We start from the raw sequence: 57,671 nt of genomic DNA, 5'->3' as shown, positions 1-57,671 counted from the left end.
CCCTGCGCCGCGGCATGGAAGAACTCGCCGCCGCCCTGCCCGAGGAAACCGAAGGGCCGGCCGCACTGGCAGGAACCCCGGAAGCCAGCACGCACGACGGCGAACCCGCTGCCGGCGGCACGGCGCTGATCCTGGGCCAGTACCTCTCCGAGCTCGGCATCCTCTCCACCGAAGAGGAAATCGAGCTGCACCGGGACATGCTGCAGAAGGCAACCGACCGCGGCATCCGGCACTGCATTTTCAAACCCCACCCGAGCGCAGGCCCCGGCGCGGTGACCTCCATCCAGGCCGCCGCCGTCGAGCTGGGCCTGGACCTGAAGGTCATGACCTCCACCAGCCCGGCGGAAGTGGTCATGCAACGGCTGCGGCCCGAGCTCGTGGTCAGCTGCTTCTCCACCGCCCTGATGACGGCCAAATACCTGTTCAAGATCGACGCCGCGGCTGTGGGAACCGACATCCTGCTGGAGCGGCTCACCCCGTACCAGAACAGCAACCGCATCCCCGTGACGATCATCGACGCGCTCCTCGAGCGGGGCTATACCGCCCCGGCCGAAGAGGCGCCGAACGAGCACGCAACGGGCCAGAGCACCTCGCCCAGCGCCGTTGAGGCCGAGACTAATACGACGGCCACGGTTCCCGCCGCGCCGCTGCAGCAACTGGTGGAAGCCGTGTCCTACTGCATGCAGGCCGAGACCCTGGAGGTGGCCCGCGACAGCGCCGTGGCCTTCCTGCACCAGGCCCAGCACACGTCCGACATGCGCTACTTCAAGCGCCGCCGGCTCACCAAGCTGGCCCTGCCCGGTGCCCTGCCGGGGCGCCAGGTCCTGCTGCCGCTGGGCCGGGTCCGCCGCGTGGGACGGCGGGCCGCCAAGCGCGTCCTGACCGTACTGGGCAAATGACGCAGGCAATGCTTCCCTCGCAACAAGTGGCCCGGCCGCGCTTTGGCCGGGCAGCGGTCTGGGCGGAGTCCCCGCTGCAGCTGCTCAGCGCCGTCGAAGCCCACGGCGCCGGGCTGCTGGGCCGCGAAACGACCATCCATCCGCGCGGCGACGCCATCGGCATGAACGCCACCCTGGCTTCCCTGATGGAACAGGTTCCCGGCGGAGTACACTTCGCCGCGCCGACCTCGACCATCCCGCCGCTGCGGGAGCCGGGGCTGGACCGCTGGGTGATCGGCGACGCCTACTCGGGCAAGGTCCAGGCCGAACTGCTGCGCGGCGCCGGCGGCAAAGAGGTTGTCATTCTCGACGATGGACTGGCCACCTTGAAACTGCTGGGTACCTTGGTCCGGGACCGGCCGAGTCCGTTGATCCGGCCGCGCGCCGCCGCCCGTGCCTCGCGGAAGGCGCTTGGCCTGGCGAGCTGGTGGGCGCTGCGCCGGCTCACCGGACAGGGCAGGCTCCTCGTCTTTACCGCGCTGCCGGTTCCCACAGCGCTGGAAGCAAAGTTCCGGGCTTTGGGCGGCCACTTGGAGCGGCACAAGTTTGAGTGGCTCGGCACCCAGCCGGTCACCGAGACCATCTACGAACCCACGGTGGTGGTCGGTTCGGCAATGCCGGCAGACGGGCTGATCCGGGCCGAGCCCTACGTGGACTGGGTCCGGTCCCTGACCGAAGACGGCCCCGTGGGTTACTTCCCGCACCGCCGGGAAACTCCCGAGGTGCTGGACGCCCTCGCGCACCACCCGCTGATCACCGTGAACGAGCACACCATCCCGGTGGAAATGCGCCTGCGTGGACTGCGCTCCAACCAGACCGTGCGCGCCCTGCCATCCACGGTGCTCGCGTCGCTGCGGCTCATTTTGGCTCCTAACGCTGTTCCGCTCAAGGGCCAACCAGTGCCGGGCGACTGGTGGATGCCGGGCACCACGCAGGAACTGCGCCGGCACCTGAGCAGCTCCCTCGACGACGGTCTGGGTGCGGCATGAGCGGCATCCAGCCAGCCGGCACCAACGGCGTCCAGCCGGGCGGCATGTCCTACGCCGCGGCCGGCGCCGTGCCCGGGCAGCCACCTCGGGTCCGACACAAAATCGTCGCCGTGGCGGACAGCGATTCCTACCTGAAATTCGCCTGCGCCACGCTCGATGCCCTCGGCCCGGAATGGGACCGGGAGGTCCTGCTGGTCCGCTCGCCCATCGCCCCAACGCGGGAGCAGACCACCGCGGCCGTGGCCGGCACCTTCTGCGCCGGAATTACGACGCCGGTGATTCCCGCCTCAGGCTTGCGCACCGCCTTGGCGGATGCCGACGTCGTACTTGCTGCTGCCACCGGCCCCGTGGCCGAGGAGGTCTACCTGCACGCCAGCCGGCTCACCCCGCGCCCGGCCCTGGTGTCGGGTCTGCCCGGCGTGGCCTTCCCCGCCACCGAGAAGGCGCTGGCGTTCCGCTCGCTGGGCGACGCGTTCATCACGCACAGCCATGCCGAGTGCCGCGCGTTCAGTGACCTGGCCGATCAGCTGGGCCTCGAACAGCGCGTCCTGGTCTCCCGGCTCCCCTTCCTGAAATCGCCCGCGCGGCCGGAACCGGTGGAGGTACCGCTGACCCAGGTGGTCTTTGCCCCGCAGGCAAAAGTCCCCGTGCTGAAGGACGAGCGCGTCGCCATCCTGCAGGCGCTGGCGGCACTGTCGCGCCGCAGCGGCTACCGCGTCCGGGTGAAGCTGCGAGCTTGGGCCGGCGAACCGCAGACGCATCTGGAGCAGTACCCGTTCGATACATTGTGGGGCGAGCTGGTCGCCTCCCGTGCCGTGGCAGGCCACGAACTGGAATTCTGCACCGGGTCCATGGCCGAGCAACTGGTTCCCGGCACTGCCATGGTCACGGTCAGTTCCACCGCCGCCCTGGAAGCGATCGACGCCGGCCTGCCGGTGTTGATCCTGTCCGATTTCGGCGTCAATGAAGACATGCTGAACCGGGTGTTCGTGGGTTCGGGACTGCTGGGTACACTGGCCGATCTGAAAGGCGGGCACTTCTTCCATCCGGAGGCCAACTGGCTGCGGGACAATTACTTCCACCGCCAGACCGTTCCGCTGGCGGATCTACTGGCGACCTACGCGGGCCGGGCTCGCGCGGGGAAACTGACCATAGACGCGGACCGGCTCGCCGCCGCCAAAAAACGCCGCTGGCGGCTGCGGATCCGCACCGCGCTCCCGATGCCGGCGCTCAAGCTGATCCGCAAACTGCGCAACGTCCAGGCGGAACAGACTGCGGGAAACTCGGCCCGGACCTCGGGCCAACAACCCGCCTGACCCGCGGCTGCGGACTCGGGGTGGCTGGAGGGGTACTTGATGTTCTACGTCAATCCCCTGTTGTAGCTACCGCCTGAATTTCAACGGCCGCACTGTAGTGGAGGTTGTTTGCTCCGGCGACCGCTCGGGCCGGTCGGTGTTCGCCGATCCACTGCGCATACACGGTGTCGAAATGCGGCCAGTCCTCCATGTCCGTTACGTAGACCGTTACGGACAGGAGGTGCTCGCGGGTGGTGCCCGCTGCCTGGAGGCACTGGTCCAGGTTGTCCAGCGCCTGCTGCGCCTGTACGGGGAATGGCTTTCCGGAGAGCATCTCGCCCTCGGCAGTAATCGGGAGCTGGCCGGAGACGTAGACAACGCCGCGATGCGTGGCCGTGTGGCTGTAGTGGCCGCGGGGACTAATCAGGGTCGGGGCGTTGCGCAGGTTCATCGTGTCGGGGCTTCCCATGGGTGTTCCGCTCTTCTTGATTGTTCGGGGCATTCAGCCGGAGGATTCCGCTAATATCGCAGCCATCTTCTCCGCCGACTTCAGCCCGGAACCAGTGAGCACCACTACCGTGGTCTCACCGGTACGGATGGTTCCATCGGCCAGGAAGTGGTCCAGTGCTGCGACGGCAACCGCGCTCGTCGGTTCCGCGTAGAGCCCTCGGGCGGCCAGCCGGCGAACGGCGGCGGCGATTTCCTGCTCGCTCACGGCATAGGCGGCGCCACCGGAACGGCGAATTGCCTGAACGGTTTCGGGCAGACGGACCGGGTGGGCGATGGATGCGCCCTCGGCAATCGTCTGCAGACGTCCGTTCTCGGGTCTTGGATCCAGGCCGTTGACGGTGTCGGCGATGGTTGCCCAGTGCTCGGGCTGCCCCACGAGCAGCCGCGGCAGACGGTCGATGTGTCCGGCGGTGAGGAGTTCCCCGAATGCGAGCTCGCACCCGAGGATGTTGCTGCCGGCCCCGGCTACGAGCACGACATTGTCCGGGGCGCGGAAGCCGAGCATCTCCCACATCTCGTAGGCGACGGTCTTAATGCCTTGTAGAAACATCGGATGCCAGTTGTGGCTGGCATAGGGGATCTCCTCGGACTGACGTACCGCCTCGGCGGCTACCTCGTCCCGCGTCCCGCTCACCTTCTCGATCTCGGCACCGAAGGCACGGGCCTGAAGGATCTTCGCCTCCGACGTCGACGCGGGAACAATGATTTTCGCCGGGATTTCCGCGGCGGCTGCATAGGCGGCCACGGCCGCTCCTCCATTGCCGGAGCTGTCCTCCAGAACCTGCGTAGCGCCGATCCCGCGCAGATGGGAGATCATGACACTGACTCCGCGGTCCTTGAAGCTTGAGGTCGGATTAAACCACTCCAGCTTGAAGTGCACCGGCTGGCCTGACCAGGCGAGCTCGACCATCGGCGTCCAGCCCTCGCCCAGACTCACCCGATGCTCCGCGTTCACCGGGAGAGCCTGGCGGTAGCGCCAGAGCGAACGCTCCGACGTGTCGATCTGATCCGGGGAGAGGCCCGGCAGCGGCGTAACCGTTAACGGAGAACCGTCGTCGCCCCGCCATCGAGAATCGGTGAGCCCGTAAAACCGGCCCGAGCGGTCAACAAGGTGCGCGTTGTGCGGCTCTGCCAAGGACGATGAGGATGGTGCGGTGGGTGACATGCGGTTCACTTTCGGAAAGCCCGGCGCTGTGTGGTGGCGCTGGCATCATCAGAGCGAATACCGTCCTGATGATGCCTGAAGATACCCGTTTCCCGGTCTTTGCCGACCTGCCCGGATGGGAAGATCCGGCCGTTCATGGCAATGAAGACGCCCGGGGCCAGGATTTGTGCCGCCGTCAGGGCCGAGCCCAGGTTGAAGAGGGCATCGCTATCTCTCATCACCGCTGGCTGCATCGCACCCGTCAAAACGACGGTCGTCCCCGAAGGGAGCACGTCCCCCTGGGCCAGGTAGTCGGCTGTCTCGGCCATGGTGTCAGTGCCGTGGGTGATAACGACGCCGCTACCAGGCAGGCCGCCCACGGCCTCCGCGACCCGGAACCGGTCATCATCTGTCATGGCCAGGGAATCCTTGCCGACGACGGCGAAGACTCCCTGCACGATGTCTACACGGGCCTGTGCCAGTAGCCAGTCCGCGGCGGGCTTCCCGATCTCAAGCTCCCCCGCCAGATTGTAAACCTTATCGATCGTCCCGCCGGTCGCAATGATGTGCAGAGGTCTATACGAGTTCATCGTCGGCCTTCAGATCCTGGTAGATGACGGCACGCGAAACTCCAAGCCGGGAAGCGATGCTGCGAACAGCACCGCGCGCCTGGAGCAGTCCTCGTTCATCGATCCGGCGCAGGACCTCGCTGCGTTCCAGCTTCGTCAACTGCTGCACTTCCTTACCCCGCGTGCGGGCCTCGAACAAGAGGATCTCGTCTAATGCGGCATCAAAGTTAGACGGAAACTCCGTTGTCGGGACGTTGTCTCCCGGGTCTTCGCCCAGCATCGAGTCGATTTGGTCCCGAAGCGCCCGCACGGGCGTCGTGTCAATGTTGATGCACAGGCAACCGATCACATGTCCGGCGCTGTCCCGCAGGGGTATTGTCGAGCTGCGCAGCAGCCTCCCGTCCGGGGTCCGGTTCTGGTAATTGATGTCCGCCGCCGCATCGTCCCCGGCAGCGCGCATCCTCTTGCCGATCTCACTCATGGGATCGCCGACGCGGCGGCCTGTGACCTCACCGGCCACTGCGATGACGGAGTATCCCGGGTTCCGGTAGTCGTGCACCAGGACTTCAGCGTGCGGGCCCAAGGTGGTCGCTATTCCATCGATGCTTGCCGCCACGGCCAACAGAATCGCGTCAGCTTCGGCTTCCTTCTCCAAGTCACCGCCTCCTATCCGATTGATAACCCAACGGGACGGCAGCATCCATTTCGGTCGAGGCGTGAGCTGGTGTGCCGTGCTAACAAATTGTCAACTTTAAACCGACAGCATGTCAACACGTACATTACTGCCTTTACGCGCGCACAAAAGTGGCTGACCGCCCTGATCCAAAAGGAACCAAGGCGATCAGCCCAACGTGCTTCTGACTAAGCGGAGGCCGTGAAGCGCTCCCAGACCCGATGCTTCGCGAGGAGCTCGGCAATGCCTTCCAGCACCGCTGGACCATCCCCAATCACGACGCCGGGTGCTTCCTCGGGAATGCCGGCTGCGGCAAGCGCGTGGGCAACGTGGTCCCAGCCGCCGATCGCCTTGGCATGGCGGTAGGCCTCGGCCAGCATCATGCTGACCCGTGGATCCACCGCCGGATGGCCGGTCGGAGCGCCAGCCTTCGCATCCCGTCCGGCAGCCGCATCCGCGCCGGGTGCCGCCGAGCCAGCAACGAGAATGGCGTCGAACTCCACCGACCGTGCCGTCAGGTAGGTCCGCTGCACAGTCAGTCCCCCGGACAGCTTGCCGCCCTTGGGCGCGATGATCAACGGGACCATACCGCCGGCGTGGATCGCTTCGCTGGCCGTTGCCAAGGCGTTTTGGTCGCTTTTGTCGTCGGCGATGATGCCCACCACCCGGCCGGCCAGCGGCCAGGACTTGCCCAGCTGGGACAGCGCGGGGCTCGGCTGCACGTCGTCTTCCGGCGTGCTGGTAGACGCGGGCGCCGGCAAGCCCAGGCCCTCGGCCACCTTGGCGGAGAGTTCGCCGTCGATATTTGCCAGTGCCTGCAGCTGGCGGATCCGGATGTTCTCCTCGTAGCACTTGCCGAGCTCAAAAGTGTAAGCCTGGACAACATGCTCCTGCTCCACTGGCGTCAGTGACTTGAAGAACAGCCGGGCCTGGCTGAAGTGGTCCTCGAACGACGCCGGAGATTCCCGCAGTTTCATCGACGCCGGCAGTTCCTGCGGTACCTCGATGTAGGCGCTCATGTCCTCGCCGGCCAGGAAGGGGCAGCCGCCGTCGAGCGAATTCGGCCGGTAGGGGGCCACGCCGCCATGCACGGCGGTCTGGTGCATGCCGTCGCGGAACATGTCGTTGACCGGAGCATGCGGGCGGTTGATCGGAATCTGCGCGAAGTTCGGCCCGCCGAGCCGGCTCAGCTGGGTGTCCAGGTAGGAGAACAGCCTCGCCTGCAGCAGCGGGTCGTTGGTGACGTCGATGCCGGGGACCAGGTGGCCCGGGTGGAAGGCGACCTGCTCGGTTTCGGCGAAGAAGTTGGTGGGGTTGGCGTTCAGGGTCAGCGTGCCGATGGTCTGCACCGGGGCCAGCTCCTCGGGCACAATCTTGGTCGGATCCAGCAGATCAATGCCCTGGAACATCTCGTCCGGGGTGTCCGGGAAGGTCTGGATGCCCAGTTCCCACTCCGGGAAGGCACCGGCCTCGATGGCATCGGCGAGGTCGCGCCGGTGGAAGTCCGGGTCGGCGCCGTTGATCATCTGCGCTTCTTCCCACACCAGCGAGTGGACGCCCTGCTTCGGCTTCCAGTGGAACTTCACCAACGTGGTCTCGCCGGCCGCGTTCTGCAGCCGGAAGGTGTGGATTCCGAAGCCCTCCATGGTCCGGAACGAACGCGGGATGCCGCGGTCCGACATTTGCCACATGACGTGCGCCTGGGCCTCGGTGTGCAGGGAGACGAAGTCCCAGAACGTGTCGTGCGCGCTTTGCGCCTGCGGGATTTCGCGGTCCGGGTGGGGCTTGGCGGCGTGGACGATGTCCGGAAACTTGATGCCGTCCTGGATGAAGAAGACCGGGATGTTGTTGCCTACCAGGTCGAAGGTGCCCTCGTCCGTGTAGAACTTGGTGGCGAACCCACGCGTATCGCGCACCGCGTCCGCTGAACCACGGGAGCCGACAACGGTGGAGAAGCGGGTGAAGACCGGGGTCTCGACGCCGGCGGCCAGGAAGCCGGCCTTGGTCACCCCGGCGGCCGCGCCGTTGGCCACGAAGACGCCGTGCGCTCCAGCACCACGGGCGTGCACCACCCGCTCCGGGATCCGCTCATGGTCGAAGTGCATGATCTTTTCGCGCAGGTGGTGGTCCTGCAGCAGGCTGGGACCGCGCGGTCCGGCCTTCAGCGAATGGTCCGTCTCGTACAGCCGGACGCCCTGGGCCGTGGTGAGGTAGGCGCCGCTCTGGCTGTTGGCGCTCTTCTGCGCTCCCGTGGGCGTTCCGGTCGGGGACACCATTTCCGGCGCGTCCTGGTCCGGCTTCGGCGGCAACGGGCTCTGCGGCTCGGTGCGTTCCTCCACTGCCGGCGGCTCCACCGCGGGGGCTCCGGGGATGGGCACGTTGTTGGCGGGCGTAGTGCTTTCGGGCGTGCTCTTCTCAGCCATGCTGGTACTCCAATTCGTTGAAGTTGCAGCCCTGCCGTTCCAGGGCTCTTTCACCCACCCTACTCAAAATAGTAAGCAAGCTGAATAATATGGTGGAGAAGCGGCTTCAGGCCGCCTCAGTGCCGACCAGAAAGGAGCCGCAGTGACGCTTCAGCAGGAGAAACCTGCCCGCAGGCCCCGGCTGCGGCGCATCAACTGCAACGGTCCGGGAATCAGCCGCCGCCGTTACGGCAAGGGGTACAGCTACCGGGCGGCGGACGGCAGCAAGATCACGGATCCGGAAACGGTGCAGCGGATCAACCAGCTGGCCATCCCGCCCGCCTGGCGCGACGTCTGGATCAGCCCGGCCCCCAACGGCCACATCCAGGCAACAGGGATTGACGACGCCGGCCGGCGCCAATACATCTACCATCCCCGCTGGCGCGAGCTGAAGGACCGCGAGAAGTTCGACCGCGCACTGGACTTCGGGGACGCCCTGCCCAAGGCGCGCCCCGCCATCACCCGTATCCTGCGCTCGGAAGGACCCTCGGAACAGCGTGCCTACGCTGCCGCTTTCCGCCTGATCGAGGATGCGGGCCTGCGCATCGGCAACGAGGAGTATGCGCAGACCAACGGCTCCTTCGGCGTGACGACTATCCAGATCCGGCACTTGCGGGTCCGTGGCTCCACCGTCGAACTGGACTTTCCCGCCAAGAGCGGCCAGCAGTGGACCGGCAGCATCGAGGATCCGGACCTCGCCGCGGCCCTGAAGCCCCTGCTCAAAAACCGCGGACCGGACGAGCAGGTCCTGGGCTACTTCGACGACGACGGCGAATTCACGCCCATCAGCAGCGCGGGCCTGAACGACTTCATCCGCGAACAATGCGGGGAGGACTTCACCGCCAAGGACTTCCGGACCTGGCAGGGCACCGTGGCTGCCGCCATTGCACTGGCGGCCCATCCTCCGGAGCACAGCAGCCCCACCGCCCGGAAGAAAGCCGTCGCCGCCGCCATGCGCGAGGTCGCCGAGCACTTGGGCAACACTGCCACCATCGCCCGAAAGTCCTACGTAGACCCGCGGGTCATCGACCGGTTCATGAACGGAGAAACGATCGACGCCAACACCTACCGCGCCGCCGAACGGTCCGTGCGCGACCTGGTGACCTGACGAAGGAGCGAGCATGGAATTCCAGCAGATCATGGAGACCGTGGGAAAGGCGGTGGACGCCGCGGGTGTGGTCGCCATCGTTCTGGGAGCCGCGGTTTCCACGGGGCTGGCAGCGGCGGACTGGTTCCGTGGCGAGCGGCACACAGTTTATGAAACCTACCGGCGCCGACTGGGACGCTCTATTCTGCTGGGTCTCGAACTGCTGGTAGCTGCAGACATCATCCGCACCGTAGCCGTCAGCCCTACCTTTCAATCCGTCGGAGTGCTCGCCATCATTGTCCTGATCCGGACCTTCCTCAGTTTCTCGCTGGAACTGGAAATTACGGGGCGTTGGCCGTGGCAGAAACGGTCCTCCGAAGACATTAACCGTCCGGAGGGGCGGACCGCTTTGCCTCGTCAGTCCTAAGTCTTGGTACGGTGAGCACAGAAACCGTAAGGAGGCTTAGGAGATGGTCCGCCGCAGATCCTGCACACGCGCACCCGTGGTGGGTGCCGCCGTCGTTCTTGGAGTTTTGGCCCTGACCGGCTGCACGAGCCTGAACCCGGGCACCGAAGAGGCAACGACGACGGCGCAGGAGTTCCATGCGGCCGTTGCCGCCGGTGATGGCGAAACGGCCTGCAACCTCCTCGCCCCGTCGGCCGTGGAGGAACTCGAAGACGGCGCGCCGGGCGCCTGCGCGGATGAACTGCTGCAGCTGGTCATCCCGGGTGCGTCCGAGGTGACCGAGAGCAAGGCCTACGGCACCAATGCGCAGGTGCTGATGGACCAGGACACTGTTTTCCTGACCCGCTCCGGCGACACCTGGAAAGTCACCGCGGCCGGCTGCACGCGGCAAGGCGAACGGCCGTACGACTGCGAAGTGGAGGGGAACTGACATGCGTTGGGCATTCTGGCTCTGCCTCGGCGTGATCGCCGCGGGCCTGCTCTACATGTTCGTGATCGGCGTGATGGCCCGATGAAACACAACCCCTTCATCACCAACGGGCTGAGCATCGGCTTCGGCCTGCTGTTCCTGGTTTCGCTGGTCGGGCAGGCATTCTCCGGGCTGGCCTACTACAACGAGCAGCAGGTGGCCTCGAAGCTGGACGAGATCGGCCTCCTGCAGTACGTCACATCCTCCAGTTTTGTGGTTGATGTCGCGGAGAACTGGCAGTCCGAGTACCTGCAGTTCACGCTGCTTATTGTGCTGGCGGTCTGGCTGGTGCAGAAGGGCTCACCGGAATCCAAGGAGATTGAAAAGCGCGGACGGGAGTCGGACAAAGAGCAGCTGGTGGGCCAGTTCGCCAAGCCCGACTCGCCCAAGTGGGCCAAAGCGGGAGGCTGGCGGACGGCGGTGTTCTCCAACTCGCTGGGGTTGGTGATGGGCGCGATCTTCGTTGCCTCCTGGCTGGTCCAGTCCGTTGCCGGCTTCAGCGCTTTCGCGGAGAGCCAGCTGGCCAACCTCCAGGACCCGGGCACGTGGACGGAGTATTTGGGCTCGCCAGAGTTTTGGAACCGCACCCTGCAGAACTGGCAGTCCGAATTCCTGGCGGTGTGGTCCATGGTGATCCTCGCCGTCTACCTGCGCCAGCGCGCCTCACCGGAGTCCAAGGCCGTGGGCATGCCGCACGATAAAACCGGAGCGAGCAACTGACACCGCGTCGACCCACCGGGCGGCTGATCCCGCCCCAGCTGATCCCGCATCGGGTCGATCACCCACCAGCCTGAAACCGCCGCCCGTCACAGGAATGTTACGTCGCGGCCGATGGTTGACTAACAAAGTAGAATAGGCAAGTTGCCCACCCTCGGCGTGGCGGCTAACAAATTTGTATTTTTTGAAGGAGAACCGTGGCAGAGAACCCCATCAGGGTCGCGATCGTTGGCGTTGGTAACTGTGCTGCCTCGCTGGTGCAGGGCGTCCAGTACTACCGGGACGCGGATCCGGATTCGACCATTCCCGGCCTGATGCATGTGCAGTTCGGCAAGTACCACGTGAACGACGTCGAGTTCGTTGCCGCGTTTGATGTGGACAGCAAGAAGGTCGGGCTGGACCTCGCGGACGCCATCGGCGCCAGCGAGAACAACACGATCAAGATCGCCGATGTCCCGGCCACCGGCGTGACCGTGCAGCGCGGCCACACTCTGGACGGCCTGGGCAAGTACTACCGCGAAACCATCGTCGAGGCGCCGGACGAGCCCGTCGACATCGTGGCCGAGCTGCGCGCCGCGCAGGTCGACGTCATGGTCTGCTACCTGCCGGTCGGTTCCGAGGCCGCGGCGAAGTTCTACGCCCAGTGCGCGATCGACGCCGGCGTGGCCTTCGTCAACGCGCTGCCGGTGTTCATTGCGGGCACCAAGGAGTGGGCGGATAAGTTCACCGCCGCCGGTGTCCCGATTGTCGGCGATGACATCAAGAGCCAGATCGGCGCCACGATCACGCACCGGGTGATGGCGAAGCTGTTCGAGGACCGCGGCGTGACCCTGGACCGGACGTACCAGCTGAACGTCGGCGGCAACATGGACTTCAAGAACATGCTTGAGCGGGACCGGCTGGAGTCGAAGAAGATCTCCAAGACCCAGGCCGTGACCTCCAACGTCGAAGCGAAGCTGCACGCCGACGACGTGCACATCGGCCCGTCCGACTACGTGGCCTGGCTCGATGACCGCAAGTGGGCCTTCGTCCGGCTGGAAGGCCGAAACTTCGGCGACGCCCCGGTCTCGCTGGAATACAAGCTCGAGGTCTGGGACTCCCCGAACTCCGCCGGCGTGATCATCGACGCCGTGCGCGCGGCGAAGATCGCCCTGGACCGCGGAGTCGGCGGCCCGATCCTGTCTGCGTCGAGCTACTTCATGAAGTCCCCGCCCGAGCAGTACAACGACGACGTCGCCCGCGACAAGGTCGAAGCCTTCATCCGCGGCGACATCGAACGCTAAAAGCCGCTGGCGTCTGAGGGCACTTCCAGTCCCTCACCTCCAGCCTTAAGGCATGTCGAAGGTCCGGACCCGCTACGGCGGTCCGGACCTTCGCCGTTTCCTGCCCTCACTTGCCGGATTACCCGCTTGTCTGCGCCTACCTGCTTACTGCCTCCTGCCTGCCTACCGCGAGGGTCAGGAAAACGTCGTAACGGGACGCTCGAGCCGTTCGCCGTCGACGACCAGATCCACGCGCTCGTTGTAGAAACTGAGCAGCCCGCGGATCTTCGGATTCTCGCGGATCGGTTCGGCGTAACTCCACACGATGTCCTGCTCAAGCTGGCCGCCCGCACGGACCGACCAGTAGCGGGCTCGGCCCTTGTAGGGGCAGGTCGTGGTCTTGGTACTCGGCTCCAAGAGCTCGGTGCGCACATCCTCGAACGGCAGGTAATAGCGGATCGGCAGATGCGTCTCGAAGAGCAGGAGCGGCCGGATGCTGTTCGCGATCTCTTCGCCGCCGATGAACACCTGTACACGCCGCGAACTGTGCAAGGTATCAACGCGCGTGTACGGATCGCGGGCGTGCACGAACACCTGTTCGTCCTCCTCGTACCAGTCCAACTGTCGCCAGGAAAAAGTCACGTGGCCTGTGAGCGCGGCGAAGTCCCCGGTTGGTTCCTCGTAGGACCATGCGGCCCCCTCGGCCCGCTTCCTCCCGGCCTGAACGGTCCACCGGCTGCCTGCGCCGGCGCCAGCCCCGGCGCCCGGCACTTCGTCTGTCAACGCGCCCGGGACTACGTCTTCCCGCGGCAAGTAGTAGGTAGGCAAGCTGCCTGGACCGTACTGCACCAGCAACTGCGCGCGAGTGCTTTTGGCGACCAGTTCATTGCCCAGCCGGACCCGGATCAGGCGCTGGGTGGGTTCTACAAACGGCTCTGGAATCTCCATGCTTCATCTCACTGCTTACGCGCCCAACCGGTCTCGAAAACCCCGGATCGGCATTGAGCTCAGCTTGTCTCTTGCCCGGCCGGAGCAGGACCGCGATCAGCGGCGTCCTCGCAAAGTTTGAATGCGATTTGAGCCGACTTTGAAATAGCTCCTTCGGGCGGCGCCTTGACACCGGTGCTTGTCGCGCCCGCCTCGTACCCAGCCGCGTAGCCCACCAGGAATGTGGTGACAGGTGCGGTCGCATGAATCACTGACTCCGCAGACTTTCTTGCTAGGTCCAGGAGCACTTCCAGGTCCACATTCAGATTTCCAATCTTCAATTCCTGCGTCAGCCGCTGACTCCATTCGGCTACGATCCGCATCTCTTCATCTTCCACGGCCATGGTTGCTCTCCTCGGTACGTCGCCCGGAGTGGGACGAACGGGTTTGCTTAGACAATACAATTCTCGGTCCTTCGATGGGCGTTATTGCCATTACTTGTGCTGTGGATTGGAACCGACCGCTAAGAGGTGGCGTCACCAGTGCCAGTGACCGCCGAATGAGCGAGGGTGGCGAGTTGGACAGGGAGCACAATTCTCGATTGCGGTGTCTAATCGCCCCTTGTGCGTGGCACTCCTTGCCAGACAGGGTGCTTTCTGCCGGGGTTTCATGCTGACCCGACTGCAAGCCATTAAGGCACATCCTGCCGCTATGAGGCACCACCACATCAAGGGCTAAGGAGCCGATTAGTTCTAACGATTCTGTCCCTTGACAGGCGTCACGCTATAGGTCACGCTGTTGCAATACGCGAAGCAGGTTGCACAATGGGCACCGCACATGGCTCGGTCACTGGAATATTGGATCCGTCGAGCGGCCTATGTCTGGGTTCTAAAGTGCTGCCTCGGGGGACAATTGCTGATCGTCTTGCAGTCGTCCTTCAGGGCGGACTTCCGCAGCCCGCAAGAGTGCGCCGAGGCGCACAGCGCTAGTGGCGGCACCTCGCGGCAACGTTCAATACATTCGGAAGAAATCCAGGGCAAGCAGGAGAACATGATCAATCCCATCAAGCGGAAAGCCCCCGTCAAGGATATCGACGAGAACGAGCTTGAAGTCCATGATCCAAAAACTGCAGCAGCAGGGGTCAAGGCTGTCATGGTGTCCATGGATCGCGGCATTTCGCAGGCCGGTCTCGTGCGAACTGCCCGTTCTATGTTGCGAGTCAACCAACGGGGCGGCTTCGACTGTCCCGGCTGCGCTTGGCCCGAGTCCATATCGGGAGCCCGCAAGCCAGCCGAATTCTGTGAGAATGGCGCGAAGGCCATTGCAGAAGAAAACACGCTCCGGACCGTTACTCCAGAGTTTTGGGCAACGCATTCTGTCGTAGAATTAGCAGGAAAGAGTGAATATTGGCTGGGCAACCAAGGCAGGATTACGGAACCGGTAGTCATCCGTGAGGGTGAGACGCACTACTCACCCATCTCCTGGATAGATGCATTCAACCTCATTGGTGAACACATTCGTGCAACCACTCCAGACCGTTGCGTTTTCTATACTTCCGGACGGACAGCCAACGAGACCGCGTTCATGTACCAACTGTTCGCGCGCTCTATCGGGACCAACAACCTGCCGGACTGCTCGAACATGTGCCACGAATCTTCCGGATCCGCACTCAACCCCACTATTGGCATTGGCAAGGGGACGGTGTCGCTGGATGACATGCATAATGCGGAACTGATCATGGTCGTCGGCCAGAATCCAGGCACCAATCACCCGCGGATGCTCTCCGCCTTAACGGAATGCCGCCAGAACGGCGGCAAGGTCGTTGCCGTAAACCCACTGCCCGAGGCGGGCCTCCTGAAATTCAAGGACCCGCAGAGCCCCGGTAATTTGGTGCGCGGCGGGGACCAGGTCGCTGACGAGTTCCTGCAGATCAAAGTAGGCGGCGACCTAGCCCTGTTCCAAGCCTTGGGCCATCTGCTGCTGGAAGAAGAAAAACGGGCACCCGGAACGATAGTCGACCACGACTTCATCGATGCGCAGACGGATGGATTCCGGGATTACCGCGAAGCTCGGAGCCAGCTCGACTGGATTGAGACCGAAAAAGCCACTGGGCTCTCAAGAATGGAGATAACCCGAGTTGCCGACATGCTCTCCAAGTCGAAGGCGACCATCATTTGCTGGGCACTGGGTGTGACACAGCAGCCGCATTCCGTGAACACGCTGCGCGAAATCATCAATATCCTTCTCCTGCAGGGGAACTTCGGAAAACCCGGCGCCGGAGCCTGCCCGGTCCGCGGCCACTCCAATGTGCAGGGCGATCGCACAATGGGCATTTGGGAAAAGCCCAAGGAATGGCTGTTGGCGGCCCTGGACGAAGAGTTCGGCATCAATTCCCCTCGCGAGCACGGCGTTGATGCGACAGAAACCCTCGAAGCCTTCATGGACGACAAAGTGGATGTCTTTGTGTCCATGGGCGGCAACTTCGCTCTCGCCTGTTCAGATACCGAGTCGCTGGAAGCAGGCATGAAGCGGGCGGGTTTAACCGTGCATGTGTCGACCAAGCCCAACCGCTCCCACATTGTCCACGGGCGAACGTCGCTGATTCTTCCGACTTTGGGCCGCACCGACAAGGACGATAAGCATCCGAAGGGTGCACAGTTCCTGTCCGTCGAGGATTCGATGTCAGTAGTCCATTCGACACAGGGCCGGCTGGCACCCGTTAGCGAGCATCTGCTTGCCGAACCCGTCATCATTGCGCGGATGGCTCAGGCCACCCTCGGCGAAAATCACACCGTGGACTGGCGGGCCATGGCTGAGGATTACGATGTTATCCGCGACCACATATCCCGCGTGCTTCCCGGTTTTGAAAACTTCAACCAGCGAATCCGGACCAAGAATGGGTTCGTGCTGCCGAACCCGCCGCGCGACACGCGTTCCTTTGCCACCGACATCGGGAAGGCCAGATTCAGCGTCAGCCCGCTGGAGTATCTGGAGGCCCCGGACGGTCACCTGATCCTACAAACCATGCGAAGCCACGACCAATACAACACAACGTTCTACGGACTCGATGACAGGTACCGCGGAATCTCCAACGGCCGCCGGGTTATCCTGGTCCATCCCGAAGACCTGAATGAACTTGGCTTCTCCGACCGGGACCTGGTGGATGTGGTCAGCACATTCAAGGGGACCGAACGCAGGGCGGACAAATTCCGCTTGGTCTCTTATCCAACTGCTCGAGGTTGTGCCGCAGCGTACTTCCCGGAAGCAAACGTCCTCGTGCATCGTGAACTCGTGGCCCGCGAATCCAACACCCCAGGCTACAAGGCGATGACGGTGCGATTCATAACCCACGAGGAGCCGCAGCTTAGCTAGGATTCCCTAGGCAGCCACTCGCCGCAAAGCCCAAGTGTTTCAAACGGACGAGTCAGGTAACCACGCCCGACCATAAGCCCGGCATAAATTTACGGTGCAGGTGCCCACGTCGGCTACGTCAAACAGGGGCTGGTACTGCCGTACCTGCGGGCAGTACCAGCAAGCGCCCGCTGCTGACTTTGCAAGGGCGGGAGCGCAATATCGCACTCCCTGCCTTTGACCAGATCAACGACTTCCCAGGAACCGAGGGGTATCGGCTCGTTCCTTCAGCAGGATGAAATGAAAGGCCTTGGCGGCTCACTGATCTGCCGTGCCAGAATCCGAGGCAACAAAACGAAGTTGACGAATTAGAGGGTGTCCGCCCGGAGAAGCGGCAGACTGCCCTCCCTTTTACAAGCCTCGGTGTCAGTGAACCTTCGATTGGCAGCGAGCAAGCACTACCCCGGCAGCTTTTTGATCCCGTGACCCCAAAATGCTTGGCATGATCTCAGTCCGGTCAATCCTGTCCAAGCGAGTCCTGAAGCTGCCCGGCATCGTTCAAGGTTCGGCTAAACGGGGTTGACATCGCATGTGAGGTGCGACACCCTGAATGTGTTGCGTAAGACGAAGCATGTTGCGCAATAAGCACAAACCAACGGTGATTTGGAGATGGCGATGCGTACATTGGCGATCGTAGGCGCGTCCTTGGCAGGTCTTTCGGCTGCCCGGGCTGCCCGGGCACTAGGGTTCGACGGAAGGTTTGTCATTATCGGCGAGGAAGCGGAGCGGCCCTATGACCGCCCTCCTCTGTCCAAGGACTTCCTGCTCGGCCGGATCACAACCGATGACCTGGCGTTGGAAGCCTCGGATGAGGATCTGCAGGCTGAGTGGTTGCTTGGTAGCCGTGCGGTCAAGCTGGACAGCGCCACCAAGACCATTACCCTCGCAAACGGTCAGTCGGTGAAAGCTGACGGCATCGTACTTGCGACCGGCGCTTCCGCCCGAAACCTCCCCCAGCTTGCTGGTCTGTCCAACGTCTTTACCTTGCGCACCCTTGCTGACAGCCAGGCGCTGGCAGCCGAATTACGGCCGGGCCGCAGGTTAGTAGTTATTGGTGCCGGTTTCATCGGGGCAGAGGTAGCCTCGACGGCCAGCGACCTGGGCCTGGACGTCACAATTATCGAGGCCCAGCCAATTCCGCTGAGCGGACCGCTGGGGCCAGAAATGGGTGCCATTGTTTCGCGGCTGCATGAGCAGAACGGCGTCGAGCTGGTCTGCGGCACCGGCGTGGAGTCCTTTTGCGCTGACGAAGGAATCGTCACCGGTGTAAAACTTAACGATGGCCGCGTCGTCCCTGCCGATGTCCTGCTCGTCGGGATCGGCGCGTCTCCGAACGTAGCATGGCTCGAAGGTTCGGGCCTCGAGGTCGCCGAGTCGGCCCCAGGTGGCGTTCTGTGTGATGCTCGCGGCCAGACTAATGCGCCGGGTATCGCAGCCGTCGGCGATTGTGCCGCCTGGTTGGATGAGCGTTCCGGCCAGCATCATCGTGTAGAGCACTGGACCGGGGCACAGGAACGTCCGGCACTAGCCGTCGCCGGGCTCCTGAATTCAGGCGCTCCTAAGCAGCCGGTCAATCTCCCCTATTTCTGGTCGGACCAGTACGGTGTGAAAATCCAATTTGCAGGCAACGCCCGCGACGCCGACAGAGTTCAATTCGAGACGGGAACCGCCGAGGAGCACAGTTTCCTGGCCGTATATTACCGAGGAGAGGACCCGGTCGCGGTTCTCGGCACCAACCAGCCCCGGCTTTTTACAAGATGGAGGCGCCAGCTGAACGCCGCCAGCGCGGCACAAGTAAGCAAGCTAACCCCAGCATTGTCCTGAAGCCTCCTGTTACCTTCCCGCATCTTTCCAGGAGGGTCAATGACTGGCGAAGTTACGCTTCCAGAGGCTACGTAGACTGCTCCCGGTCTTCCAAGTCGAGAAGGAGCGAATTGACGAAGCACTTCTGGGAATTACCTCGGACAGGCATCACTGGAGCAACGCGCTCAGGTCTGCCACTAGCCCTCCTGCCGCCTAATTTCCGGGCCAGCATGCTTGAAGTTCATGCAGGCCTACCCGCGCCTGCCCGAGAACTTACATGACCAAAACTTTGCCTTCCCAATGAGGGTGCAAGTTCCGTTCTTCATCAACACACAGAAAAGAGAGGAAGACCGCTTATGTCAGGAAACAGAGCCGTTGCCTATAAAGGACCAGGGAAAGTCGAGATCATCGACACCGACTACCCCACCTTCGATCTTAAGGACGCCCCGGGGATCAACCCGGCCAACATCGGCCGCAAGGTCCCCCACGGCGTCATTCTGCGAACAGTCACCACCAACATCTGCGGCTCGGACCAGCACATGGTCCGCGGCCGCACCACCGCCCCGACCGACCTGGTACTCGGACACGAAATCACCGGCGAAGTCATCGAATGCGGACCCGACGTCGAATTCATCAAGACCGGCGACATCGTCTCGGTCCCGTTCAACATTTCCTGCGGCCGCTGCCGCAACTGCAAGGAACGCAAAACCGGAATCTGCCTCAACGTAAACCCCGACCGCCCCGGCAGCGCCTACGGCTACGTGGACATGGGCGGCTGGGTCGGCGGCCAGGCCGAATACGTCATGGTGCCCTACGCGGACTGGAACCTGCTGAAGTTCCCGGACCGCGACCAGGCCCTGGAGAAAATCATGGACCTGACCATGCTCTCCGACATCCTGCCCACCGGCTTCCACGGCGCCGTCACCGCCGGCGTCGAAGTCGGCTCCACCGTCTACGTGGCCGGTGCCGGCCCGGTCGGCCTCGCTGCCGCAGCCGGCGCACAGCTACTCGGCGCCGCCGTCGTAATCGTGGGCGACCTCAACGAACAACGCCTCGCACAGGCACGCAGCTTCGGCTGCGAAACCGTGGACGTGTCCCAGGGCGACCCGAAGGACCAGATCGAGCAGCTCCTGGGCGTGCCCGAAGTGGACTGCGGTATCGACGCCGTTGGTTTCGAAGCCCGCGGCCACGGCAAGGACGCCTCGCACGAGGCGCCGGCCACCGTGCTGAACTCGCTGATGGACATCACCGCCGCCGGCGGCGCGCTGGGCATCCCCGGACTCTACGTCACCGGCGATCCCGGGGCGGCGGATGAAGCCGCGCAGCACGGTTCGCTCTCCATCAGCCTCGGCACCGGCTGGGCCAAATCGCTGTCCTTCACCACCGGCCAGTGCCCGGTCATGAAATACAACCGCCAGCTGATGATGGCGATCCTGCACGACAAGGTCCAGATCGCCAAGGCCGTCAATGCCAAGGCCATCCCGCTCGAAGACGCGCCCAAGGGCTACGCCGAATTCGACGCCGGCGCCGCGACCAAGTACGTCCTGAACCCGAACGGCTACATCAAAAACTAGGAAGGACCGATTTAAGGAGTTGCGCTGGCGCTAGGGGAACGAACGAGGTACCTCAAGCCCGGTTGGTACTCAACTCCTCTCATAAGAGCCTCCCATTCGTTCAACAAACCTGTCGAAAGGAGAATTAACATGACCTCAGTAACTCTTACGGAAGCCCGTGCGATAATCGACGCTGCCGAAAAACGCGCTGGCGAAATCGGCCAGCCCATGAATATCGCAGTAGTCGACAGTGGCGGCAATCTTGTCTCCCACGCACGCATGGACGGTGCTTGGATCGGCAGCATCGACATCTCCATCAACAAGGCGTTCACCGCTCGTGCCTTTGACATCCAAACCAAGGATTTGGGGGACAACTCCCAGCCGAATCAGCAGTTTTACGGCATCCACGCAAGCAACGGGGGCCGGATCATGATCTTCGCCGGAGGTCTGCCGCTGAGCAGGGATGGCCAGGTCGTGGGTGCGGTCGGGGTTAGCGGAGGCTCAGGCGAGCAGGATCAAACCGTAGCGGAAGCAGGCGCCGCAGCTCTATAGATGGGCGGCAAGCCCCAGCGGCCAGGTGGACGGTGAATAAATCACCGGCCACGTGGCCTTGCCTGCGGATTGCGGACGAGGGTGGGACTGGTCGACGGTCCCACCCTTTCTGTTGTGATGACGCCATTGGAGCTGCCGTTGCACGCTTTGGCGGCTCCCCACCGTTCGAATCTCGACAAGAGCAGCTGTCACCGTGGTCAAGCGCCCGTTGCCCGGCGCGCCCGTTGCCCGGCGATATACACACGCCGTACGAGCCGGTTACAGGTACCGTCGCTACCAAGCGCGTCCGACCGAGTTTGATCAGTCGCGAGTAACCCCCTAAAGGGGTGCGCACTAATTTCCATCCACGGCACCGTCCGTCTCGGAGAGTGATATCTCAAAGGCCGGCAGCTGCCGGTCAAACGTCCTGCCCATAATGCCGCTTGCAATAGCCACGGCACTGGTTGCACAAATCATCCGTGGCGGGAAAACTCTCTTAACGGATGGATGCTGAACCGGACAGCATGGGACCGGTGCCGGAAGGATCATCCATTAGATGTGCCCCTCGGCGGTTCGAAGATGGAACTTCATGCGTGCAGCGGGCATTCGACTTCACCGCCTTCCACCCAGCCGGCCGCCAACGAGGCATTCTTTTATGGCGACGTCTGATATATCTTGTGTCGGGCCGATACGGCCTCGCTAAACCAACGGAGAGGCCTGGAGCGGTGGAGGGAACGATTTCTATCGGTCGGACCCGGGCGGAGCATGCCTATCTGGAGCTCCGCCAGCGCATCATTGACATGCGGTTGCCGCCGGGCGCGGCTCTGGATGAAGAAGCGCTGATGACCGAGCTTGGGGTTGGGAGGACACCCATGCGTGAGGCGGTCAAGCGGCTGGAATCGGATCGGATGCTTACCGTCTATCCGCGTCGGGGCACAATCATCGCCGATGTGAACATCCGTGACCTGAAGGAAATCTCCGATGCCCGCCGCGTGCTGGAAGCATTCGCGGCGCGCCGGGCTGCGGAGCTAGCCACCGACGAAGATCGGCAGAGGCTGCAGACGTGTCTGGACTCTCTGGCTGACGCCCCCTCGGAGTCCAACAAGGCCTCAATTGGTTTGGACGAGCAGATCCACCGTGCTGTGTACACGACGATGCGTAACAGCTACGTTGAAGCGACGTTGATTCAATACTTCAGTCTCTCCCAGCGGATGTGGAACTTCGTGTTGTCGGGGATGGCGCCGATTACCCGCAATGTTCAGGAGCACGTTGCTCTGCTGCACGCCATCATCGATGGGGATGCCGACAAGGCGGCGGCGCTTGCCGAGGAGCATGTGACTCACTTCGAAGAGCTTGTTCGCAGCACCCTATAAGTCAGGGCGCCGGTTAGGCATGCGATCATGAGCCGGTGCCCGGAACCGGCGTGGTTCCGGGCACCGGCTGCAAAGTCAGGCGCGGATCTTCTTCATCTCGGGGTCAACGAGCGGTTCGGAGGCCACTGTTGCGCTGATCCGTTGACCGAAGTATTCAATCTCCACCTGGTCCCCTTCGCCCACGGTCCCGGGGAGCCAGGCGTAGGCGACGGGTTTGCGCACGGTGTGGCCGTAGGCGGCGCTGGTGACATAGCCGGCGCGCTTCCCGTTGGCGAAGACCGGTTCCTTGCCCAGGACCATGGAGGCGCCGTCGTCGATGGTCAGGCAGCGCAGCCGGGTGGCCGGAGGCTGGGCGGTGCGTTGTTCCAGGGCGGCTTTGCCAATGAAGTCGTCCTTGTTGCCGCGGACCGCGAACGCGAGTCCGGCCTGAACGGGGTCGTGTTCGGTGTCCATGTCGGTTCCCCAGGAGCGGTAGCCCTTCTCGAGCCGCAGGCTGTTGAAGGCGCTGCGGCCGGCGGCGACTACGTTGAGGGGTTCGCCGGCTGCCCACAGTGCGTCCCAGAGCCGCAGCCCGTATTCGGCGCTGGTGTAGATTTCCCAGCCCAACTCGCCGACATAGGACAGGCGCATAAGCCGGACCGGGATGCCGGCAATGGTGGTGCTGGCCGCCCGGAAGTATTTCAGCCCATCGTTGGACAGATCCTGCGGTGTCAGTGGCTGGACCAGATCGCGGGCGCGGGGGCCCCAGACGCCGATGCAGCAGGTGCCGCCGGTGGTGTCCTGGACGTGGACCCACTGGTGCGGGTCGGTTTCGGTTTGCGCCGCTGCCTGCCGGGAGATGTAGTCCAAATCCAGTCCGCCGTTGGCGCCGATCTGGAACAGGGTCTCCTCGATCCCGGCCACGGTCAGGTCGCTCTTGATACCGCCGGCCTGATCCAGCATGAGGGTGTAGGTGACCGAGCCGATGCTCTTGTCCAACTGGCCGGTGGTCAGTCGTTGCAGCAGCTGCAGTGCTCCGGGGCCGGAGACTTCCAGGCGTTTGAGCGCCGTCATGTCGTACATCGCCACGTTGGTGCGCGTGGCGTGTGCTTCGGCCGCGGCGACCGGGGAATCGAACTTCGCGGACCAGTCGTCCCGGGCTGGCGGCTGCCACTCCGGGGGCAGGGTGTTGAGCAGATCGGCGTTCGCTTCGTACCAATGCGGGCGCTCCCAGCCGCCGGTTTCGAGGAAGAATGCCCCGAGCTCGGCTTGGCGCCGGTGGAACGGGGACAGGCGCAGGTCCCGGGGGGACTGGCGGGGTTCGAGCGGGTGGCGGATGTCGTAGATCTCGACGAAGTTCTGCTTCGAGGTTTCCAGCACGTATTCGGGCTGCACCTGGATTTCCTCGAAGCGGGCGACGTCGAGCTCGCGCAGGTCCGTTTCGGACCGGCCGGTCACCAACAGCTCGGCCACCGCTTTGGCGATGCCGGCCGAGTGCGTGACCCAGACGGCTTCGGCGATGAAGAAACCCTTCAGGTCCCGGGATTCGCCCACTAGCGACCCGCCGTCCGGGGTGAAGGAGAAGATGCCGTTAAACGCGTCCTCGATCCCGGTCTCATGCAGGCCGGGCAGCAGTTGCCTGCAGGCCTTCCACGGCTGTTCGAAGTCTTCGGCGGTGAACGCGAGCCGGGACGGCATGGCATGCTCGCTGACGGGCCCGCCGGGCAGTTCGTCATAACCAACGGCTATGGGACGGTGGGCGTAGGATCCGATGCCCAGCCGGGCGCCGTGCTGGCGGAAATAGAGGTCCTCATCCTGGTGGCGCAGCAGCGGCAACACGGCATTGTTGCCGCTGCCGATGACCTTGTCCGCTGCCGCGGGCAGCTCGGCCAGCGGTGTCGTCGTCACGTACTGGTGGGCCAGCGGCACCAGCGGCACAGGCATGCCGATCAGGTCCCCGACAGCCGGACCCCAGAAGCCTGCGGCGGAGACCACGACGTCCGCCGGGAATACTGTGTCGCCGCTGCGCACACCGGTGACCCGCCCTGCGGCGCGCTCGATACCGGTCACGGGGGTGCCGCCGATGAAGCGGGCGCCACGGGATTCGGCGCGTTCGCGCAGCAGTTCCACGGCCAGAACGGATGAGGCCAGTCCGTCGCCGGGCAGGTAGAGCCCACCCAGGACCAGGTCGTCGTCGATAAGGGGGTGCAGCGCCTTGGCTTCAGCGGCGTCGACTACCCTCGCCTCCAGCCCCCAGGCTGTGGCGAAGCCGCAGCGACGCTTGATCTCGGCGAGGCGTTCAGGCGTGGTAGCCACTTCGAGGCCGCCGACGCGGTTGAACGCGCGGGCGCCGCCGCGGGTCAGGGAGGTGAGCTTTCGTCCGGTGTAGGCGGCGAACTCGGTCATGGCCTTCGACGGGTTGGTCTGGAACACCAGCCCAGGGGCATGCGAGGTGGAACCGCCGGTGAGCGGAATCGGCCCCTGGTCCAGGACGGTGATGTCGCTCCAACCCCGTTCGGTCAGTTCGTCGGCCAGGTTGGCACCGACGATGCCGGCTCCGATGATAACGACGCGCGGTGATGGCATGATGTGGGCCTTTCGTTTGTGGACGGTGCCCGCCCCAGGGCAGGTACGGGGCGGGCAGCCGTGCGAGGGTCAGGTGAAGATGATGGTGCGGTGGCCGTTGAGCAGGACGCGCTTCCCGGCGTGCCAGCGCACTGCCCGGGCCTCGGCGTCGCATCCGATGGTGGCCAACTGGTCTGGGGTCAGCCGGTGATCAATGCGGAGGACTTCCTGCTCGATGATCGGGCCCTCGTCCAGGTCCGCTGTCACGTAGTGCGCCGTCGCTCCGATCTGCTTCGCGCCTCGGGCGTAGGCCTGATCAAGCGCAGGGCTGAGACTCTGTCTCTCCTTAATTAACGTGGTCTCAAAGAACCGCGCCCGCGGCTGCGGGCAGCGCCGGGGAGCCGGACGCATCCGGCAGGCCGTACACGGTGTTGCGGAAAAGCAGGGCGGTAGTGACGGCACCTACACCGCCCGGTACGGGGCTCAGGGCAGCCGCCACTGCACCGACAGAACCGGCCTCGACATCGCCGACGAGAGCGCCGGCGTCGTCGAAGTTTGTGCCGACGTCGATGACCACACTGCCCGGGGCCACATGGGCAGCCCCGATGAGCCCCGCCTTGCCGGCGGCGGCTACAACGACCGCAGCGGTGCCGGTGGCAGCGGCAAGGTCAGCGGTGCGTGAATGGGCCATGGTGACCGTTGCGTCCCGGTTGAGCAGCAGGTGCAGCAGCGGTTTGCCGACCACGAGCGACCGGCCGACGACCGTAATGGACCGACCCGCAAGCCCGACATCGTAGTGGTCCAGCAGCTCGACTACGGCGGCAGCTGTGGCCGGGGCAAAGCATGCTTCTCCGGCCAGCAGCCGGGTCAGCGAGGCAGGGTTGGCTCCGTCAACATCTTTTTCCACAGCAATGGCACTACCGAGGCCGGAGATGCTGACGCCGTCCGGGAGCGGGGTCTGCAGGATGATGCCGTGAACGTTTTCGTCTGCGCTGGCTGTTTCCAGAACCGTCCGGATGTCGGTTTCGGACGCGTCCGGCCCCAGATCGGCCACGGTGACCGTGACACCTGTCTGCCCACCGAACCGTTGCAGCGTGCGGACATATGAGGCGCTGGACGGATCATCGGTCGCGGTCACAATCAACAGCTGCCGCTTCACGCCCTGCCGCAATAACTCGTCGACATCTGATGCGAGCTGTGCCTGGATGGCCGCAGCCACCGGCCGGCCCGAAAGCACGCGGGCGTTCATGCCAGCACCGTCTTCCGGGCTGCCTCGGTCACCGCATCCAGCCGCTCGAGCAGCCGGTCGACGCTGTCGACGATTGCCTGCAGGCTCTCACGTTCGTTCCCGCTGGCCGCAGATGCCAGATTCGATTCCAGATTCACCCGGGCGATGGAAGCAGCGGCACGGGCCGACGCGGCAGAGGCCACGACGTCGGCGATGACGCTGCGGTTGCCGACCGGCAGCAGCTCTTCGGCAGCGGCAGCCAGGTCCGTGCAAATGTCGATAACGGCGCGTGGAGCAGTTGTCGCCCCGGCCAGCGCGGAAATGATGGCGGCCTTGCGTTCCGCCTTTGCCGCCTCCCCGTCGGACGGCAGGGCGTACGCCACACCTACCGCGGCGAAAGTGCGTGCGTCGTCTTCGGCCGCAGCAAGGGCGCGGTCCGTTAACTCGGATGCCCGCGCAGCCAGCCTCGTCATGATCGGTTCAACGTCGGCGTACTTTGCGCCGTTCGAATACCCGACCACCATCGAGAGCAGGCTGCCGGCGAAAGCGGCGTGCAGGCCCGCTACCGTCCCCCCGCCGGGTGCGGGAGTGCGGGCAGCGAGCTGCTCAAGCAGGCTGCTGATTCTTTCATTTCCTAGGTGCTGCAATCGGTCTCCTTAGGAGCGGCGTCCACTCGCTCGTGAACATACAACTGATATATAAGAAGAGAGTAGTGTTCGCCGTCACACGTGTCAACGATTTTCGGCCGCGGCCAGACGGCCCTGCCCGCCTTCCGCTTATGGTGGCCCTCCAACCCGTTGGCGCACCTGTGGAAGTTGCAAGTCGCTCGGCTGCAATAGGCCCCTCATTCGCGGCGTAGCCTCTGTCGATTTCGCGTCTGCAATTTTTCGAATCCCACTAGACAGGCGTAGTTAGGTTAGCCTAAACTCTCCGTGGCTTACTTCGGCTATTCTCTTTTCGTCTCCGGGCCTTCGTCTGTCGGCGTTGAACTTAGGTGGTTTTGTGCGCGCTCTGCTCCCGCTTTCGGCATCCATGGGATTCGTGGCCCTTATTGCACTGTCAGGTTGCGGATTCAGTGGCGGGGCAGGAGGAGCCGAACAGTCGGCCGACGGCCTTGACAAGAGGATCGTCGTGGATAATTTCCGCGCTCCAGTGGCCGGTTGGGCTTTGGAGAGCGATTCCGCCTACATCCTGTCCCTATCCGGATGCCTCGAGACGCTTACCAGGTACGACGAGAAACAGGGAAAGGTCGTTCCCTCGCTGGCCACCGAATGGAAGCAGGTCGCTCCCACCGAGTGGGACTTCACCATCCGTGAGGGCGTGCAGTTCCAGGACGGTTCCGAGCTGACTGCGGAAACCGTGGTTGCATCGCTGAATCATGTCCTTGAAGCGGAGGTCCCGGCTCGGGCCTTCAGCCCGACGGTAGTTAGCGGCGTTAAGGCGATCGACGATAGTACGGTCAGGATCACCACTCCGAGCGAGAGTCCGCTGGTCCCGTACCGGCTAGCCAGTGTCAACACGGGTGTCCTGTCGCCGGCCGCATTCGAAGACGATGCTGTCGATCCCTTCGGTCACTGCACTGGGCCGTTCACTCCCGTCTCTGAAAAGCCGAAGCAGTCCCTGACACTGGAGCGGAATGAGAACTACTGGGGCGGGCAGGTTCAACTTGCCGGCGCCGAGGTTCGGTTCATCACGGATGGGGCAACCCGTGCGGCTCAGGTTCAGACCGGTGAAGCCGATGTTTCCCTCTCCGTTCCGGTTTCAAGTCTGTCCACGCTGGAGGCAGATTCCGGCGTGAAGGTCCTCAAGGCGGATTCGCCGCGGACGGCAACGCTGTACATGAACAACGGCAGGGCCCCGTTCGACGACGTCGACTTCCGCAAGGCCATCCGCTCGGCGCTTGATCTGGATGCCCTCGCCGGCAGCGTGTACGAAGGGGCTGCTATCGCCTCCAGCGGGCCGTTTGCCCCGTCGGAGCCCTGGGCGACAAAAAATATTGAGCCTCACGGGCAGGATCTGAAGGCGGCCAAGGAACTGCTCACTGCCGCCGGATACACCGCAGAGCGGCCGCTGGAAATCATCGCTATCGTGGAACGTGCGGAGTTCGCGGACGTCGCGACGGTAATCCAGGCGAACCTGAAGAGTGTCGGCGTCCCGGTTACCATCCAGACCAAGGAATACGCTGCGGTGGAACCGGATCTGCTGGCAGGTAACTACGACATGGTGCTGAGTCAGCGTAACCGCCTGATCGACATCGCCGACCCGATCGGCTTCCTCACGGCCGACTACACCTGCGAAGGTAGCTACAACCTGAGCCATTTCTGTGACGAGGACTACGACAAGCTCATCGCGCAGGCGGCCGAGACCGCTGACGCTGAGGACCGCTACCGGCTGTACTCCGAAGCAGGGCAAATCCTTCAGGAGCAGGCCGTCAACATCTGGCTCGTGAACGAACAGGCTGTTGACGCGGTCCGTGCCGATCTGCAGTCCTACATCCAGGACCCGCTTTCACGCTACGTTCTCCGGGCGGAAACGACGAAGCCCGCATCATGAGGATGAGCGGCACGGCGGGGATTCAGAAGGAACAAGGTCCCGAATGCTGATGTTCCTCGCCCGGAGAACAGCCACCTTGGGCATCACGGTTCTTCTGGCGTCTTTCGTGGTCTTCCTCATTCCTTATGTCACACCTGGGGACCCGGTGCGGAAGATCATCCGCTCCCGTGTGGTCGGAGACGTGATCGATGAATCCGCAGTCCAGGCTCTGACGGTCGAGCTGGGTCTTCAGGATCCCCTATGGGTGCAGTATCTGCGGTGGCTGGGCCGGCTGGGCAGCGGAGACATGGGCCTGTCCTACACCAGCCGCACACCTGTGATCGACCAGGTCCTGCCTGCCTTCTGGATCACGCTGAGCCTGGTCGTCGTAACCCTGGGCGCGGCTGCCGCAATCGCTGTCGTGCTAGGAATCGCCGCTGCCTTGCAGGAGGGCCGCCCGGCCGACAGGCTCATCACCACTGTCACCCAGGCCTTCATCGCACTGCCGGAATACTGGCTGGCGCCGATGCTTGTGCTCGTCTTCGCACTGAAACTTTCGCTGCTGCCCTCCGCTGGCTGGGAGGGCCCTGCCTCCGTCATTCTGCCCGTTGCCGTGCTCGCCCTGCGTCCTACAAGCTATTTCACCTCAGCGGTGCGCGAGGGGATGCTGGACGCGTTGGGAGCGGAGCACGTCACCGCTGCCCGAAGCCGCGGACTCAGCTACTCCCAGGCAGTGTGGAAGCATGTGATACCCAACAGCCTGCTGCCCCTGACCACCATGGTGGCCGTGTGGTTCGCCGGTCTGCTGGGAGGATCAGTCATCGTGGAGGTCATCTTTGCCATCCCGGGGATGGGACGCTTGTTATACGATGCCGTGCTCAATAGCGACATTCCCCTGGCGCAGGGCGGCGTCGTCATCGTCGTCGGACTCGCCGTCGTACTCACGACAACAGCCGACCTGATCCACCGACTCCTCAATCCCCGCCTCAGGATGCACCATGCATAAACGGCACGCACTCATCATGGCAGCGGCAACAATTCTGGCCCTCGTCGTGCTGTCAGTGGCGCTGTCCCCGTGGATTAGCCCCTACCCGCCCGCGGAACAGGACCTGGCCGCCAGGCTGGCCCCGCCCAGTACAGCCCATTGGTTGGGAACGGACCACCTCGGCCGGGACACCTTCAGCCGACTGCTCGACGGCGGACGGTTCTCGCTGACCATCGCAGCTCTGGCAACAATACTGACCGGCGTCGTCGGCACAGCGGTCGGCGTCATCAGTGCCCGCCGCCGGGGCTGGCTCGATGAGTTCTTTACCCGTACCAACGACGTCCTCCTGGCACTGCCGGAAATGGTGATCGCTTTGTTTCTGGTCGCCGCGCTGGGGACCGGCTATCCGTCCCTCCTGCTGGCGCTGACCGTGACTGGCTGGACACCTTTCGCCCGGCTGGCACGCGCGCTTGCCTACGACGTCTCCGCACGCGGATTCACTGAGGCTGCCCACGTGCTCGGATGCTCCCCCTCGTTCATCATTCTTCGCCATATCCTGCCCCACCTCGCCGCTCCCCTGCTCGGGCAGGCAACGCTCCGGTTCGGACAGCTGCTGATCAACGTCGGTGCTCTTTCCTACCTCGGTCTGGGGGTGCAGCCGCCACAGTCGGACTGGGGATCCATGCTGGCCGCTGCACAGCCGTACGCGCTTAGGTCGCCGCTGGCGATCCTCGCCCCCGGGCTGGTGATCTTCATCGTCGCGCTCTGCGTTACCCTCATCGGCCAGCGGCTGTCACACCTGACCAGCAGCCGCCTCTTACTGACCACAACCTCTTCACAGGCGGCACCGAATGCTTGAAGGCCTGATCATCGAACAGCTGCACCTCAACCATCAGCCGCCCTTGGCTGAACGGAATGCCGCAGGCAGGTATCCGGACGGCAATGTGTCCCGGCCGATCCTTTCCGGCATCGACCTCTCCGTGGCCCCGGGTGAATTCGTGGCCCTGGTCGGCCCATCAGGGAGCGGCAAGACGATGACCGCAATGTCCGTCCTGAGACTGCTGCCCCCGCAGGTGCGCATCGATTCAGGGACGATCCGGTTGAACGGGGTGGACCTGGCACAATCCCGCGAGGCCGACCTGAACCGCATCCGCGGCGGCCGGATCGGCATGCTCTACCAGCAGCCCAAACGGATGTTCAACCCGCGACGGACCATCGGCAGCCACCTGGCGGAACCGCTGAAGCTCCATCAAGGGCTCCGGGGACGGAACGCCAAGGCACGGGCGAAGGATCTGCTGGCTGAAGCGGGCTTGGAAGATCCTGCCACTTGCGCGTCGGCATATCCGCATCAGCTGTCCGGAGGCATGGCCCAAAGAGCCATGATGGCCCTCGCCCTGGCCGGGCGGCCGGAGTTGTTGTTGGCAGACGAGCCGACGTCTGCCCTGGACAAAGTGCTCGAACGGCAGATCCTGCAACTGCTCGACCGAGAGCGGCATGAACGCGGATTGGGTGTTCTCTACATCACCCACAACCTCGCCACCGTCGCCGCATTCGCCGACCGGGTGGTGGTAATGGACGCCGGACGCATCCGAGAGTCGGGACGGGCGAGAGCTGTTCTAACGGATCCGAAAACAGCCTGCACGAAAAACCTCCTTAACGCGGCAACCCTCACGCCCCCTCCCCGATCCGTGCCGGCGGCCCCTAGCCGCACCCTGCTGGCGCTAGACCGTGTCAGCAAACGATTCCCCTCAACCAGGAGCGGCGGCCGGCCCGCCCTCGATGGCGTCTCCATCGACCTTCGGGAAGGCGAGATCCTCGGTGTCCTAGGCCAGTCCGGCTCCGGGAAGAGTACCCTGGCCCGGCTGATCGTCGGGCTCGAGGCCCCCACCGGCGGAAGCATCACCCGGACACCGTCCGCAACGAAGGCTGGAACCGGTCCGGCGGCCACCACGGTGCAACTAGTCTTCCAAGAGCCATACGACTCCTTCGACCCCAGAATGAAGCTGCGCACCAGCCTCGAAGCCCCCCTGCTGCAGTACCGCCACATCACAACCGAGGAACGCAGCGAGCGTATCCGCGACGTCGTGCAGGAAGTAGAACTGGATCCCGCACTCCTGGACAGATACCCCGGCCAATGCTCGGGAGGCCAGCTCCAACGGCTCACCATCGCCAGGGCGCTCCTGCTCGAGCCAGAAGTGCTGATCTGCGACGAAGCGACATCGGCCCTGGACGCGGTGACACAACGCACGATCCTGGACCTGCTGCTGCGCCTGCATACCAAGCACAGGCTGAGTCTGGTCATGATCTCCCACGACCTGGACGTCATCCGGTACATGAGCCACAGGGTCGCAGTGCTCTACCAAGGCGCCCTTGTCGAACTGGCACCCACCGGCGATTTCTTCGCAAATCCACGGCACGAGCACAGCAAACAACTCATAGCAGCGGCCGTCCCGCTTCACCACGGCACAACCTTGGATCACGACCGCAAGACCACCTACCCGCGGCCATCCGCCACTCTGAATCGTGCCGATACTCTCGCTGCGAGCTGAGCACCCTTCCATCAAGCGCCGCAGGAGGCCTTCGTTTGTCGTTCCGCAGCTATCGGGCTGAAACGCGCACCCTGTTAGGCGCCCAACTGGTGTTCAACCTCGGGTTCTATGCCGTTGTGCCCTTCCTCGCTGGCGCCATGAGAACCGAATACGGGCTTGGTGTCACTGCGATCGGACTCGTACTGGGTGCCCGCACCTTCAGCCAGCAAGGAATGTTCCTGATCGGCGGCGTTCTAGCCGATCGATGGGGCGCACGCAGGGCTATCCTCGTCGGATGCCTGGTTCGTATCCTTGGATATGCGACGCTGGCCGCAGCTTCCGACTTCACCTTGTTCCTCCTCGGCGCCGTGCTAACTGGTGCCGGCGGTGCGCTGTTCTCCCCGGCGCTGGAGTCCCGGCTGTCCCATGCCGACCAGCCAGTAGAGACCGAAGCGTTAACTGGAGGGCGGAAGTCCCGCCGATCCGTGTTCGTCTGGCTGGCGGTCATCGGGGAGATCGGCGCAGTCATGGGCCCTGTGCTGGGCTCGGTCCTGTTGAATTGGAGTTTCGACGCCGCACTGGCCGCGGGAATCGGGATCTTCTCGGCCATAACGGTTCTGCTCTGGTACCGCTTGCCCGCCGAGCATGCCCGCGAGCCGGATATCTCAGAGGCCGACCAAGCAGGCTCGGCCGCAGGGTCACATTCTGCTTTCCGATGTCTGGGTGACAGACGGTTCGTGCTGTTCTGCCTTCTGGCCAGCACGAACATGCTCGCATACAACCAACTCTATTTCGCGATTCCCATCGAGCTGAGCCGACGCGGGCTCGACGGCGCGTGGCTGGGCGCGCTGTTCCTGATGGCCTCTGCCCTGACGTTGCTCCTGCAGTTATCGGTTTCCGCGATCGGCCGACGCTTGGGCTCCGGTCCCGCCCTGTCGATTGGTTTCGTGTTGCTATCAGGTGCCTTCACCGTGGCCGCCATGACTTCCGTATACCCCGGCTCTTCCGACGCTTCGCTGGCGCCGGTGTTTGTAACAGTTGCAGTCCTGATCCTGGGCCATATGCTCCTGACCCCCACGATCCTGTCCTTGATCCCCACGTTCGCCACAGCTAGTGGACCAGCCGCAGGGAGGGGCGCATACTACGGACTCGCAGCCACCTGCGGCGGAATCTCTGTGCTGGCGGGCAACTCTGCGCTAGGGCTCCTGCTCGATCTGACCGAACAGCAAAAATGGTGGCCAGGCACACCATGGATCCCGCTGATCTTGCTTCCCTTCTTGGCAGCGTTGGCGCTCCCCCGCGTACTGACCAGTCATCGAGCAAATAGACTGTCGCACTCGTCAACCAACACCGATCTGTACGGAAAGACCGGCTAACGAGCTGCTTAGCTTCCGGCTCCACACAAACGCCGATAACAGTCGGTGAGGATCCCGTTTATGAACCATCACTGTGGTTTCAAGAGGACTCTCCGTTGGAGTCCCCGCGTGCATCCCACTGCCCAGCGGACCACAGCGTCAGCCTGCGCACCGCCGGAATAACGACGGCGATTGCGCTGGCCTTAATTCTGCTCCTCAATACGTTGCTGTCTCGCACGAAGACGTTTGGCTGAGGGGTATTCGTTATGAGAGCTTTCCGAGGATTTCGTCAGCTGCCCGACGACCGGAGCGGATGGCGCCGTCCATGTAGCCGTTCCAGACAGAAGAGGTCTCCGCGCCCGCCCAGTGGATGCGACCGACGGGAGCTGCGAGGGCCTTGCCGTACTGGGTCCAGGCGCCCGCGCCTAGACGGCCTCCGTAGCAGCCGCGGGTAAACTCTTCAGCCGTCCAGTCCTGCTCGACGATGTCGAACGGCTCCGCGGCCTTCGGTCCAAAGTACTTCACCAAAGCATCGATAACGAGTCGCCGACGTTCCTCTGCGCTCATCAGGCTCGCGGTGCGGGCGTGGGTGCCCTCTAGGAAGCCGACCAGCACGCCGCAGGAGCCGTCGTGCGGGCTGTTGTCCAGGACGACGTTGAAAGCGTCGTCGAAACTCCATACTGTGCCGTTCAATCCTTCCTCACGCCAGAAGGGCCTGTCGTAACCAACCTGGAACTTGATTACGGCCCCGGCCGGCATCTGCTGAGTTAGCCCGTCGCGCAGAGGGGGCAGAGGCGGGAAGTAGCGCAACCGTCCGGCCAGGGTCTGCGGCACGGCGACGACGACGTGCTTGGCCGTAACGCTGCCACCCTCGTACTCGACGAGCACTCCTGCCTCGTCCTGACGGATGGTCCGGACCACGCTATTGAGTCGGACTGCATCGCCTAGTTCGGCCGACATCAGCTCGGAGATTTGGTGGGTTCCACCGACAACTCGCATCTCTTGGGCGCCTCCCGTGGTAGTCATCAACGAATCGAGACTAGTGCCAGATTTCACGTAGAAAAGGAAGTGCAGGAGCGAAAGCTCGGGAGACTCGGCTGAGAACAGCGCCGGAACGAGAAGCCGGAAGAACCGCCGAGCGAGGCTGTCTTCTGTGTTTGCGACGAGCCAAGCGTCTAGGGTTTGCCGGTCCAGGTCCTGAGCACCCTCGGTCTTCCAAGGTTCTTCAAGCGCCACCGTCGAGGCCAGGACCTCCAGCTGCTCCCATAGACGGCCGACCTCCATGGCCGACTCGGGAGGAAGGCCATATGACTTGTCTGCGTAGCGAACAACGCTACCGTCGAACACGGTCAGGGCTTCGCCCTCATCGAAGCTGTAGAAGGTCTCAAGACCCAGCTCCTTGATGAGCTCAAGTGCCACGTCCTGTGTCGGACCGACCCATTGGCCGCCCATCTCTACAGCGACACCGTTGCTGAGGAAGCCTCCCATGTTACGGCCAGCCACCCGGTCACGGGCTTCCAGCACGACCACGCTCCTGCCTGCCTCGACCACCTTTCGGGCTGCGCTCAGGCCCGCCAAGCCCGCGCCTACGACAACTACGTCCACATCACACATTCAAGATCCTCCAACTCCAAAGTAATTCAGTCGTATGACTTAGAAGAAGGGTACGGCGCTCTTCGCAGTTGCGCAATACCAACAAAAACCTTTGCCCGTCAGGCAAAGGGGTCAGCAGGATTTGTGTTTTCTTTAGAGCTTTGTATCGAGGTGCAACCCCGTATCTCGCCGTACGCCTGCCAGTGAAATGAGCATCCCGGTCATAGCTTTGAGATCCTCGCGTGAGCGAGCTTCATCGGGATTGCACAGGTACTGCAGGATCAGGCCGTCCACTCCCGCGACCATGAGCCGGGCGAGCATTTCAAACTGCACGGCGCAGGTCTCGCCCGCCAACTGTGCCGCAAGTTGGAACCACTCTGCGGCAACGCTTTCGTAGCGCTCGTATTGGCTGCGCGCAAGGCCCTCTTGACCGGGAGTCCGCAAAGCATATGTCGTCAACTCGTATTGCATCAGCTGTAGATCCGTCCGACTGGCCACTAATTCGGACCAGAAGGCGGCGAGGCCTTGGCGGATCGCATGCTCAAGGCCCTGGTCCAGCTCAGCAGAGGCTTTGAGCACCGTAGCGATCTCGTCCACCACTGCTTCGATCACCGCTCTTAGCAGCATCTCCTTCGAAGGAAAAATGTACTGCAGGGTTCCCAAGGGGACTTCAGCCTCTGCCGCGACTGCTCGTAGAGATGTACGAGACACTCCATCTCGGGCCAGCGCCCTGCGTGCGGCGGCGATCAGTTGCTTACGGCGGACTCCGGCTTCGACATATACCATCGATTCCCTCTTTCGGTCATGTGACCGGAATTATCCCACAAGTCGAAGGGGTCGGGGCGGGACTCAGCCAGTCACACGTGCATATCCGAGCGGAACAGCAACAGGACCGAGCCGATACCGAAGGACTTCAGAACTGGGCGATCCGGTAATCCCCTCACTGGTGACCCAGCCGCGATTACGACCTGCCAGGAATCGGCTCAGTCGCTTGGACCTGAGCTCGCCACTTCTTAGGCGATGCCAGATGATGCCGCCTGCCCGATACTTCAAAGCGGTTTCTTCAGCGATAAGTCGCAGTGTCCGCCTTGGGGTCGCCGAGCTTCGGACAAAAGCAGAAGCTGAGTTTATGGTCCCTCACACTCCACAACTCGCTCAATAGCGGCAATGGACGGCTGCCGTCGGTCAAAATTGCGCCCGCCTGATTGGCAGTTAATATCAATCAGACGGGCACAGGCAGACCATGACAGTTCAAGACAGACATCCATCCGTCGAGAGATCGGACCGGAAGAAAGGCGCAAATCTAGGCGTCAGGACCAGAATTCGGGATGCGGACAGCCTTCGCGAACTGATCCATGCCAAATCTTGTCAATTCACGGCCTGCCCCCCCCCCCCCCGACCGCTTGACTCCACTGCAAGGGAGGTCCATTCCATCCGGCTGATTCAGTTGATCTGTCAGGACTTTATTGTTTCCCGTGGACGGGTGTTCACGTCCGGATCCTCGTCTTCTTTGATCGCTTTCTTTCCGAGTTTTGCCCAGGAGCTTCGGATCACCCTTTGGATAGATTGGTCGAGAGCGACGGCGATGATAAGGGTTGCACCAACGAGGATGGTCTGTAGGAACGGGGAGGCTTGCATGAACACCAGCCCAGTCAGCAGCACTCGGAAGAAGAGCAAGCCGGCAACAACGCCGCTGATTCGGCCGATGCCACCTTCAAAGGCGACCCCTCCGAGCAGAACGACGGTTAGTGCATCCAATTCGAGGGCGGACCCAATATTTGGATTCGCGGACTGCACCTTTGCAGAGAGCAGCAGTCCTGCCAATGCAGCGAATGAACCGCTGGCTACGAAGAGACTAAACCTGGTCCGCTTCACGTTCACGCCCATAAGTCGGGCAGCGCGCTGATTGCCGCCAATTGCCTGGACTTCCCTGCCAAACTTCGTGCGATTGAGCACGTACCAACCAAAGATGATTACGAGAGCGAGTAGCACGATCTGGATGGGCACCGGACCAAGTTTCATAGTCCCGATAACGCGGAAGGCCTCCGGAAGTTCTGACCGCGGAATGGTCTTTCCTCCTGACATCAGCAGAGCAAAACCAGCCCACACGCTAAGCCCACCAAGGGTGACGACGAAGGAGTTGAGCACGAGATACGATACAAGGAAACCGTTGAGAGCTCCGGCAAGAGCACCAAGGCCGATGGCAGCGAGAATGCCTAGCGAGGCTGAGTCAGTGTCGCTCATTACCATTCCGCCGGTCACAGCAGCAGCGGACGCGATCGATCCCACGGATAGGTCGATCATTCCGGACATAATGAGGAATGCTGCCGGAATTGCAATTAGTCCGAGTTCTGCCGCCTGAAGCAGGATGTTCTGCCCGTTGGCGACGCTGAGAAAATTGGGACGCAGGATCGCGAATACGACGATCAGAGCTATCAGCGCCAGGAAGATGCCGTTTCTGGCCAAGAAAATTTTAAGTCGCTCAGTGTTCATAGTTTTTTCTCCGGATCAAGCGCGGGTGTGTTCGGCCAGGGACAGAAGGCTGGCAAGGAGGTCTGAGTTGAAATCGTCAGTTCGATCGACGGCAGCCAACTTTTGACCGAGGAGTACATAGGAGCGGTCGCACATGGACGCGATCTCATCGGACTCGCTCGAGGCCACGATTACGCAGGCGCCCTCCTTCGCTGCATTTCGAACGGCGTCGACAATGTCGAGTTTGGCTCCGACGTCGACGCCTTGGGTTGGCTGCGCGAGGAGCAACAGTTTTGGTTTCGTCGGATACAGCCATCGAGCCAAGAGATGTTTCTGACGATTTCCACCAGAAAACTGCGAAACTTCTGCCTCGCCGCTGGGGCCGTGGATATCGAGCGCCTTGCGGGCGTGATCGTAAAGATCCGAGCCCGTGCGGTTCCCGATCCACCAGCCATGGTTCTCTAACGAGCCGTACCATGGCAGCATGATGTTGTCTTTTCCGGTATTGGATGAGATGAGACCGTCAACGTCACGATCCGGCGGCACGAAGAAGACTCCGCGTTGAATGGCCTGGTGGGGGCTTCCCACCCGAACGTGTTCGCTTCCTAGTTCGTAATCGATGACTCCTGTCACCCCTGCGAGGCCCGCTATCAGCTCGAATTGCTCACCTCCAGCCATACCGAACAGGCCAATAACTTCACCTCGCCTTCCCTCGATGGGGCCGTCCGGCGTTTCAAATCGCAGAACCGGCTCTCCTGCTGCCGTCTCAATAAATTCGGACTGCCGGAGTTCTGGGACTAGGGCTTTCGCAAGTTTCTCCGGCGTAAACGAGGCGGCTGCATCGTCGACGACCAGCTCACCCCCTCGGAGAACCACGATGCGCGTGCAGACTTCCATGATGTCCGGGAGCCGATGAGACACATAGACTACAGCGACGCCGCGATCCGCAAAGCTGCGGATGAGCGCGTGAAGCGAGTCTGTTTCTGCCTTCCCGAGCGCCGCTGTTGGCTCGTCGAGCAATAAAACCTTCATTTCCCCAGAAAGCAAGCCCCGGGCAAGGTCGACAAGTTGTCGCTCCCCCAGCCCTAATGCATCAACAGGCATTTCGAGCGGAATGTCCGCCCCCACCGCTGCCAGTGCTTCACGAGCCAGCCGCCTACGATCAGCTTGCACCGCCACCCTTCTCGCGAGGAAGAGATTCTCAAGAACGCTCAAGTTCGGCGCGAGGGCGGGCTCTTGATGGATAATAGTGATGCCCAACTCTGCGGCTTCTCTCGGGCTGAGTTTGCCGCCGACATTCGTTCCGTCGACCAAGAATGATCCCTGTGTTGTGGCAATCACACCACTTGTAACATTGAACAGAGTGCTTTTGCCTGCTCCGTTATGGCCGAGGAGGCCCACTATCTCCCCGGATCGTACCGAGAAACTTATGTTGGATAACGCCCGTGTCGCGCCGAAGTCGACGCTGACGTTCTCGTACTCGAGGCGCACATTATTACTCACAGCAGTCATCGGGCTCCTTTGTCACTCTCATCAGAGAGTTGCTGCTTACTGGTTTTCAATCAGGTAGGACTCTGCGTTTTCAGCAGTGGCTACGCTTGGGTTGAGGACAATGTCCTCAACTTTCTGTCCCTCTGCAGAGGATGTGAGCATTTCTGCGACCGCGGCACCGAACTTCCTCGCTGGAGTTATGTGCAGTACACGCCAGAAGGTATCGTCCATGACGATAGCCAGCTCTGAGTCCGTGCCATCAAGTGCACCGAGGAAGACTGAGTCGTCGGTCGGTGATACCCCGGCATCGGTTAGCGCCTGGTATGCGCCGAGTGCCGGATCGTTTGATGTGGCAATCCAAACTTTGGTGTCGGGGAAAGCATTCAGCTGGTTCTGCACGGCGGTGTAACCATCGTCGAGGCTAACGGCGGAGTGCTCTTTGATGTTGAGATTTAGACCGGACTCGCTTAGGGCCTCTCGGATCCCCTGGCCACGAAGGCGCCCAAGGTCAGTGTCGGGGTACCCGAGTAGGGCAACATCGACTTCCTCATTGCCATATGTCTTGTTGATCCACTCGGCGGCATCCTCCCCCAATGCCTTTCCATCGGCTGCGTGATCCGTGAGAATCGACGCGCTGACGCCTTCCCATTCGCTGAGGTATCCGAGAACTGGGATGCCAGCGCCGTTCGCCTGTTGCGTGACCGCGGTCAGCGAGTCCGACTGCACTGGGTACCCCATGATCGCGCTAACCTCACCCTGGACGATCCATGACTCCCAGTCCCTAACTTGGGTTTGCGCGTTCCACTCAGGGTTATCAGTAATGAGCTCATAGCCAGCGGCCTCGACGCTCTCCTCTATGAACGGGATCATGTCGTTCCAAACCTGGATATTCAAGCCAGCGAAGCTCATTGCAACTGCCCCTTTTTCGCCAGCGTTCCCGCCTTCCTCAGCCCCGGCGGCATTCGTACACCCGGCAAGGATAAGTGAAGCAATTGCCGTGAACGCGGTCGCGCCTATCATTCTTTTCTTTCGACACATTGTGGGGCCTCTTCTTTGAGTTATTCCGGATCCTCTAGCACGCCCTAGATCCAGCTGCACGAACAGTGTTTTTACGTAATTATCTTGAGAGTGCACTTTCTTCGAAGTTCACTTTACTTCGGAGTGCACTCGGCATACGGTAGCAGGACGCAGCATGGGGGTAAAGGGTTCAGCCAATTTCGAAAACACCTAAACGCTGCACGCTGCACTATTCGAGAGGACTACGCAATGGCGCGCAAGACTGGTTACGTATGGCATGAGAAATATGCTTGGCATGACACGGGCACTCATGCGGGAATTTTCCCTTCAGGGGGCTTCACGCAACCTTATGAGACGTATGAGAGTGCCCAGAGTAAGTCCCGGATGGCGGGCCTAATCGAGGTATCGGGGCTTCTCGAGCAACTCGTACGTGTGCCTGCTCGTCAGGTGAGTGATGAAGACCTGCTTCGCGTACACACCCCGGGCCATATTGAGCGCATTCGCGTACAGTCGCGGGAGGGCGGAGGTGATGGCGGGGATGGCAGCGCACCGTTCGGACGCAGTGGCTACGAACTTGCTCGGCTAGCTGCCGGCGGCACACTCGCCGCAGCTGAAGCCGTACTTTCCGGAGAGGTCGACAACGCTTACGCGCTGGTCCGTCCGCCAGGGCACCACGCCGAACCTGATCAAGGGCGCGGCTTCTGCATCTTCGCGAACGTGCCGGTTGCCATTGAGAAGCTCAGGGCGAGGGGCCTCGTAAACCGGGTTGCCATCGTCGACTACGACGTCCACCACGGCAATGGTGCGCAAAAGATTTACTGGGACGATCCAGATGTCCTTACGATCTCAATCCACCAAGACCGCCTGTTTCCGGTCGACAGCGGGATGCTCGATGAGCGGGGAGGCCCGCAAGCAAAGGGGACGAACATCAATGTGCCGCTCCACGCAGGCGCCGGCGACAGCGCTTACTGGGAAGCCATTGAACGCGTCGTCGGCCCCGCCGTCGCTGCTTTTCAGCCTGAGCTCATCATGGTCTCAAGTGGTTTCGATCCCTCAGCGTTTGACCCTCTCGGACGGATGAGCGTTACCTCCGACGGATTCCGGGGAATTGCCGAAAGACTCCTCGCCATCGCTGATGACGCTTGCGGTGGGCGCATCGTTTTCTCCCATGAGGGTGGATACTCCCCGGTACACGTGCCTTTCTGTGGACTCGCCGTGCTAGAGGCGCTCTCGGGGATTCGCACGGATGTATCAGATCCATTTGATGCAAGTGTTGGCGCATCGCCGACCAAAGAGCTAACCCCCTGGCAGGAAGAGGCAATCGAGCAATCGGCCAAGCTGGCCCGAGCCCTCGGACTCGTCATCGACGAGGAAATTTCGAACCTACTGAATTAGAAGGAAGGCAGGGCAATGTCCCAACTGTCAATCCTGGAGCTAACGATCGCAGAGGCACGAGCTTCGCTGTTAGAGGGAAGCACTACTGCAGTCGAGCTTGTGGCGAGGCATTTAGAACGAGTGGGCTATTATGACCGCCAAGGACTCGGCCTGAACGCGATTCCAATCATCAACCCAGATGTGTTTACCGAGGCGTCTGAATCGGACCGCCGATACCAGGAAGGTGGCACGGCAGTTCGCCTCTTAGAAGGCATTCCCTTCACCGTGAAGGACAGTTACATGGTAAAGGGACTCACCGTGGCTAGCGGCTCCCCTGCCTTCGTAAATCTCATCGCAAGCGCGGACGCGTTCACGGTTGCGCAGCTCCGTGAGGCCGGAGCGGTACTTATTGGCAAGACAACGATGCCCCCGATGGCCGCCGGCGGAATGCAACGGGGCGCTTACGGGCGCTCTGAGAGCGCATACAACTCGGAGTTCATGCCTGCCGCCTATGCATCAGGCTCATCGAACGGATCCGGCACGGCAACAGCGACAAGCATGGCAGTATTTGGCATGGCCGAGGAAACATTCTCATCCGGCCGCAGCCCCGCTTCGAACAACGCTCTGTGTGCTTACACTCCGTCGCGAGGGCTACTTTCCATGCGGGGCAATTGGCCACTTTTCCCTCTATGGGATGTTGTTGTCCCACATACCCGAACTGTTGAGGATCTCCTGGAGTTGCTGGACGTGCTCATGGTCTCCGACCCCGAGACGCGAGGAGACTTCTGGCGAAATCAATCAGTACTGACGCTTCCAAGCCCGGAGGATGTGCGTCCCTCCACGTTCAGGGAAGTAGCCAGGCGATGGAGTAGCAAGCGGCCCTTAGATGGAAAGCGCTTCGGAGTGCCGCGCATGTATATCGGTCAGGAGCCGGAATCCGATATTGAAGTACGACCAAGCATCCTCAAATTGTGGGAAAGCGCTAGAAATAGACTCACCGAGCTTGGCGCTACAGTCGTCGAGTGCGATTTTCCAGTGTTAAAGCACTACGAAGGCCGGAACCCGACGGGGGACGATCTTGAGGCTTCGCGCATCGTTCCAGAAGGGTGGATGCGAGGCGAGTTCAAGAATTTCATGTGGTGGGCATGGGACGATTTTCTGCGAAGCAACGCGGAGCTTGCTGCCGACATCGGACTGCCACAGCCCAAGCCAGCACGCCTGGCCGACGTCGATGGCGACCTCATCTTTCCATTACCCGAAGGGGCTCTCCCTGATCGTTATGATGCTGAGGCTCCAGGCGCACCCGATCCCGCAACTCAGGAGCATGGAGGCCGACACGTTTCCGAACAGGTCCCGGCCGTCCTGCCCCCTCCAGTACAGTTCCCTGGGTTCGCGAATGCGCTACGGGCACTCGAAAAACTCAGGCGAGAGACGTACGATACTTGGCTCGAACAAGAGAACCTCGACGGACTAGTGTTCCCCGCGAATGCAGATATTGCCCCAGCCGACGCGGATACGGATGAGACAAGCGCCGACAGGGCCTGGAAGAACGGAGTGTTATATTCAAACGGCAATCTTGTGATACGCCATCTGGGAATCCCAACTGTGACCGTGCCGATGGGGTCCATGAACGATACGGATATGCCCGTTGGCCTGACCTTTGCGGGGCCTGCCTACCAGGATACGGACATACTCGGATGGGCGTATGCGTTCGATACCAAGACTTCGCTCCGAGTTCCGCCCGGACTTACACCATCGCTACCAGGCGATAACATCCAATGTCGAAAGGCTCGGTCCTCGACGCCGCCGCCGCTCGTAACGATTGCGGCGGATGTGAGGATCCTCGCCCCACATCATGCATGGCACGTATACACACAGGGAAAGGTTTCAGGACTCGGCGCTGGTGAAGTGCGCTTAACGATCAACGGCGTCCAAGTTCCTGTCACGATTGAAGGTGAGTGCTGGCACGCCCAGTCCGTGCTCCCTCCGCCTGTGACTCACAAATCTTCACGAATGCCTTCCAGAGTCATTGCTGTTGTGACTGCGGTAAGTGAGTCCGGGGCCGCCTCTGCGGCGTACTGCGAGCATTAGTCCGGGCTTTCATAGGGCGAGTGTCTGAACTGTATGTTTATGCCGGAAGGGGTGCTCCGAGCTGGGAAAATGGGGGTTGTCGAGACCGTTATTCCGCCCAGCGAAGGAGCGCCCCTTCCGCCGTCTAATCCTTCCGTGTTTTTCCATTCGTCCTTGTCACTTTTACCCGGCCGGTCGCTGATCTCCCACATCGGGCTCAACGTCCTCACCGGTCTCAGGGACGCACTCCGTTTCGACGAGTTTTGCGAAGACCGCCTCGGCCATTCGTTCTGTCGGATGTGCAGCATCGACCGGGAAAACTCCTCTACTCACACGGGGCGATGCTCGCCGTCGACCGTGAACACTCACAAACCTGCACGTGCTGCGCACCAGGCCCGGCTTCTTCGGAACGGTACCATTGAGCGCACCGTCTCACTGTTCTTCGAACGCCGTAGGCGAACCCCGAACTCTTCGCCTACGGCTTCGAAGCCCTCTCCCCCCGAACTGCGTTCCCAGGTTAGGAAGGCCGCCGGAAAGCACAGCCCCGCGGCCAGGGCGATAGGCATGCAACCGCTGATCATCGACCTCGACGCGGTCCTCGTGACATCGCATTCGATAAAGAACAGGTCGCCGACCCATATAAGGGCCGGGTATGCCTTCGCCTCGTTCATCGCCTCCTGCGACTACGGTGCCGGCAACGGGTACCAAGGGAAATCCCGGCGGCTCGGCTATGCCCGGGCCACGTCGGCGAACAGCGCGATGACCATATCCGCCTCTTCGACGCCGCGACCGCGCCACTACCCGAGACCTGCTTCCTTGCAGAAAGCACCCTGCTTGAGGAGAAGATGCTTGGGCCGTATCGGCAGCGGGCCTTGGAATAGGACGGCAAGGGCCACATCCAAGCGGGGATCATCCAAGCCATGTATTACGCCCGTCGGACTGCCCGCCGGACACGAAATTTTTCCTTCGCGCCGAGCCCCTGCATCGGATGCAACGTCACTGCTGGGCGTGGACGGACACGGTCCCTGACCGACTCACCGCGCCGGCACGGCCGTACGTTCTTTCTCCTCTTAACTTATTCATTTTTGGCGTTGGAAAAATCGACAAGGGATGCTCTGCGACGGACCACCCTTGTTCTGTTTACGTCTCTTGCCATGGTGTCACCTGCATATCTGAAGTCAGACGCAACGCTCGCTTCAGCAAATACGTGTCGAAACGGTGCCTGGATACGCCCGTCGGGCATACCTCCGGATGCCCCACGCCCCTCTCCAAAACCGGCGGAAACAGGTCAACGTGCACCCTTGCGGAAACCCCTACCCAATGCTTTAATGAAAGTGCACTCCGAACAAAGTTCACTTTCAACCCAAGGCGATCCGAATCGCCGGCGAAAGGAAAGTCATGACGGTCGTCAACATCTCCGAGTCCGTGGACATACGCAAGGCCTTCTCCAGCTTTCCATCAGGTGTGGCCGCCATCAGCGCGATGGTCAACGGCGTCCCCAAAGGCCTCGCCGCATCCTCCTTCACCGTCGGCGTCTCCCTGGAACCACCCCTGGTTTCCTTCGCCGTGCAGAACAGCTCCACCACCTGGCCCATCCTGCGCCAGGCCCAGAGAATCGGCGTCTCCATTCTCGGAGTCGGCCAGGAACTGACCTGCCGCCAACTTGCCTCAAAAAACCCCGACAAATTTGATGAAATCTTCTACACAGCCACCGACCAAGGAGCCATCCGGATCCCCGGCTACTCACTCTGGCTGGACTGCTCCCTCTACGCCGAATACCCCGCCGGCGACCACGCCGTCGCACTCCTGGAAGTACACGACGCCCATATCAGACAGCACGAAAACCCGATCATCTTCCACGAATCGAAATTCAAAGCCCTCAACAGCACACGCCTCCCCTAACCAGGAAAACCAAACTGACCACAACACCACACAAACCAGCTCAACGGCGGCTGCAGCAGCCGGAAACTCGATCTGCCTCCGGCAAGTTAACAATCACGTAGTCGGGCCTGGCATCTGAATTCCGCGCACATGACTTGATTCTCGATCCATCGGAATACCCCTGGGTCGACCCATCGGCACCTCACAGTTTGGACTCACGTGCAGCTTAGGTACTGGGGCTAAAGGAAAAGAGCCATCAGTTTGTTGAACCGTGGAAATACCGGCAAGAACGGTCGCATTCACTCCGACTGTGGCTTTCACGTTTGGGTCTGCTGTGATCCGTTTATTGCTCGGGCGTCTCTTGTAAACAGGGGCCCACGCCGGTGTCGCCCACTCCGTCGTTCGCAATCGGGAGGCATGACTGAGAGACCGGCAGTATGGTCAGCCGGCCGTTCTTACGCAGTGGAGTGAGCAGCCGGGCACGAACTGAAAGTGAACCTTTATGCAGCCCATTCCTGTTGCATGTACAGGAATGGGCTGCTGACTCCGGTAGCCACTCGTAAGTCACAGCAACCGTTTAGACCACCGCGACGAAAGGTAATCATGAAATCCAACCGGAACCGCTCACGGCCTATCGTCGGGGAGACGGCACAACTGTCCCGCAGAATTACTGATCGAGACATTCCACTATTCACGGAAATCAGCGGAGACCGTAATGCGTTGCATTACGATGTACAGGCAGCCAAGGCCTCACGATTCGGTGAAATCGTAGTTCAAGGTGGAGTCACCAGTGCCATTCTCAACGCCGTTGTGGCAGAAGAGCTGCCAGGACCTGGGAGCGTCTTCCTGAACGTCAACTGGAACTTTAGGGCTCCGGTCCGTCCGGGGGACACGATCACCGGCCATGTCGAGGTAACAGATGTACGTTCGGACAAGCCCCTCACTACGCTTCGGACCTGGGTAGTCCGTGACGACGGGACAGTAGTGCTGGACGGAACAGCTGTCTGCTACACAATGGTCTTTGGCATTGAGGACTACTAGCAGGAAAGCAGCCATCAGCTCACTGAATACATCATTCAATCCCATGCCAACATGCGGCTCGTGGCGGGCCAGGAGTCTCGCCGGTGCACTCAAGGGAGTATGAGGCCAGGCATAAGCCCGGTTCCTTCAAGAAATGACTGTGAACATCTCAGCCTTTCCACTGTCCTGGGCCTCTGGCGGCCGCCGCGGCTGCCTTGCATCAGCAGCGCTGTCAGCGGCACCGGTGGCACATGCGTGAACTAGGTTTAGGGCTTGTAGGTGTAGTTAGGTTCGAGGCGCGCTGCACGTCTCCTGCGCAGCCAGCAGGAGCTATCGTGCGTTATGGCCATGACAGGGAAGTCCTGCGAAGCGACCAGCATGCTCCCAAGGGGCGACTACTGCCGAGTCTGCGACCCCGCATCCCAAATCGTGCGTGACGGCCGGATAGGTACCGTCTTCCCCTAATAAGCAGCGCGAGCAACCGTCCCCGTGGGCTGCCGCCGCCTCGGCCCCGCCACCAATCTCCAAAGTCATCTCCAGTATGAAGACCCAGCCGTTACCGTGATCTTCGAACTTGGTTAGTGATCCATTCCCGTCGAGGACTCATCCGGCTCTTGACTCCATATCATTCATCAGCGTGACGGCGCTGGAGGGCAGGACGTTAGCGGAGGTCTGGCGGCTGGATACAACAGCCGCAAAGCTCCCGTTTATGCAAGTCCATCGTGCAAGGACCTCACTCGCTGGTCGACGGTCGATTTCACTTTTCGGGGAGTTCTGTCGATCGTTTATGCCCCAGACCGGCATTCCTCGGCTGGACATCTTGGTTCTCCGTTTATCGTGCTTATGGTCCGATTTTCGATTCTCTAACATGAGTTGGCGAGAAATTTCGGCGACTCAACAATACGGGGATTGCTGCACGCAGCTGCACAGATTTCGACCACTACGGGTGCCGCCCAATCCCGACACGCCATCATGAAGTCTTGGGTGCGCACTTCGATCCTCCGCCAGCCGTCCTTGCTGAAGATAACCTGCTCGAGCGGAACTAGTCCGCTGCTTGGAAACACCAAAACATTTGACGCCACCTCCCGGCTTCCGGCACGGATCGGATTGCACTGAGCCATACGCACAGGTCGGAGTGCAACATGTCACCGGTAGAATGCAGCATTTAGCTGGGCCTGTTCGAGCCGGTCCGGGCCCTGCGGAGCAGTGTCCGGACCGGCTCCCAAAATAACTGATGCGTGGGAGGTTGTTGTCACGACGCATCGCTGGCTTTCCCGTCAGTGCCGCCCTTGTCCTGCCTGACTTTTGCGGGCCTCTGATTCCGAGGCCTGCGATGGTTCATGGAGGTCTTCATTTAGGTCCATGCCGCGGGTTTCCTTCATTTTGAAGCCGACGATGATCGTCACAACGGCCAGCAGGGCTAAATAGGCGTAGAAGGCGGATCCCCAGCCGATGCTGGTCAGCCAGGTGTAGAGGTAGGGGGCGGTACCTCCGAAGACGCCTGCCGCCAAGGATGTCATCACGCCGACGACCCGGGCCCGGGCAAAGGTTGGCGCCAGTTCTGCCATGAGCGCCGGGTAAAGCCCGACGGCGAGGGCCCATGCAGTCAGGCCAAGTCCTTGTGCGACGAAGAGGGTCCACGGCTGGTCGGTCAGGATGATCTGGATCGGTACGATCAGCAGGATCACCGCAATGCCGAGGGCCATGACCATGGGACGGCGGCCTACCTTATCCGACAGATGGCCGAACAGGACGATGAAGAACAGCACCATGAGCTGGGCAAGCAGGCTGGCGATGTATGCGCCGCCCGGGTCCATGCCTTTTTGGCTGATCGCGTTCACCGGGGCGAAGGTCACCCACGTGTAGTAAACGACATTAGTGCAGGAGGAGAGGAAAAAAATGAAGATGCATGCCCTAACCACCTTGGCACGGTCGGCGGCGGAAAGCTTGCCGCCGACCGCTTTGTGGGGTTGCTCAGCCTTCTGCTCCGTGAACACGTCGGTTTCCTTCGCAAACCGCCTAAGTACGAGAACGTAGAGGGCAAGCAGACTTCCAAGTGCGAAGCCGATCCGCCATCCCCAGTCATTCATGGCTTCACTGCCGAGAAGGTTGCTCAGTACGGCGGCCGTTGCCGTAGCACCCATGACGCCGATCATCACGCTGACGTAGACGACACTGGTCCACAGACCCCGGCGTTCTTTCGGGGCAATCTCCGCGACATAAGTATAGGAAACCCCGGCCTCACCGCCGTGGGCCAGGCCTTGCAGCATTCGCAACACCAAAAGGACAACTGAGGCCCACGCCCCGATTTGGGCGTAGGTAGGGACCAAGGCAATTGCCAGCGTGGTGAATGAAAGGGTCAGCATGGTAATCAGGAGGGCCAACCGACGCCCCACCCTGTCCCCGAGCCGGCCGAAAAAGAAACCTCCGATCGGGCGCGCAATGAAACCTCCGGCGAAGACGGCCATCGTGGACAGGAGCGCAGACGTAGGGTCGCTGTTGTCGAAGAAGTTAGCCGCCAAGTAAGTGGAAAAGATCCCATAGAGGGTCCAGTCGAACCACTCGAGCATGTTTCCAGCAGCTGCGGCCCGCATGGACCGGAGGCGGTCCTTCATGGACAGGGCAGCGGGCCCGCTTGTATGCAAACTAGTCATTGCCTTATCCCAAAGCTCTGGCGAAAACGTGAAGCGTCATCGCAACTGGTTACGAAGCTTGCATGAGCAAAAGTAATGTCTCCGGTTCGAGCATGGCGCGAGGCCAGTCCTAGAAACACTTTACGCATGCAGTGCGCCCATTTGCACGGCCGTTCACTCGCGAAGAGAGTTCACTTCGTTATAAGCGCGCTTCCAATTAGAGCACGCAGTGACGTGGGGCACAAGAGATATTAACGCGCGTTTTAGCAGTTATAGGCTTCACATCGCAACGGATACATGCTTTACTGACTGCATACTTCGATCGGAGTAAGCGATCAATTAGCATCTAGGAGAGCCCCGATGAGCAAGCGCATAAGTCTTAATGCATTCAATATGGCGACCCCAGGGCACCAGAGCCCCGGGTTGTGGCGGCACCCGAGGAGCAAGACGGAGGACTACAAGAGCCTGGAGTACTGGACGCATTTGGCGAAGGTCCTTGAAAAGGGCCGCTTTGATGCCCTATTCCTTGCAGATGTCCTGGGACCTTATGACGTGTTCGAAGGTTCTGCTGACGCCAGCCTTCGCGACGGCATGCAGTTCCCCGTGAATGATCCGCTGATGTACATCTCCGCAATGGCCGCCGCAACACAGAACCTTGGCTTTGCCGTCACGGCCGCCGTGACTCTCGAGAATCCCTACGCCTTGGCTCGTCGCCTCTCCACCCTGGACCATCTCACCGGCGGACGCGTGGGCTGGAATGTCGTCTCTTCATACCTCGAAAGTGCAGCCAAAAACCACGGGATGAACTCCCAATTGTCCCACGATGAGCGTTATGAAGTAGCCGAAGAGTTCATGGAAGTGGTCTACAAGCTCTGGGAGGGGTCCTGGGAAGACGACGCCGTGCGCGTCGACCGTGACAATGGCATCTTCGTGGATCCAGAGAAGGTCCACCCCATAGATCATGCCGGCAAGTACTTCAACGTACCAGGCTTCCACATATGTGAGCCCTCCCCTCAGCGCAGTCCTGTCATCTACCAGGCCGGAGGCTCATCCCGCGGCGCTGCCTTCGCGGCAAAGCATGGTGAAGGCCTCTTCGTCAACGTCCTTAATCCCAAGCTGAGCAGCAAGATCACATCCGGAATCCGGGAAAAAGCCGAAGAGAATGGCCGCAATGGAGACGAGCTGAAGCTATTCTCCCTTTTGACATGTGTCGTCGCTGATTCAGATGCCGCGGCCGAGCGGAAATTGGCCGAGTACCGCAAGTATGCATCCCATCCAGGCGCGATGGCGCTTTTCGGCGGATGGACGGGTATTGACCTGAGCAAGTTCCCCCCGCATGAAGCGCTGGAGAACCTCGAATCGAATTCCATCCAGACCGTGGTCGACCGCTTCACAAAGGCCGATCCGACGCGAAAGTGGACCCCGGCAGACATCGCTGAATACCTCAGCATCGGCGGGATGGAACCGGTCATCGCCGGCAGCCCCGAAACCATCGCCGACGAAATCGAGCGTTGGGTCGACGAAGGCGGCCTGGACGGCATCAACCTCTCCTACGCCGTAGCACCCGGCGACTTCGAAGACTTCGTAGAACTCGTGGTCCCGGAACTGCAGAAACGCGGCCGCGTCTGGAAGGAGTATGAAGGCTCCACACTGCGCGAATACGTTCGCGGCGAGGGCAATACTCGCGTGTCCGAAACACACCCCGCCGCAAGCCACTCCATCTCCAGCCATCTGGCCCGCAGCTAAGCGGTGAGCAACTCGGTGCGGCTGCCCCGGCAGCCGCACCGATCGTCCTGGAACGGACAGTCCGCACCAAGCGCGGTTGCGCGCTGGAAAGGCCGGTACGGCAAGCATGACAACGATCGCTGAACCACGCACCAGTCGCAGCTCTAAGGGCGCAGTATTCCTTATCTGTATCTCCACCCTGCTCTGCATAAGCGTATGGTTTTCTGCCTCATTCATCATCGAGGGGATCTCCGCCCAATGGGAAGTTCCCGATTCCCAATTGGTCTGGGTAACGTTCGGTGTCCAGGCAGGATTCATCGTCGGCGCCGTCACTTCCGCGCTTCTGCGTCTCCCTGATCGATTCAGCGCCCGGGTGCTGTTCACTTGCTGTGCGGTCGGCGCCGCGGTGGCCAACCTCTTGCTGCTCGTGTTTCCCGGTTACGGCGCCGCCTTGGTTCTGCGGCTTGCTACCGGAATTTTCCTAGCAGGCGTATATCCGATCGCAGTGCGGGAAATAATGGCATGGGTAAAACCAAATCGGCGGGGCTTGGCCTCCAGTACCCTACTGGCCGCGCTGACTGTCGGCTCCGCCGCTCCCCACCTGATCAACGGGTTAGGACCCACGGACTGGCGGGTAGTGATCCTAGCCACGAGCGTCTGCTGTTTCGCCGGGGCGCTACTGTTCGTCAGCGTCCCGGGTCCGGCTCCGCACCGGGACGCGCACTCAAAGGTGAGTTTCCGAGAGGGCCTTGCCATCCTCAGAAACCGTAGAGTCCTGCTGGTCAACATGGCATATTTCAGCCACATGTGGGAGCTTTATGCCATGTGGGCGTCGATCGGTGCCCTGCTCTCCAGCCGCTTTTCCGGCGAAGCTGCTGCAGAGGGCCTGATTGCGATGGCTTCCTTCATCGTCATCGCTTCAGGCGCATTGGGGTGTCTAGCGGGGGGTCTCCTGGGCGATCGCTTCGGCAAAATCATCATTTCGCAAATGTTCATGTTACTCTCAGGCGCGGCCGCGACACTGCTGGCGCTAAGCACCAACTGGCACCCAGCTGCAGTGCTGGCCCTGTGCACCGTTTGGGGAATCACCATCATAGGAGACTCAGCCCTGTTGTCAGCGCTGCTCCGGCAATATTGCCCCGAGGCCCACGTTGGCAGTGCGCTTTCTGTACAGATGGCCGGCGGCTATGCAGTCAGCGCTGGAAGCATAGCCCTGTTCCCCTTCCTTGCACAGATAGCAAGCTGGGAACAAGCAATTCTCGCGCTTGCCATCGGGCCTGCGATTGGCGTCCTCATCCTGCAATTACTCAAAGTTGGGACACGCCAGGGACAAAAGAACTCCGCCGATGTACATGCAGCTGCTAGGTTGCCCTTGTGTCCCTGATAGCGAATGTGCCCACAACTTTGCGTGAACGGAAGAAACGCCAGACCATGCAGAGCGTTCTGGCGGCTACCCGGGAGATGCTGGCAGAACGGGATTACGACAGTATTACAACCAAGGAAGTGGCAGCCCGAGCCGGTATCGGTGAGGCAACGCTCTTCCGTTATGTAGTCAGCAAGAAAAACCTCTTCCTGCTCATCTACGGTGAGTTCTTTGACGACGTGTTGCAGGCTTGCCTGGACGCCGATGCCAAGGACACTACCCAAAACGGTTCCGCCGAATACTACATCGGCCGGATCACGAGTATGTATAAAGCCCTGGCCGACCTCTACAAAAGAGATCCCGACAGCGGTTACCTTTACGTCCGGGACTCATTTAGCCCCGAAGACTTCGGTCAGCGGGGCCTGGAGCAGGGCGCCCGCTGGCTTGGCATGGTCGAGCAGGTAATACGGCGCGGCCAGGCCGCAGGCGTGCTCCGAGAAGCACCCCCGCAGCTCGTCGCACAGAATCTCCACGCGGTCTACATGCACGAAGTGCTGGCAACCCATGCCCGCCGGCGTGATCCCAAAACCATTGAAGAACGACTGATACCACGCCTGCTCGCCCTCCTCGGACCGCTGGCTCTAAGCGAACTTCCGCAAAGTTTTAACATCACCGGCAGCAGGCTGTATCGCGCAAGCAAGCGGTCTCCCAGCAGGATGGACGGCGGCCTTTGAGGCGACCAGGTTGCACTCGTTCGGTGGGGGAACGCCGGGCCGAGCTCCCCCCGTTCCCCTTCTCCACCGCGAGGTTTACCCAACCCGCCACCATCAACGCTGCAAATCCGGCATAAACCACAGCCCTATCTAGGCAGGAAGCCGGATACGACAACATCGTGTGCATTCTGGAAGGCACGCAGTGCATGGATATCACTGGTGTATGAACAGTCCGATGACATCGAGACGGCAAACAGCCACAGAAGCGGGAGCGGGTGGCAGCTGTAGGCAAGATGAGTCCCGCCTCCGGCAAGTTGACCATCGTGCGGCTGAATCTGGGATCTGAACTCCACGTGACGCCCTCGGTCGGCGCTACAGGATAAGTGGTTTTTGGCGAGCCCCGATTACCGGTCGAGCCGGCCAGGGTTGGCTCCAGCACTGAGTGGCAGTGTTACTTTGGCTGATCGCAGCTTGGCCATCAGGTCCTCAAGCGTAATTGTGACCGGTCACAGTCGGGGATCCACCGGCTTTATTCGACCCCTGATGACGCCCTGTCCGACACCCAAGCGGTTGCCTCATCCCCCGGTTACCCCGCCGCTTCTGCTGCGATAGGACGCGGTGGCCACATCAGGGTAGCCCAGCCTGGGATAAGCAGAAGCTACGTTTGTTCTCCCTATTGCACGCTCCAGGAAGCGGCTGCACCCTCCACGAAGCGGCAACACGGGCTGTCTTCGGGGACAACCGTTAAAGCCGGCGTCCGCCTGATTGCAGAGATGCCAATCAGACGGACGCAGCCAGCGGCGTGATGGATCAGGGCAGGCAGCCGCCCGTCCAAATCGGAGCCAAGAAAGGCAAATCTAGGCGTCAGGATCAGAATTCGGGATGCGGACGAGCTTCTTGTTCGCGAACTCATTCATGCCAAATCTTGCCAATTCACGTCCTACGCCCGACCGCTTGACTCCACCGAAGGGGAGGTCCGGGGCGCTCCGGCTGATGCTATTGATCCATACCATTCCCGTTTCTAGCTTGGCCGCAAGTTCGCGTGCTGATTCGAGGTCTGCGGTGTAAATGGATGCAGCCAGGCCAAAGGGGGAATCATTGGCAAGTGTGACTGCTTCGTCCGCGGATGCAACCGGATAAATAACGGCAACGGGGCCGAAAAGCTCTTCCGTATACGCCCGCATCTGCGGAGTAACCCCGGTCAGCACCGTCGCCGGGAAGAAGGCGTCACTGCCGCCAGGGCCTGTATCGCCGCTGACGGCATCCGCACCTTGGGAAACAGCATCCCGAACCAGTTCGGTCAGCTCTTCGGCTGCGGCCCGGGAAGCCAGCGGGCCGAAGGTGGTCTGGGCATTAGTGGGATCACCTGGAGCGATCTGGGACATGGCCTGAAGGAAGCGATTTGTAAACTCTTCATACACCTCGTCCGCCACAATGAACCTTTTGGAAGCGGTGCATGCCTGTCCTGCGTTGTACATACGGCCGGCGAGGGCGTCAGTTACAGCCTTGTCGATGTCGGCATCAGCTAGGACGATGAAGGGATCCGAGCCCCCCAGTTCCAAGACGACCTTCTTCAGATGACGGCCAGCAACCTCCGCAACAGCGGCTCCAGCCCTCTCGGATCCGGTCAGCGAGACGCCCTGGACGCGAGGATCTGCGACCATGGTCGCCACCTGATTGGTCGTAGCAAAGGCATTAGAGTACAAGCCAGACGGCAGTCCAGCGTCAAGAAGAAGCGATTCTATGGCAAGGGCAGACTGGGGGCAGTTGCTCGCATGTTTCACAATGACGGAGTTGCCTAGGGCGAGATTGGGCGCTGCGAAGCGCGCTACCTGATAGTAAGGAAAGTTCCACGGCATGATGCCGACGATTGGTCCAATGGGTTCGGTGCGGATGAATGCCTCCCCTGGCCCGCTGAAGTCCAATGGCTCATCCTGCAGGAACCGTTCGGCGTTGTCCGCATAGTATTTGTAAATAGAAGCAATCAGGGAGACCTCCTGCCGCGCTTCCGCAATGGGCTTCCCGATTTCCAATGTCAGCAGGGAAGCGAGCTCTTCTGACCGTTCCCGGTGCAGCTCGGCCGCCCGGTTCAGGACCTTGGATCGGTCACCGGGAGAAGCGAACCGCCAGTCTCGGTACGCGGCATCTGACTGCACAATAAGCTCCTGCACATCGGCGTCGGCCAATGTAGGAAATTCGGCGACTCTCTCGCCGGTAGTGGGATTAATGCTGGCATAAGTGCTCAAAGTACGCCGCTCTTTCTCTACGAAAAAAATGCTGTCCTTTTCAGAATCGCATCCGCTTTATGCCGTGTCTAATACTTATTAATCGAATCATTGATGCATGGCGAGGAATAATGTCAACTTCATGCAAGTCTCCCGAACCCGGTTACCTCTTCACCGGTGCGGCTCCTATTGCTGCGATCGCGGCGAACGCATCTATCGGCATGGGCTGATAGATTACACATGTGTCTCTCATGCCGAATGTGCCCACGACTTTGCGTGAACGGAAGAAACGCCAGACCATGCAGAGCGTATTGGCGGCTGCCCGGGAGATGCTGGCAGAACGGGATTACGACAGCATTACCACCAAGGAAGTGGCAGCCCGAGCCGGTATCGGTGAGGCAACGCTCTTCCGTTATGTTGTCAGCAAGAAGAACCTCTTCCTGCTCATTTACGGGGAGTTCTTTGACGACGTGTTGCAGGCTTGCCTGGACGCCGATGCCAAGGACACGACCCAAAACGGTTCCGCCGAATACTACATCGGCCGGATCACGAGTATGTATAAAGCTCTGGCCGACCTCTACAAAAGAGATCCCGACAGCGGTTACCTTTACGTTCGGGACTCATTTAGCCCCGAAGACTTCGGTCAGCGGGGTCTGGAGCAGGGTGCCCGCTGGCATGGCGTAGTCGAGCAGGTAATACGGCGCGGCCAGGCCGCAGGCGTGCTCCGAGAAGCACCCCCGCAGCTCGTCGCACAGAATCTCCATGCGGTCTACGTGCATGAAGTGCTGGCAACCCATGCCCGCCGGCGTGATCCCAAAACCATTGAAGAACGACTGATACCACGCCTGCTCTCCCTCCTCGAGCCACTGAGCACAGGTGCGGATCCGTCATAAACACTTCTCGTTCCCACAGATAGTCCCGAGGCATTAGTCTCAGTGATGGCTCCTCATACCCGCTGCCGATGAGCAGGCTCACCAGCCGAGGTATGAAGACCAAAATCAGAATTGACACCGGCAATCTGCTTTCGCCCGGACTCCCCCAGCGCCTTCCTCTGGGGCAGCTAAAGTAGTCCGGCAGGAGGACCCTTAGCCATCGCCGCAAGGCTCAAATTCGCGTCCCCAAAGTCTTGAGTCTTCAGGTCCCGCTTTCAGGCGCATGAGCTGTCGCGTCAATTTCTGTCACCGATGACATAAGGGACCAAAAGGCACGAAAGGAACTGGCCCGTGTCAAAAGTTCCGCGCCGGCTACCCAGAGCTTCCGCCTTGACCCATGATCAGGGCCAGTCGTAGAAGCCTTTGCCGGTCTTGCGGCCGAGCGCGCCGTCGGCTACCTTGTCGCGCAGGATCTGCGGCGGCGCGAAACGCTCACCCAGCGTCTCGTGGAGGTATTCGGCGATGCCCAGGCGCACGTCCAGACCCACAATGTCTGTGGTGTGCAGCGGTCCGGTGGGGTGCTTGTAGCCCAGCACCATGGCATTGTCGATATCCTCGGCGCTTGCGACGCCCTCTTCCACCATGCGCATGGCTTCCAGTGCGATGGCCACGCCGAGACGGGAGCTGGCGAAACCCGGTGCATCGTTGACGACGACGGCGGTCTTGCCCAGCCACTGCACCCAGCCCCGGGCCTGCTCGACGAGCTCGGGGCTCGTCTGCTTGCCGATAACGACCTCGATCAGAGTCGAGGCTGGTACCGGGTTGAAGAAATGCATGCCGAGGAAGTCCTGTGGCTGCACCAGCTTTTCGGCCAGCCCGGACACGGACAGGGACGACGTGTTCGAAGCCAGCACGGCGCCGGGCGCGAGCCGCTCCTCGACCGCGCGCAGCGATGAGACCTTCAGGTCCCAGTCCTCCGGCACGGCCTCGATGACCAACTCGCGGTCCCGGAAGTCCGCGTTGTCCACGGACACGCACAGACGGGAGACCAAGTCGTCAAGGTTCCCGTCCACGGCGCCGCGCTCGACGGATTTCGCCGCGGAGGATTCGACTCGTTCCCGGGCCGCCTGAGCGGCGGCTTCGTCGCGCTCGACAACCACTACCTCGGCTCCGGTGACCAGGAACGCGTGGGCGATGCCCGCGCCCATTCTGCCGCCGCCAAGGACGCCGACCTTCTCGGGGAGCCCTGCGGGCAGTACGGAATTGCTCATCTACTTCTTCTTTCTGTCGAGGAAGGCCTGCATGCGCTCGAACTTGGCCTGGGACTCGAACAGCATGCCCTGGGCCAGGGTGTCGATGATGGGGTGGGCTTCCCGCGGGGTGTGGAACACGGCCTTGGACACCCGCACCGCGAGCGGATCCTGCGCCGCAATGGCGTCCGCGAGGGCGTGCGCCGCGTCCATCAGCGTCTCCGGCTCCACCAGCTCGGTGATCAACCCGACCGCCAGGCAGTCCTCGCCCGTGAGGACTTTGCCGGCCAGCAGGATCTGCTTGGCCATCGGCTCGCCGACGAGCTCTTTCAGCCGCCACGTCGCGCCGGCCGCGGCCAGGATGCCCAGATTGGTCTCCGGATTGCCCATGCGCAGCGCCGGCGTGCCGATGCGGAAGTCCGCGGCGTAGGCGAGTTCGGCCCCGCCGCCGAGCGCGTATCCGTCCAGTGCGGCGATGACCGGCATCGGCAGCTTCGCGATCCGCTCGAAGATCCCGGAGTTGATCCCGGCCAGCGCGTCATCCCGGCGCCGCTCCCGCAGCTGCGCGATGTCGGCGCCGGAGGCGAAGATGCCCTTGGCTCCGGTCTCCGGGTCGCCGGG

45 protein-coding genes and 1 pseudogene (1 of these 46 running past the window's edge) are annotated in these 57,671 nt (G+C 61.7%); 26 read left to right on the top strand and 20 right to left on the bottom strand.

The genetic code is table 11. The features are described from left to right. The 3 genes in view from AC3A4M_RS12380 to AC3A4M_RS12370 are tightly spaced (each overlapping or abutting the next) and all read left to right on the top strand, a layout consistent with a single transcriptional unit that may run on beyond the window. On the top strand, window positions 1–899 hold the 3' portion of the coding sequence (locus tag AC3A4M_RS12380; protein ID WP_498736023.1) for a polysialyltransferase family glycosyltransferase. The gene continues 553 nt to the left of window position 1, outside the view; only the last 899 of its 1,452 coding nucleotides appear in the window; its start codon lies off the left edge, out of view; its stop codon occupies window positions 897–899. After that, window positions 896–1,927: a hypothetical protein gene (locus AC3A4M_RS12375; RefSeq protein ID WP_498736022.1), complete on the top strand. Its 1,032-nt coding sequence runs from the start codon at window positions 896–898 to the stop codon at window positions 1,925–1,927. Before AC3A4M_RS12380 ends, AC3A4M_RS12375 begins: the two co-directional genes overlap by 4 nt. Further along, window positions 1,924–3,243: a DUF6716 putative glycosyltransferase gene (locus AC3A4M_RS12370; protein ID WP_498736021.1), complete on the top strand. Its 1,320-nt coding sequence runs from the start codon at window positions 1,924–1,926 to the stop codon at window positions 3,241–3,243. The genes AC3A4M_RS12375 and AC3A4M_RS12370 overlap by 4 nt, the downstream gene beginning before the upstream one ends. Before the next feature lie 49 nt (window positions 3,244–3,292). Here the strand turns inward: AC3A4M_RS12370 and AC3A4M_RS12365 are convergent, their stop codons facing one another. The 5 genes from AC3A4M_RS12365 to AC3A4M_RS12345 all read right to left on the bottom strand — a co-directional run bounded on the left by AC3A4M_RS12365 (window position 3,293) and on the right by AC3A4M_RS12345 (window position 8,541). Then, window positions 3,293–3,691: a RidA family protein gene (locus AC3A4M_RS12365; RefSeq protein WP_498736020.1), complete on the bottom strand. Its 399-nt coding sequence runs from the start codon at window positions 3,689–3,691 to the stop codon at window positions 3,293–3,295. A gap of 33 nt (window positions 3,692–3,724) precedes the next feature. Next, window positions 3,725–4,897 carry a threonine synthase gene (locus tag AC3A4M_RS12360; RefSeq protein ID WP_498736019.1) on the bottom strand — a complete coding sequence of 391 codons (1,173 nt, stop codon included), beginning with the start codon at window positions 4,895–4,897 and terminating at the stop codon, window positions 3,725–3,727. 5 nt (window positions 4,898–4,902) lie between these two features. Next, the gene (locus tag AC3A4M_RS12355) at window positions 4,903–5,466 is read right to left on the bottom strand and encodes an asparaginase domain-containing protein (RefSeq protein WP_498736018.1); all 564 of its coding nucleotides are present in this window, start codon (window positions 5,464–5,466) and stop codon (window positions 4,903–4,905) included. Beyond that, on the bottom strand, window positions 5,453–6,100 hold the full coding sequence (locus AC3A4M_RS12350) for a helix-turn-helix transcriptional regulator (protein ID WP_498736017.1): 648 nt from the start codon (window positions 6,098–6,100) through the stop codon (window positions 5,453–5,455). Before AC3A4M_RS12350 ends, AC3A4M_RS12355 begins: the two co-directional genes overlap by 14 nt. Window positions 6,101–6,306: 206 nt before the next feature. Continuing rightward, window positions 6,307–8,541, bottom strand: coding sequence for a catalase (locus tag AC3A4M_RS12345; RefSeq protein ID WP_498736016.1), 2,235 nt, complete (start codon window positions 8,539–8,541; stop codon window positions 6,307–6,309). Between the two features lie 142 nt (window positions 8,542–8,683). Here AC3A4M_RS12345 and AC3A4M_RS12340 point away from each other — a divergent pair, with 142 nt between their 5' ends. The 5 genes from AC3A4M_RS12340 (at window position 8,684) to AC3A4M_RS12320 (ending at window position 12,602) form a co-directional block, all read left to right on the top strand. Then, a complete protein-coding gene (locus AC3A4M_RS12340) occupies window positions 8,684–9,688 on the top strand; it encodes a DNA topoisomerase IB (protein ID WP_498736015.1) in 1,005 nt (334 codons plus the stop codon). Window positions 9,689–9,701: 13 nt separating this feature from the next. Beyond that, on the top strand, window positions 9,702–10,094 hold the full coding sequence (locus AC3A4M_RS12335; RefSeq protein WP_498736014.1) for a DUF1622 domain-containing protein: 393 nt from the start codon (window positions 9,702–9,704) through the stop codon (window positions 10,092–10,094). Between the two features lie 43 nt (window positions 10,095–10,137). Next, on the top strand, window positions 10,138–10,563 hold the full coding sequence (locus AC3A4M_RS12330) for a hypothetical protein (RefSeq protein WP_498736013.1): 426 nt from the start codon (window positions 10,138–10,140) through the stop codon (window positions 10,561–10,563). Window positions 10,564–10,644: 81 nt separating this feature from the next. Continuing rightward, entirely contained in the window at window positions 10,645–11,322 is a 678-nt protein-coding gene (locus AC3A4M_RS12325; RefSeq protein ID WP_498736012.1) for a DUF6766 family protein, read from the top strand. Between the two features lie 194 nt (window positions 11,323–11,516). After that, window positions 11,517–12,602 (top strand): inositol-3-phosphate synthase, encoded by a 1,086-nt coding sequence (locus AC3A4M_RS12320; RefSeq protein WP_498736011.1) that lies wholly within the window; start codon window positions 11,517–11,519, stop codon window positions 12,600–12,602. Window positions 12,603–12,776: 174 nt separating this feature from the next. On the opposite strand, the gene AC3A4M_RS12315 is transcribed toward AC3A4M_RS12320, so the two are convergent. Both AC3A4M_RS12315 and AC3A4M_RS12310 read right to left on the bottom strand, forming a co-directional pair. Further along, window positions 12,777–13,529, bottom strand: coding sequence for a DUF427 domain-containing protein (locus AC3A4M_RS12315; protein ID WP_498736010.1), 753 nt, complete (start codon window positions 13,527–13,529; stop codon window positions 12,777–12,779). Between the two features lie 59 nt (window positions 13,530–13,588). Next, a complete protein-coding gene (locus AC3A4M_RS12310; RefSeq protein ID WP_498736009.1) occupies window positions 13,589–13,912 on the bottom strand; it encodes a DUF6457 domain-containing protein in 324 nt (107 codons plus the stop codon). A gap of 646 nt (window positions 13,913–14,558) precedes the next feature. Here AC3A4M_RS12310 and AC3A4M_RS12305 point away from each other — a divergent pair. The 5 genes from AC3A4M_RS12305 (at window position 14,559) to AC3A4M_RS12285 (ending at window position 22,179) form a co-directional block, all read left to right on the top strand. Then, window positions 14,559–16,880 carry an FdhF/YdeP family oxidoreductase gene (locus AC3A4M_RS12305; protein ID WP_498736189.1) on the top strand — a complete coding sequence of 774 codons (2,322 nt, stop codon included), beginning with the start codon at window positions 14,559–14,561 and terminating at the stop codon, window positions 16,878–16,880. 654 nt (window positions 16,881–17,534) lie between these two features. Next, the gene (locus AC3A4M_RS12300) at window positions 17,535–18,743 is read left to right on the top strand and encodes an NAD(P)/FAD-dependent oxidoreductase (protein ID WP_498736008.1); all 1,209 of its coding nucleotides are present in this window, start codon (window positions 17,535–17,537) and stop codon (window positions 18,741–18,743) included. Between the two features lie 335 nt (window positions 18,744–19,078). Next, window positions 19,079–20,296, top strand: coding sequence for a formaldehyde dehydrogenase, glutathione-independent (gene fdhA, locus AC3A4M_RS12295; RefSeq protein ID WP_498736007.1), 1,218 nt, complete (start codon window positions 19,079–19,081; stop codon window positions 20,294–20,296). A gap of 129 nt (window positions 20,297–20,425) precedes the next feature. Beyond that, window positions 20,426–20,827 (top strand): GlcG/HbpS family heme-binding protein, encoded by a 402-nt coding sequence (locus AC3A4M_RS12290; RefSeq protein ID WP_498729913.1) that lies wholly within the window; start codon window positions 20,426–20,428, stop codon window positions 20,825–20,827. 704 nt (window positions 20,828–21,531) lie between these two features. Further along, the gene (locus tag AC3A4M_RS12285; RefSeq protein ID WP_498736006.1) at window positions 21,532–22,179 is read left to right on the top strand and encodes a GntR family transcriptional regulator; all 648 of its coding nucleotides are present in this window, start codon (window positions 21,532–21,534) and stop codon (window positions 22,177–22,179) included. 75 nt (window positions 22,180–22,254) lie between these two features. On the opposite strand, the gene AC3A4M_RS12280 is transcribed toward AC3A4M_RS12285, so the two are convergent. From AC3A4M_RS12280 to AC3A4M_RS12265, 4 genes and pseudogenes are all read right to left on the bottom strand, one after another. After that, on the bottom strand, window positions 22,255–24,747 hold the full coding sequence (locus AC3A4M_RS12280) for a GcvT family protein (RefSeq protein WP_498736188.1): 2,493 nt from the start codon (window positions 24,745–24,747) through the stop codon (window positions 22,255–22,257). A 66-nt stretch (window positions 24,748–24,813) separates the two neighbouring features. After that, window positions 24,814–25,038 (bottom strand): annotated as a pseudogene (locus AC3A4M_RS12275) (formyltransferase family protein); the annotation flags it as partial. 46 nt (window positions 25,039–25,084) lie between these two features. Beyond that, window positions 25,085–25,972, bottom strand: coding sequence for a tetrahydrofolate dehydrogenase/cyclohydrolase catalytic domain-containing protein (locus tag AC3A4M_RS12270; protein ID WP_498736005.1), 888 nt, complete (start codon window positions 25,970–25,972; stop codon window positions 25,085–25,087). Next, complete coding sequence (locus AC3A4M_RS12265; protein ID WP_498736004.1) at window positions 25,969–26,598, bottom strand: cyclodeaminase/cyclohydrolase family protein; 630 nt, start codon at window positions 26,596–26,598, stop codon at window positions 25,969–25,971. The genes AC3A4M_RS12270 and AC3A4M_RS12265 overlap by 4 nt, the downstream gene beginning before the upstream one ends. A 355-nt stretch (window positions 26,599–26,953) precedes the next feature. Here AC3A4M_RS12265 and AC3A4M_RS12260 point away from each other — a divergent pair, with 355 nt between their 5' ends. Genes AC3A4M_RS12260 through AC3A4M_RS12240 form a run of 5 tightly spaced genes read left to right on the top strand, consistent with a single transcriptional unit; the run spans window position 26,954 to window position 33,372 of the window. Then, window positions 26,954–28,504: an ABC transporter substrate-binding protein gene (locus tag AC3A4M_RS12260; RefSeq protein WP_498736003.1), complete on the top strand. Its 1,551-nt coding sequence runs from the start codon at window positions 26,954–26,956 to the stop codon at window positions 28,502–28,504. A gap of 43 nt (window positions 28,505–28,547) precedes the next feature. Further along, window positions 28,548–29,489, top strand: coding sequence for an ABC transporter permease (locus tag AC3A4M_RS12255; protein WP_498736002.1), 942 nt, complete (start codon window positions 28,548–28,550; stop codon window positions 29,487–29,489). Continuing rightward, window positions 29,482–30,327 carry an ABC transporter permease gene (locus tag AC3A4M_RS12250; protein WP_498736001.1) on the top strand — a complete coding sequence of 282 codons (846 nt, stop codon included), beginning with the start codon at window positions 29,482–29,484 and terminating at the stop codon, window positions 30,325–30,327. Before AC3A4M_RS12255 ends, AC3A4M_RS12250 begins: the two co-directional genes overlap by 8 nt. Continuing rightward, complete coding sequence (nikE, locus tag AC3A4M_RS12245) at window positions 30,320–32,017, top strand: nickel ABC transporter ATP-binding protein NikE (RefSeq protein ID WP_498736000.1); 1,698 nt, start codon at window positions 30,320–30,322, stop codon at window positions 32,015–32,017. The genes AC3A4M_RS12250 and nikE overlap by 8 nt, the downstream gene beginning before the upstream one ends. Before the next feature lie 35 nt (window positions 32,018–32,052). Next, window positions 32,053–33,372 (top strand): MFS transporter, encoded by a 1,320-nt coding sequence (locus tag AC3A4M_RS12240; RefSeq protein WP_498735999.1) that lies wholly within the window; start codon window positions 32,053–32,055, stop codon window positions 33,370–33,372. Window positions 33,373–33,615: 243 nt separating this feature from the next. Here the strand turns inward: AC3A4M_RS12240 and AC3A4M_RS12235 are convergent, their stop codons facing one another. The 5 genes from AC3A4M_RS12235 to AC3A4M_RS12215 all read right to left on the bottom strand — a co-directional run bounded on the left by AC3A4M_RS12235 (window position 33,616) and on the right by AC3A4M_RS12215 (window position 39,927). Further along, complete coding sequence (locus AC3A4M_RS12235; protein WP_498735997.1) at window positions 33,616–34,965, bottom strand: flavin monoamine oxidase family protein; 1,350 nt, start codon at window positions 34,963–34,965, stop codon at window positions 33,616–33,618. A 132-nt stretch (window positions 34,966–35,097) separates the two neighbouring features. Beyond that, window positions 35,098–35,730, bottom strand: coding sequence for a TetR/AcrR family transcriptional regulator (locus AC3A4M_RS12230; RefSeq protein ID WP_498735996.1), 633 nt, complete (start codon window positions 35,728–35,730; stop codon window positions 35,098–35,100). Between the two features lie 669 nt (window positions 35,731–36,399). After that, the gene (locus AC3A4M_RS12225) at window positions 36,400–37,437 is read right to left on the bottom strand and encodes an ABC transporter permease (RefSeq protein ID WP_498735995.1); all 1,038 of its coding nucleotides are present in this window, start codon (window positions 37,435–37,437) and stop codon (window positions 36,400–36,402) included. A gap of 15 nt (window positions 37,438–37,452) precedes the next feature. After that, the gene (locus tag AC3A4M_RS12220) at window positions 37,453–38,928 is read right to left on the bottom strand and encodes a sugar ABC transporter ATP-binding protein (RefSeq protein WP_498735994.1); all 1,476 of its coding nucleotides are present in this window, start codon (window positions 38,926–38,928) and stop codon (window positions 37,453–37,455) included. A gap of 36 nt (window positions 38,929–38,964) precedes the next feature. Continuing rightward, entirely contained in the window at window positions 38,965–39,927 is a 963-nt protein-coding gene (locus tag AC3A4M_RS12215) for a sugar ABC transporter substrate-binding protein (protein WP_498735993.1), read from the bottom strand. A 246-nt stretch (window positions 39,928–40,173) separates the two neighbouring features. Between AC3A4M_RS12215 and AC3A4M_RS12210 the strand changes: the two genes are divergently transcribed. From AC3A4M_RS12210 to AC3A4M_RS12195, 4 genes are all read left to right on the top strand, one after another. Then, window positions 40,174–41,319, top strand: coding sequence for a class II histone deacetylase (locus tag AC3A4M_RS12210; protein WP_498735991.1), 1,146 nt, complete (start codon window positions 40,174–40,176; stop codon window positions 41,317–41,319). A 15-nt stretch (window positions 41,320–41,334) separates the two neighbouring features. Beyond that, window positions 41,335–43,389, top strand: a complete 2,055-nt coding sequence (locus tag AC3A4M_RS12205) for an amidase (RefSeq protein WP_498735990.1) — start codon at window positions 41,335–41,337, stop codon at window positions 43,387–43,389. Window positions 43,390–44,766: 1,377 nt separating this feature from the next. Next, window positions 44,767–45,270, top strand: a complete 504-nt coding sequence (locus tag AC3A4M_RS12200; protein WP_498735989.1) for a flavin reductase family protein — start codon at window positions 44,767–44,769, stop codon at window positions 45,268–45,270. Between the two features lie 501 nt (window positions 45,271–45,771). After that, window positions 45,772–46,290, top strand: coding sequence for a MaoC family dehydratase (locus AC3A4M_RS12195; RefSeq protein WP_498736187.1), 519 nt, complete (start codon window positions 45,772–45,774; stop codon window positions 46,288–46,290). A gap of 1,256 nt (window positions 46,291–47,546) precedes the next feature. Here AC3A4M_RS12195 and AC3A4M_RS12190 read toward each other — a convergent pair. Continuing rightward, the gene (locus AC3A4M_RS12190; RefSeq protein WP_498735988.1) at window positions 47,547–48,923 is read right to left on the bottom strand and encodes an MFS transporter; all 1,377 of its coding nucleotides are present in this window, start codon (window positions 48,921–48,923) and stop codon (window positions 47,547–47,549) included. A 339-nt stretch (window positions 48,924–49,262) separates the two neighbouring features. Here AC3A4M_RS12190 and AC3A4M_RS12185 point away from each other — a divergent pair, with 339 nt between their 5' ends. The 3 genes from AC3A4M_RS12185 to AC3A4M_RS12175 all read left to right on the top strand — a co-directional run bounded on the left by AC3A4M_RS12185 (window position 49,263) and on the right by AC3A4M_RS12175 (window position 52,724). Then, window positions 49,263–50,648 (top strand): LLM class flavin-dependent oxidoreductase, encoded by a 1,386-nt coding sequence (locus AC3A4M_RS12185; protein ID WP_498735987.1) that lies wholly within the window; start codon window positions 49,263–49,265, stop codon window positions 50,646–50,648. Window positions 50,649–50,754: 106 nt separating this feature from the next. Then, window positions 50,755–52,011, top strand: coding sequence for an MFS transporter (locus AC3A4M_RS12180; RefSeq protein WP_498735986.1), 1,257 nt, complete (start codon window positions 50,755–50,757; stop codon window positions 52,009–52,011). After that, window positions 52,002–52,724, top strand: a complete 723-nt coding sequence (locus tag AC3A4M_RS12175) for a TetR/AcrR family transcriptional regulator (protein WP_498735985.1) — start codon at window positions 52,002–52,004, stop codon at window positions 52,722–52,724. The genes AC3A4M_RS12180 and AC3A4M_RS12175 overlap by 10 nt, the downstream gene beginning before the upstream one ends. Before the next feature lie 836 nt (window positions 52,725–53,560). On the opposite strand, the gene AC3A4M_RS12170 is transcribed toward AC3A4M_RS12175, so the two are convergent. Continuing rightward, window positions 53,561–54,949, bottom strand: coding sequence for an NAD-dependent succinate-semialdehyde dehydrogenase (locus AC3A4M_RS12170; RefSeq protein ID WP_498735984.1), 1,389 nt, complete (start codon window positions 54,947–54,949; stop codon window positions 53,561–53,563). Between the two features lie 278 nt (window positions 54,950–55,227). On the opposite strand from AC3A4M_RS12170, the gene AC3A4M_RS12165 reads away from it, so the two are divergent. After that, window positions 55,228–55,821 (top strand): TetR/AcrR family transcriptional regulator, encoded by a 594-nt coding sequence (locus AC3A4M_RS12165; RefSeq protein WP_498735983.1) that lies wholly within the window; start codon window positions 55,228–55,230, stop codon window positions 55,819–55,821. A gap of 380 nt (window positions 55,822–56,201) precedes the next feature. Here the strand turns inward: AC3A4M_RS12165 and AC3A4M_RS12160 are convergent, their stop codons facing one another. Both AC3A4M_RS12160 and AC3A4M_RS12155 read right to left on the bottom strand, forming a co-directional pair. Beyond that, window positions 56,202–57,071 (bottom strand): 3-hydroxyacyl-CoA dehydrogenase family protein, encoded by an 870-nt coding sequence (locus AC3A4M_RS12160; RefSeq protein ID WP_498735982.1) that lies wholly within the window; start codon window positions 57,069–57,071, stop codon window positions 56,202–56,204. Next, the coding region (locus AC3A4M_RS12155) for an enoyl-CoA hydratase/isomerase family protein (protein ID WP_498735981.1) at window positions 57,072–57,671 on the bottom strand (600 nt) is incomplete at its 5' end. It lies immediately after the preceding gene.

Source organism: Arthrobacter sp. Soil_C_60, assembly GCF_057656375.1.
Note: the sequence above shows the minus strand (reverse complement) of the source record. Positions and strands in the feature narration are given on the sequence as shown.

What these genes read in the sequence shown, in the direction of transcription:
- AC3A4M_RS12205 (WP_498735990.1), top strand. Translation starts at nt 41,335, where the DNA reads ATGTCCCAACTGTCAATCCTGGAGCTAACGATCGCAGAGGCACGAGCT.
- AC3A4M_RS12235 (WP_498735997.1), bottom strand. Translation starts at nt 34,965, where the DNA reads ATGTGTGATGTGGACGTAGTTGTCGTAGGCGCGGGCTTGGCGGGCCTG.
- AC3A4M_RS12250 (WP_498736001.1), top strand. Translation starts at nt 29,482, where the DNA reads ATGCATAAACGGCACGCACTCATCATGGCAGCGGCAACAATTCTGGCC.
- AC3A4M_RS12300 (WP_498736008.1), top strand. Translation starts at nt 17,535, where the DNA reads ATGCGTACATTGGCGATCGTAGGCGCGTCCTTGGCAGGTCTTTCGGCT.
- AC3A4M_RS12345 (WP_498736016.1), bottom strand. Translation starts at nt 8,541, where the DNA reads ATGGCTGAGAAGAGCACGCCCGAAAGCACTACGCCCGCCAACAACGTG.
- AC3A4M_RS12375 (WP_498736022.1), top strand. Translation starts at nt 896, where the DNA reads ATGACGCAGGCAATGCTTCCCTCGCAACAAGTGGCCCGGCCGCGCTTT.
- AC3A4M_RS12230 (WP_498735996.1), bottom strand. Translation starts at nt 35,730, where the DNA reads ATGGTATATGTCGAAGCCGGAGTCCGCCGTAAGCAACTGATCGCCGCC.
- AC3A4M_RS12220 (WP_498735994.1), bottom strand. Translation starts at nt 38,928, where the DNA reads ATGACTGCTGTGAGTAATAATGTGCGCCTCGAGTACGAGAACGTCAGC.
- fdhA (WP_498736007.1), top strand. Translation starts at nt 19,079, where the DNA reads ATGTCAGGAAACAGAGCCGTTGCCTATAAAGGACCAGGGAAAGTCGAG.
- nikE (WP_498736000.1), top strand. Translation starts at nt 30,320, where the DNA reads ATGCTTGAAGGCCTGATCATCGAACAGCTGCACCTCAACCATCAGCCG.
- AC3A4M_RS12270 (WP_498736005.1), bottom strand. Translation starts at nt 25,972, where the DNA reads ATGAACGCCCGCGTGCTTTCGGGCCGGCCGGTGGCTGCGGCCATCCAG.
- AC3A4M_RS12215 (WP_498735993.1), bottom strand. Translation starts at nt 39,927, where the DNA reads ATGATAGGCGCGACCGCGTTCACGGCAATTGCTTCACTTATCCTTGCC.
- AC3A4M_RS12360 (WP_498736019.1), bottom strand. Translation starts at nt 4,897, where the DNA reads ATGTCACCCACCGCACCATCCTCATCGTCCTTGGCAGAGCCGCACAAC.
- AC3A4M_RS12165 (WP_498735983.1), top strand. Translation starts at nt 55,228, where the DNA reads ATGCAGAGCGTATTGGCGGCTGCCCGGGAGATGCTGGCAGAACGGGAT.
- AC3A4M_RS12225 (WP_498735995.1), bottom strand. Translation starts at nt 37,437, where the DNA reads ATGAACACTGAGCGACTTAAAATTTTCTTGGCCAGAAACGGCATCTTC.
- AC3A4M_RS12315 (WP_498736010.1), bottom strand. Translation starts at nt 13,529, where the DNA reads ATGGAGATTCCAGAGCCGTTTGTAGAACCCACCCAGCGCCTGATCCGG.
- AC3A4M_RS12355 (WP_498736018.1), bottom strand. Translation starts at nt 5,466, where the DNA reads ATGAACTCGTATAGACCTCTGCACATCATTGCGACCGGCGGGACGATC.
- AC3A4M_RS12370 (WP_498736021.1), top strand. Translation starts at nt 1,924, where the DNA reads ATGAGCGGCATCCAGCCAGCCGGCACCAACGGCGTCCAGCCGGGCGGC.
- AC3A4M_RS12305 (WP_498736189.1), top strand. Translation starts at nt 14,559, where the DNA reads ATGATCAATCCCATCAAGCGGAAAGCCCCCGTCAAGGATATCGACGAG.
- AC3A4M_RS12160 (WP_498735982.1), bottom strand. Translation starts at nt 57,071, where the DNA reads ATGAGCAATTCCGTACTGCCCGCAGGGCTCCCCGAGAAGGTCGGCGTC.
- AC3A4M_RS12180 (WP_498735986.1), top strand. Translation starts at nt 50,755, where the DNA reads ATGACAACGATCGCTGAACCACGCACCAGTCGCAGCTCTAAGGGCGCA.
- AC3A4M_RS12330 (WP_498736013.1), top strand. Translation starts at nt 10,138, where the DNA reads ATGGTCCGCCGCAGATCCTGCACACGCGCACCCGTGGTGGGTGCCGCC.
- AC3A4M_RS12195 (WP_498736187.1), top strand. Translation starts at nt 45,772, where the DNA reads ATGTACAGGAATGGGCTGCTGACTCCGGTAGCCACTCGTAAGTCACAG.
- AC3A4M_RS12255 (WP_498736002.1), top strand. Translation starts at nt 28,548, where the DNA reads ATGCTGATGTTCCTCGCCCGGAGAACAGCCACCTTGGGCATCACGGTT.
- AC3A4M_RS12325 (WP_498736012.1), top strand. Translation starts at nt 10,645, where the DNA reads ATGAAACACAACCCCTTCATCACCAACGGGCTGAGCATCGGCTTCGGC.
- AC3A4M_RS12190 (WP_498735988.1), bottom strand. Translation starts at nt 48,923, where the DNA reads ATGACTAGTTTGCATACAAGCGGGCCCGCTGCCCTGTCCATGAAGGAC.
- AC3A4M_RS12200 (WP_498735989.1), top strand. Translation starts at nt 44,767, where the DNA reads ATGACGGTCGTCAACATCTCCGAGTCCGTGGACATACGCAAGGCCTTC.
- AC3A4M_RS12185 (WP_498735987.1), top strand. Translation starts at nt 49,263, where the DNA reads ATGAGCAAGCGCATAAGTCTTAATGCATTCAATATGGCGACCCCAGGG.
- AC3A4M_RS12310 (WP_498736009.1), bottom strand. Translation starts at nt 13,912, where the DNA reads ATGGCCGTGGAAGATGAAGAGATGCGGATCGTAGCCGAATGGAGTCAG.
- AC3A4M_RS12365 (WP_498736020.1), bottom strand. Translation starts at nt 3,691, where the DNA reads ATGGGAAGCCCCGACACGATGAACCTGCGCAACGCCCCGACCCTGATT.
- AC3A4M_RS12290 (WP_498729913.1), top strand. Translation starts at nt 20,426, where the DNA reads ATGACCTCAGTAACTCTTACGGAAGCCCGTGCGATAATCGACGCTGCC.
- AC3A4M_RS12210 (WP_498735991.1), top strand. Translation starts at nt 40,174, where the DNA reads ATGGCGCGCAAGACTGGTTACGTATGGCATGAGAAATATGCTTGGCAT.
- AC3A4M_RS12335 (WP_498736014.1), top strand. Translation starts at nt 9,702, where the DNA reads ATGGAATTCCAGCAGATCATGGAGACCGTGGGAAAGGCGGTGGACGCC.